Raw genomic sequence first — 57,671 nt, forward strand, 5'->3', positions numbered from 1 at the left:
AACGGATAGGCTGGGGCCTTGTTTACCTGGGCCTGAAGGGTTGTGGCGAGGGCCACGAAAACAAAGACAGATATAAAGCGCATTATAGAGGGTTTTAGGGTTTACTGTAAACCGCTAGCAATCTGAAATTTTTTGGGAGAAGTTCAAGGGGTTTGGACTTTAATCGGGTAAAAAAACGATGCCGGTGAGTGAATATCCTGTTTTTAGGGGAGCTGTCGGCGAATGATTTCAGCGGAGCTGTGAAATTAAAAATCGAAACGTTTTACCACATCCGGGTTAATACTGAAATCGGTTTGGTCATTTTAGCAGGGTAACGTCACATCAAATAGCGTGTAGCGTTGTCGTTGCAACGTTTTCGGTGTGGGTTTGGCGTTTGTCATGGGGAACGCTTGAATCGGCCCGGCCAGGGATTGGAGTGGAAAGCCCGGAGTGCGGTGGGGAAAGGGCGTGTGATTTGTTCGTGGGACACCAACAAATGGTCAATCGGGTTCTTGGAGTGGAGCGACAAAGGGATTGGGCGGACTTGGAGCGGAAAGCCCGACCCGCAGGGGGCCGCCTAAAATGAATCATCTTGAAATCACAAGTGCACCGATCTTTGAACTTCAACCGGATGTGTTGTCATGGGAGAGCACTCGAACGCAGTGAAAAAGTATATATCGGAAACCATGAACGTAGTTTGCATTTGCGTCGTTGTCTCCTTAATGGGATCTCTTACGTTGAAATACGCCTTTAAAGGTGGCAATGGTACGTTTTATAAATTACTGAAGGAAAAAGTCGACGATTACTTTACGGAGTCAAAACTTCATCCTGCCGGCAATGGGAAATTGTATGTGAAAAGCGCCTTGCAGATACTCTCTGCAACGATTCTGTACGTCGTTCTGGTTTTCTTTACTCCGGTCGTGCCGCTCGCGTTGTTGCTTTGTGTCGCGTTGGGTATTAACCTGGCGTTGATCGGTTTCAATGTGATGCATGAGGGTGGGCACCAGGCGTTCTCTTCGAATGCGCGAATGAACAGTGTTTCGGCCTATTTTCTGAATGTGCTGGGTGGGATCTCGTATTACTGGAAAATCAAACACAACATCAACCATCATACCTACACCAATGTGGAGGGAATGGATTCGGATATCGACGTGAAGCCTTTTATGCGGCTTCATGTGGACCAGCCGCTTCGCGGGTATCATCGTTTTCAACACATCTATTGGGTGGTATTGTATGGCATTTCGTACCTGGCGTGGATCTTTTATGAGGACTTTGTCAAGTATTTCAGTGGCAAGGTCTCTGTGAACGGGGAGAAGAAAGCTTTAGCGGTGAGAGAACATGTTGTTTTCTGGTTCACGAAGGTCATTTATCTCGGCGTCTACGTGTTTATCCCGATCGTGATGGTGGGTTGGCTGTCGTGGCTCCTGGGGTTCCTGGTGATCACGATCATTTGTGGGCTCGTGATCAGCGTGGTGTTCCAATTGGCGCACGTGGTGGGTGGAACGCATTTTCACTCTGCAAAAGGCGATCGCGGTGACGCTACCCAGGAGTGGGCCATTCACCAGGTGGAGTCCACATCGAACTTTGGCACGTCCAGCAAATCGCTGCATTGGTTGCTGGGAGGGCTGAATTTTCAGATAGAACATCATTTATTCCCCAGAGTCAGTCATATTCACTACCCGGCCATCAGCCGTCTGGTGCGCGATGCGTGCCGGGAGGCCGGGATCGTCTACAATGAACACACGTCGCTTTGGAAGGCGCTGGTCTCGCACCTGCACTACCTGTGGCGACTGGGCAGGGCTTGAAAATGACGGGAATCGCGTTATTTCAGGGCGCCCCCTAAAGACACTGCTCATGCGGGTATGTCCATTTAAATGACTACCTTGCACGAAATTACGACTGCATTATCTTCTCCCCCTTTCCATTTTAGATAATCCAATTGCATTTGTGGCCCTTTTGAAGTCACGCGTTGACTCGAAACAACTAGTTTTTTATTATTCACTAATCCATACACATGAGACAACTAAAGATCAGCAAGCAGATTACCAACCGGGAAAGCCAGTCCCTGGACAAGTATTTACAAGAAATTGGAAAGGTTGAATTGATCAGTGCTGAGGTTGAAGTTGAACTTGCCAAGCGCATCCGCGAAGGTGACCAGGTGGCGATGGAGAAATTGACGAAAGCCAATCTCCGCTTTGTGGTTTCGGTTGCAAAGCAATATCAGAACTCGGGCCTCACGCTGGGCGACCTGATCAATGAAGGTAATTTAGGGCTGATCAAAGCGGCAAAACGGTTTGATGAAACGCGTGGATTCAAGTTTATTTCCTACGCGGTTTGGTGGATCCGTCAGTCGATCATGCAGGCCTTGGCCGAGCAGTCGCGCATTGTGCGCCTTCCCTTGAACCGGGTGAGTTCTTTGAATAAAATATCGAAGACCTTTTCGGACCTCGAACAGAAATTTCAACGCGAACCCCTGCCGGAGGAAATGGCCGAAGTGATCGGTGTTTCCGCACAGGATGTGCAGGATAATCTGAAAGTCGCAGGCCGTCATGTGTCGATGGACGCACCCTTTGCGCAAGGAGAAGACAACAACAGTCTGCTCGATGTGTTGAGCGACACCAACGAAGCGCGGCCGGATGCCGGGCTGCTCTCCGATTCACTTATCGAAGAAGTTCAGCGGGCGCTTTCAACGTTGCCTGCGCGCGAATCGGAAGTGTTGGGAATGTACTTTGGTTTGAACAGCACAGAAGCCATGACCCTCGAGGAAATCGGCGAGAAGTTTAACCTGACGCGTGAGCGTGTACGCCAGATCAAAGAGAAAGCTACCCGTCGGCTGAAAAATGCCGCGAGAAGCAAAACATTGAAATCGTACTTGGGATAACGGAATGTCTAGGTAATGTGGATCTATTGGTGTAGCTTGCCGTGCATTTAAGAAATAGTGCCTTTCAGCAAGTTCCTGCTCTTCAGATTCTGTTGCATCCACCTTCCTTAATTAAACATTCCTAGTCAAGTTTCTCCAAACAAAGCTATAGAATACTGCCGGGTCATTTAAAGTTGGCTTTATCTTACCCGTATGTTCGAAAAACAATTAATACAATAAATAACAATGCAAGGAACAGTGAAATTTTTTAATGAAACCAAAGGTTTTGGATTCATTACGCCCTCAGATTCAAGTGAAGACATTTTTGTACACGTATCAGGCCTCGTTGATGAGATCCGTGAAAACGATCAGGTTCAATATGATGAAGAAAGAGGTAAGAAAGGCATGAATGCCGTGAACGTTACCGTATTGAACTAAACGAAAGTTTTATATAGTATTTAAAGGATAGATCGCCTCACAAGGGCGGTCTATTTTTTTTGACGCATCCCAGAAATCGTTTTGAACCGCAGAGACACAAAGAGCGGCAAAGTCAACGCAAGGGAAAGACAGCGTTCCTCTTGGTGTCGACTTTGCGCCTTTCTTGCTCGCCGAAGCTTTAGCGAAGGCGGTGAAATGTATTTCAGGCAGCCGCTTTCCGCAGCACAAACCGATAATATTGGCGCACGCCATCTTTAAGCGTGGTATGGAAGGGAGACCCAACGATGCCCGCAAATTCCCCGAAGAGCTTTTGCCACTTCGCCGGGATCAACTTGCGGATCATTTCCTTTTTGGTTTCGTCTTCGGCCTCGATGGCGCTGATCACGTTCGCGCTGATGTTTTCTTCTTCCACACACTCCATGCCCGTGGTTTGAAGCTGGTCCTTGAAGATCTTCATGTTTTCGACGGAGTTTCTAAAATCGACCAGCAACAAATAGCCACCCGGCTTTAGCACGCGCTTTACTTCCGATAAAAACGTCGGCACACAGCCGTAGCCGTGGCAGGACTCTACGTTGATGACCACGTCGATCGAATTGTCGACGAGTGGAATGGCTTCGGCGCTGCCCTGGATGAACTTCAGATTGGGTGCGACGTGGATCTTGTTGGCGAGGGTCACGGCGCTGCCGGCGATGTCCATGCCGGTGTAGAAAGCGGGCTTCAGCGAACGCACAATGTATTCAGCTCCTCCTCCCCGGCCGCTGCCGACTTCCAGCAATTGTTTGCCCTCTATATTCGTTTTCGAAGCCAGGTAGTGATACATCTGCATGGAATAGCGCTGGCGGGTGGTGGCATGAACATCGATGCAATGCTCGCAGTCCTTGGGAACGTAGCCGTAGTTCATGAAATGCCAGTCGGAAGCGGGAATGTATTTGGCCAGCGCTTCGTAGGTGATGCGTGCATTTAAGCGCTTGAACCATGCATAGCCCTTGAGCATGCGAATTATGCGATTGATCATTTAGGTGTTAGGTTATAGTTTTAAAAAAGTGTATCGATACATAGCCTTCGCATGCATGGGCATGGTGAAGCTATTCAGGCCTTTCTGCTAAGTACGGTGAGGGAAATGGTGGACGAGATGGCTCTGTGTTCTTTCTATCCAGGATTGGCTCAACGCAAGTTGATCGTGTGATGACGGCGCGGCTCCATGACGCTTTTTAAGGCGGCGCTTACATTTCGTGAGAAAGTGATCATGGGGAGAGGAACACGATCGGATCGTCATACGATGACGATCTCAACAAGATGGTGTTATTTCATGACAATTCCTATCGGGCACCGACGTCGGACCGTGGGAAACAAGGCTATGTTTGAGAAATTATTGAACACGGTTTCATATTCAATCGAATCGTCACTTGGATTCCGATACTCGTGTAGAATGAAATGCCCATCGACCTAAAAAAATTTCATGTTTTTTTAATCGATCTTCTAAAATAGAAAATCGTATAATCCGTTTCAGGAATTAGGATTGCGCGGGAAACACATGGATTGGGTTGCTGTTGGAGGAGTGGTAGCTGACGTTTTCGGCCTTTGCCAGTTGCTTTTTGTTGTTGACATAATCCCCCAGACCAACCATGAAAGACTCTGTCGCAGAACTACCCTCACACCCGTCTTTCCGACCCGGAAGACGTATCAGCGAGTTTCTCAGGGCGCCTTTCCCCTATTATCTGAACGACGACCGGAAAAATACTTTTCTCATCGCGGGCATCGCGCTGTTTGTGCTCGTTTTCATGATTGTCTTTAGACCCTATTCTGCGAAGATCTTCCTGGTGAGCTCCGTCGTCTTTGTTGTGATGTGGAGTAATGTTGTTCTTCTCCCCAAGATATTTCCCGCCACCTTCGACCCCTCGAACTGGACCGTGGGCAAATACATCGTGTTTTCATTGTGGCAATTGTCATTGGATGGTTTCTTTATCGCGCTCTCGCTCGAATTGCTGGATATCCACCCCGCCGTTTCCTTTGGACAGAAACTCCTCCTGATCTATCCCAACGTGCTAAGCCAGGCCGTCATCCCCCAGGCTATTGCCACCCTCTTGCTTCGAAACAATCTCTTACAAGAAAATTTGCGTCATGCGATGAAAGCCAACCAGGAGTTGGAGAAGATCCGGGTGATCCGGGAAGACGTGGAGCATATTCACCCCAACCTCGTGACCATTTATTCGGATACGCGGGAGTCGCTGCAGTTTCTTTTTTCGAATCTTCTTTATGTGGAAGCCAGCGAGAACTATTCCACGCTCTATTGGAAAAACGGGCAAGCCGTCGAGAACCGGATGCTGCGGATCAACCTGAAGAATGTGGAGAGCCAGTTGGACAATCATTTTACGATCCGTTGTCACCGGTCGTTCCTGGTCAACATTAACGCCATCGCGCATGTGACGGGAAACGCTAACGGGTATAAGCTGGCCATCAAGGGCACGGGCGTTACCGTTCCGGTGTCGCGATCGAAGGGCAAAGAGGTGATGGAGCGGATCGAGCAGCTCCGAAACGTGTTTGAGCTCAATTAGTCATTCGTCCCAACGGGCAGTCATTGGCACCAGGCCGTTGTCAGTTGTCACTAAATCGCGCCCACTCGTTACAAACGCCCATTTTTTTTAGCCGCGCCTTTTTCTTTTGCGCTAGAAGTCAAAAACAACTTCTTACGCATGAACCCCCATACCTCCCCTATCCCCAAATCATCTTTTAGATTTTTATCGTTATTGATCTTGCTGACCGGCCTGTTGCCGGCGCGACTTTATGCGCAGTCCACCCAAACCCTGCGGGGAACCGTGGTGGACGGGGTGAGCAACACTCCCCTGGTTGGTGTTACCGTGGTCCTGGTGAATCCCGGCAACACGCTCTTGGGCAGCACGACCAATGCCGACGGACACTTCCGGATCGACGGCGTGCCCACCGGAAGACAGACGCTCCGTGTGACGTACATCGGCTATGAAGAACAAACCATCCCCAACATCGTGGTGACGGCCGGCAAGGAAGTGGTGCTGAACCTGAGCCTGACCGAAAGCATCAGCCAACTGGAAGAAGTGGTGGTGACCGGCGACAGCCGCGACGACAAAACCGCCACCAACAATGAGAACGCCGCGGTGAGCGCCCGGTCCTTTAACGTGGACGACACCAAGCGTTATGCCGGCGCCATCGGCGATCCTTCGCGCATGGCCGCCAACTTTGCGGGCGTGGCCGGTGGCAACGACAGCCGCAACGACATCGTGGTGCGCGGCAATTCGCCCACCGGTATGTTGTGGCAGATGGAAGGGCTCAACATTCCCAACCCCAACCATTTCGGTTCGGCGGCCAGCACGGGAGGACCGGTGAGCATCCTGAACAACAACAACCTCGACAAGTCCGATTTTATGACCAGCGCCTTCCCGGCGCAATATGGTAATGCAACGGCCGGGGTATTTGACCTGCGGCTGCGCGATGGCAACAATGAGAAACGCGAACTCCTCGCCCAGGTGGGTTTTAATGGGTTTGAACTGGGCGCGGAGGGACCGTTCTCAAAAAAATCGGAAGCCTCGTACGTTGCCAACTACCGGTATTCAACGCTGGGTGTTTTCCAGGCGCTTGGCATTCAGTTCGGGACCGGCACTAACACGCCGGATTACCAGGATCTCAATTTCAAGGTGAGCGTGCCTACGGCAAATGGCGGGAAGTGGACTTTGTTCGGCATCGGCGGCACGAGTAAGATCAACCTGTTGGGAAGCGAAGCCGACCTGGACAAAGGCTCTAACAACCTGTATGGAAGCGAGAACAACGATTCCTATACCAAATATCAAACCGGTGCGGTGGGTGTCAACTATGAAAAAACCATTTCGAATACCTACATGCGGATCACCGCCGGTTTGAGTGGTACGGGCGAAGACGTGTCTTCCGATTCGCTGGTCCGCAACAGCGAGAATGAAGTGATCGACCGCTACCTGCGCGTGGAAAACAACATGAATACGCAAAAGTATTCGCTAAACTTTTTAACCCGGACAAAATTCAATGCCCGGAACAGTCTTACCTCCGGCTTCTATATCGACGACACCCATTTCAATCTCTACAGCCACGATGTCTACGCCAACGTGCAGCGCGACACGGTGCGGCTGGATGTGAAAGACCGCACCACGCTATACCAGTTCTACAGCACCTGGAAGCATCGCTTCAATCCGCACCTGGTGTTGAACGCGGGCCTCCATACACAGTACTATTCGCTGAACAAGCAATGGGCCGTGGAGCCGAGAACAAGCTTACAATATATTATCGATGGAAGCCACTCGCTCAGTGTTGGGTATGGCATTCATAACCAAATACAGAGCATCACAACCAATTTTATACAAACCAAAGCGGCCGACGGTGAAATGTTGCTCACCAACAAAGATCTTGATTTCACCACCAGCCGGCACCTGGTGTTGAGCTATGACTGGAACATCTCGTCGAAGGTGAGGTTGAAAGTGGAGAGTTATTATCAGACACTTTCGAATGTTCCCGTGGAGCAGGTGCCGTCGTCGTTTTCATCGATCAATACGGGGATGTCCTTTGGAATTTCGAGTACCGACAGCTTAGTGAATCGGGGTACGGGAAGAAACTACGGGTTGGAGTTTACGTTGGAGCGGTTCTTCCGCGATGGCTACTACTTCTTGTTTACGGCCTCGCTTTTCGATTCCCAGTACAAAGGCAGCGACGGCGTTTGGCGAAACACCGCCTACAACACGCAATACGTTTTCAATGCGTTGGCGGGCAAAGAATGGCGCGTGGGCAAAGGAAATGACTTCTTCTCTGTAAACTTAAAGATGTCCACCGTGGGTGGCAAGCCGCTTACGCCGATCGATTTTGAAACCTCACAACGCTATGGCAAGACGGTCTACAAGGACAGCGAGGCCTATAGCGACCGGCAAACCCCCTACTTCCGATCGGACCTGCGGTTCTCTTACCGCAAAGAATATAAACACAGCACGCTGGAAGTGGCTTTGGATCTGCAGAACCTGACCAACAACAAAAATATCTTCACGCAGAACTACAATCCGCGGACGAACTCCATTGTGACGGTGTATCAGCAATCGTTCTTCCCGGTTCCCTACTTTAAGTTTACGTTTTGAAAATGCACAGCAAACTGTTTCGCCGTCCCTAGAAATATTTTGTGAACCGCACCTTTAAGGCAAGGGGCGTTCCCGGCGTGAAGTGGATTTCGGATACGGGGTCGGTCTCATCCTTGAGACGCGACTCCGTGTCGAACTGGGCTTCCTTCCAGGCCGTGTTGAAAATGTTTTCGACCGACAGGCCGAACTCATAGCCCGGGCGTGTATAGTTGACGATGGCGTCGGCGATGAAGTAACCGTTAGCCACCACGGTATTGGTTTCGTTCGCCGCGCGGTTGCCCATATAGCGATAGCGCAGGCTGCCGTTGACACCTTGCTGCCGCCGGAAACTCAAGCCGCCAATGCTGGTGATGGTGGGCGCCAGCGGAATATGATCCTCGCCTTCGGGCACACCTTTGGCGCGCGGCCGGGTCACGTTCAGGTCTGCGTCGGCAAACAGCCAGGGCGCGAGTTGGTAGCGCACAGAGAGGTCGATGCCTTCGCGTGTGGTTTTGCCGCTGGGTTCCACCACGGCTTCGTCGCCGACATAGACAAATTCCTCGTCAAGGTCGAGGCGCCAGAGGGCGGTGTGGACGATGAGCGCGGGAGTCACTTTTATGTCGGCGCCTACATCCATGCCATAGGCGCGAGGCAACGTCTCCTTGGCGGACTGTTCCACTACCACGCGGGCATCGTTGGAGTGGAAGCCGGTGCCCGTGCGCACAAAGAGGTTGACGGTTTCGGTGGCTTGGTAGTTGAAGTTAAGTTTGGGACTCACGATACCTCTCCTCTTGCTGCCAGGTTGGGCAGCATTCAAACGGTCGGTGTAGTCGAAGTGAAAATAGTCGAAGCGCAGGGCGGCGTTGATGGAAAACTTTGGTGTGAGCCAAAGCGTTTCGCTCCAGAAAGCATTTGCATTGCCTTCGCGGATGTCGCCGCGTTTGAAGTCGCGGATGAAGATCCGGCGCACGGTATTGCTCAGCGCAATGTTGTCGATCGCATCATAGCGAAAGCCTGCACCGGCTTCCGTTTGCAAACGCATGCCGCCCAGTGTTGAGGTTTGACTGTAGCGCGTTTTGTAGCCATAGACCCAACGGTGTTCCTGCTGGTGGATCTGGTCGCCGTCTACCGGGTTGTTGAGGTAGAAGGTGAAGTTGGAAAACAGGCTGAAGTTGTAGCGCACGGCATAAGCCTGGTTCTCCCAGGTGCCGCCGTTGCGCAGCGAATGACTGGTCCGCAGATTCATGTTGATGCGTCCCGTGCCTCCGCCTTCGGTGGGATCGAGCGAACCGAAACGGGTGATGAGCCCGCTGTCTACTGCGCGGTCCGGAATTTGTCCGCTGGCGTCCCACTGGCTGTCGAACACGGAGAGGGCCAGTGAGAGACGTGTGCGCTCGCCCCATTGGGTGTTGAATTTTCCCTGGATGTTGAAGCGTTTGAAGTGCTGACTGTTTTCGAAATAGCCGTTGGTGCGCGTGAACTCGGAGGCGATGTAGGCGTTGGAGCGGGCCCGTTTCAACACGTTGACACCGGCCACCGCGCGGCCCATGCCAAACGAGCCGCCTTCGAGGCGGGCAAAGTTGTGATCCAGTTTGTTTCGGGTTTGGAAATCTACATAGCCCGCGGTGGTGAAGTCGCCTTCGTCGGCGAAGTAGGGTCCCTTGTCGAAGTCGACATAGTCTACCAGTTCGGGGATAACGAAGTGGAGATCGGCGTAGCCCTGACCGTGGGCGTGCGACACCATGTTCACGGGCATGCCATCCACTTCCACGTTGATGTCTGTGCCGTGGTCGGCATCAAAGCCCCGGAGAAAGATCTGCTCGGCTTTGCCTCCGCCGGCGTGCTGAGCAATGAACAGACCCGGCACCATGCGGAGAATGTCCTGACTGGTGTTGACAGGCCGCAGGCGAATGTCAACGTGCGACAAGGTGTTCATGGGACGCTCCAGTCCACCGGTCACGGTGATGTCGGCCAGTTGAACGCCGCCGGCTTTGAGATGGACAGAGAGTGATGTGATCGCGCCATCGGCGATAGTTACTGGAATAGTTTGCGTTTCAAAGCCGATATAGGAAACGCGAACGGAGTAGCTACCGGCTTTTGCCGTTGTGATACTGTAGTGTCCCAGCCGGTCGGTGATGGTGCCGGTTCCTGTCTCCGGGATATAGATCGAGGCTCCGATCAGGGGTTCATTTTTCTCGTCTGCTACGGAACCCCGCACGATGCCTTGGGCAAGGGCGCCCTGGGCAACCAGCCACAGCGTGAGTTGCAGTATAAAGAATTTCATGGCTTCAAATTTATGAAGTGAAAGGGATTCTCAAGGCACCGGCCAGATGAAACTGATGGATCGCTTCAACTATTGCTCAGGGCCTCTTTAATTTTTTGCGTCACTTCCGGGCCGAGTTCAAACGCACTTTTTTCCGCACGACGGAGATAGGTCCTGGCCTTTCCGGTTTGGCCGTTGGCCTGGTAAATCAAGCCGAGGTGAAAGAACACATCGGGCTCGAAGGTTTTGTCGACGAGGAAATCTTCGGCCACTTCCAATGCCTGGGCGTATTTGCCTTCGTGGAAATATCCCCAGGCCAACAGGTCGTACGATTGCGGCGTGGGCCGGTTATGGATCTCGCGTTCGGCGAGGGCTATGGTTTTTGCGGGATTTGAAAAATCCTCCACGTGCATCAACGCCAGGTACTTGTTGTACATGTCGCCGTAGCGCGGGCTGTTGGCCAGCGAGTCGAACACATGCAGTTCTTTCATTTTTTCCATGGCGTCATTTTCGGCTCCGGCGATTTTTGCCAGTAGCAAATGCATGTCGGGCGTGGCTCTTTTTTGATTGATGTATTGAGCGATGCGCCGCGCGTCGGCATAGCGATGGTCATGCGAAAAGGCGATCCAGGCAATTCCTTTTAAGGCATAGTCATAGTCCGGATTTGTTTTGAGGATGTCGAGGTAGAGTTGGTAGGCTTCCTGGATCCGTCCGGCGTGCCCATACATATCGGCCAGGTTTGATTTTGTCCACAGCGAAAGGGATGCATTGTCTTTGGCTTTTACGAGTGCGGTTTCCATCAACACGATGGCCGAGTCGAGATCGCCTTCGTGGTCCTTGATCTTTGCTTTGCGAATGATGTAGGGGAAGAAATTACGCGTGGCGATCCTGTTGAGTGCCCTGTTGGCGCCGTCATAATCGCCAAGTTCGAGATCTACGTCCGTCAACATGAACAACGAAGAGGCTTTCCCCTCTCCGATTGCCAGGGCTTTTTGAATTTGTTCATACGCTTCACCAAACTGATGTTGCGTGATGGCGTTTGCCGCCAGTGCGCGGTGAACGGAAGCATTTTCATTTCCCGACGCGGCGAGCACGGAGCGGTACAAACTATCGGAGGTAAAAATATCTTCGATGCGGCCCGCCAACATAAAACGCGACGACAACAGTCCGGCGATGCGGAGCTTGCAGGTCTCGCTGTCGGGTGTGCGCGTTTGTTTGTTTTTCCAGAACGCAATTTCTTCGTTGCATTTTTGGAGCGCGGCATCGGTGTGCGGCGTGAGGTAGGCAGCATAGTCGGCCGGGTGCGTGATGTCCTGTTCCTGCTTTTCGGCACAGCCAAAGATCAGGAGAACCGAAAATGCCAGTGACGGGAAGATGAGGGCCTTCTTTTTCATGGGTTGGAGTTTTGAAATAAAAAACTAAACCCGGAGCAAGCGTGCCCCGGGCCGTGTTTGCATCAATGTGGCGAAGCCAGGTAGGGGAACGTGTCGAGGAAGCCTTTATCGTTGGCGTTCACATGATCGTCGGTCAACATGGGATTGGCAGTGGCATCCGGTCCGCCGAAGAGCAGGATCAATTCCACGGTGATCACATCGTCGTTCAGCTTACGACCGGTCAGCACGTTGGTGCCGTCGTAGAATGTCGTGGCACCGTTGAGCGCTACGCTCAACACGTCGGTGGAGAGTACGCCGGTGAAGGTGGCGGCATCGAGACCCAGCAAATTGGTCGTGTAGCCGGGGTTGAGGGCCATCAATCTATCCTTGAATTTTGTCCCGAAGGCTGCGTTTTGAGCCGAAGGGATCGTGCCGTTGAAAGTGTCTTTGTCGCCGGCGCTCACGAAGACGGTGTTGATGGCGGGACGTGCCATCTGGTCCTCTTGCACGTAGGTGACCGGCATAGGCGTAGCATCGTCGTCGTTGTTACAGGACCCGAGCGCAATCACGGCGCCCACGGCCAACAGGCTTATATATTTCAGTTTCATTTTTTTAAAAGGTTGAGTGAGGGAATTAATTTTTTCGGTTGGTCGTCGCCCACGCATTGATGGTGCCACTGCCCAGCAGCGACTTGGGCAACTCGATGACCACCGACATCACATTGGTACCGGCGAACGTGTCCGTTCCTGGGTTGTTGAACCCGGTGGCGGTTCCAGCGATCACTTTTTTAAACTGGTCCAGGTCGAAGAAGAACGGATCATCGCGCGGGCCGGCGAAGACTTTAATGCCGTTGGCTTCGCCGGTCATGGGCGAACCGGCATAGGTGCTGATGCCGGCCTCCACTTTGTTGCCGGTGGTGACCAGCGTACTGTTCAGTCCTTTTTCGATGGGCGCTACGGGGCCATACACTTGCACTTTGCCGTTCTCGAACGTCACCTGGAGCACGAGGTCTTCCATGTTGTCTTTGGCGGACGAGTTGTCGACGTTCACTTCGAGCATCACGTCGGAGTCAAAGGCGGCAGCGGCGGTGGCCGTGGGGGCCAACAGTCCTTGTGTGTTGACGACAAACACGAGGTTGCTGCTGTTCGAAGGGCTTTCGAATGCGTAGAAGTCGGTGATGTCGGAGGCCTTGCCCGTCACGGCCGGCGCGTCGATGTGGTCAGCCGCAATGAGGTACGTTGCCGATGAGATGACACCGATCGCCAGGAGCGCGGCGAGGCCCCTTCGGAGGTCTTTTGTTTTTGCTTTCATAAAAGGGTTGTTAATTGATCATGACCCACCTACGATGAAAGCAAACGGTTTGGATTTTTAGTTTTAGAAATAAATCAAAATGCGCGACTGTGCGCGGCCGACGAAGGTCCGCCGGACGACGAAGGATTACCATTTTTGATGATGGGTGATGGTTGCTAACGCCTTAACCGTATGAGCATTATCGGCGAAATAGATCCTCCCTGAGGCGAGGCCGGGTCAAAGTGTAAAAAAAATCTGCAACGAAAAAAATTTCAAAAGAAATGCCTCTCACCGGATACTTGTCCCGATCCGATCCCAATCTTTACTCCAATAAAAATACAATGCTTTCCCCAACACCATGCTTTCGGCTACGAATCCCCAATAGCGGGAGTCTAAGGAATTATGACGGTTGTCGCCCATCATGAAATAGTAGTTGTCTTTGAATGCATAGGTATCGATCTGTTTTCCGTTGATGATCGCCGCGGAGTCCAGCAACTCGACCGATTCGTTCTCGTATTTTAAACACGTTCCATAAAGCGCGAGGTTCCGGTGGGTCAATGGGATCCGGTCTCCTTTTTTTGGCAAGTAGAGCGGACCAAAGTTGTCTTTATTCCATTGGCCCGATCCCGTCTGCGGATATACGTCCGGTTCCAGTTCGTCTTCGCTGGTCATTTCCCGTTCCACGAATTTTATAAAAGGCAATCCTCTTACTTGTCGCGCTTGTTCCTGCGTCAGGAACATGCTGTAAGATCCTGACCCCACGTCATAAAACTCGGATTCAGCGATGCCGAATTGATCAAGCACGCGTTGCTGGATCCTAACGCCATCCGTTTGCACAGCATATCTATACTTGAGCATGTAGTCGCCCGTGAGGCTATCGCCGTTTACAAAGACCGCTGCTTTACGTATGGAAAGGGTATCGCCCGGCATGCCCACGCAGCGTTTGATGTACATGATTTTCTGATCGGGCGGCCACTTGAAGACGATGATGTTATTGCGGGCGATGGTTTTGGTTTTGTGGAACATCAAGTGGTCTCCAATTTGCAACGTGGGGTCCATGGCGGGTGTTGGTATCACCACCGGAGTGATGGGCGATAGATAGCCCAGGGAATGAATGCTTTGCAAGAATGGACGCAGGCCCACCTGGGCAGCAATGACTAAAACATATACATACCACACATCCCAGCGCTTTGTCTCCTGGTGTTTGGCCTTTCCCACGGCCCGATAGCCGCTGACGATCAAGTACACATAAAAGGCGATGATGAGACCGATCCCGACCAGGAACAGCGTAAAGGTATACGCCACAAACCGGATGCTGATCACGGCCACCAGGATGAGCAGGAAATAGGCGATGACGCCTCTCTTGATGTTCCCCGCATAAACATAGCCCAGGCCCGGGACGATAAAATTCAGGAAGGCTGCCAGCGCAGGTTTCTTTTTTTTCGGACTTTCTTCATGGCCGCTAACGGGGGTCTCCAGGTCGTTCATTTTGAATCTATTTTACGTGTATGGCTGAGAAATTTATCGCCCACAAACCTGAATGGATCAGGCATTCTCCAGCTTTATCTATTTTGGCTAAAACAAGTATAGCGTTATTATTCTAAAATTCATACTGCTTCAAACGGATCGAAGGTGCTCCACTCCTTTTAAGTATGTTAGAGAAAGCCTCGGATTTAAAATCATTATTTTCCGTGATTTTTTCTAAGCCCGTGACCCCGCTTATTTGCGCGCCCAATATTATACGATAAAAGCATGTATCGACCACCTTGATGGAGGGTGAGGACATCCGGAAAATATGCAGCATCAAGGCAGGATTCTTCGCATGGCTGAAACAGGAAGATTAAATTCCCGTATTTATGAAAAGCCAAATACACTTAATTTTATCGTTCAACTCACCTAGCCTGCCGTTAGCCGCTTCCAGGCGTTTGCTGATTTTAGAAAGATCCGGAAGTAACGACAACCATTCAATAATTTCTATGGAGCCCAAAGTAAAAGACGAAAAACTTAGCGCGGAGATCGGGCAGTATAAAAAATTGCATGACATCATCAGCGCAACCAGTGAGATCCCTGAAGATTTTATCAGGCCCTCCACGGAGGACGATAAGTATTGTTATTATATGTTTTCCACCGCCAGGTGCTCCTTTCTTTTTATCGACAAGCATTATGAATCCTTTATGGGCTATTTGCCCGAGGAGCACAAAAAAGGCGGGCTTGACTTTTGGTTTTCAAAGGTTCACCCGGACGATCGCAAGCTCCTGGCCGATCGAATACTCGAGTTCCAGGGGCAAGCCAGGTCGTCGCATAGCAAGGAGCAACCCCTGTCGGCCATGCTGAACTACCGGTTCAGGAAGGGAACGGGAGAATGGATCTGGCTCCAACATACCGTCCTTGTGGCCGCGCTCGATGAAAGCGGGATGATCGACAAGCTTGTACACCGGCTGAGAATGCTCGAAGCACTGTCTACTCCCGTTCATCCGGAGAAAAAACCTTTTGAGGTTGCCTTGAAAAAAAGTGATTCGGTTGGGCGCCTGACCAACAGAGAAAAACAGGTTCTGAAATTGGTCGCCGAAGGTTTCTCTTCCAAGATCATTGCCGATCAACTGAGCATCAGCATCAACACGGTGGAAACGCACCGGCGACACTTGTTAGAAAAGCTGAATGCCAAAAACTCAATGGAGTTGGTGAAGCGCGCGTTTAGTTTGTTCTGGAATTAACGCCGGTATGCCTTCCGGGTGTCAGCCCCAATCGTCCCGGAAAAAATCATGATTTTCCGTCATTGAGTTAGATCCTGCTTTCGCTTCCCTTTGTGCCAAAATAAACGTCAATTTTTATGGCACAATTCATTCCTTTCGATTCAAAAGTTCAAGTCAACGGGCAAACCATTCTGTCCGTCGTCAATGCACTGCACAGCGGCCAGGAGACGAGAAGAATCATTCTTGAGAAGAATGGCATCAAAGATCCAAAACCTGGCGCCTGGTTCCCGCAGAGTGCCTGGCTGAAAGCGTTTGAAGAGATCTCCAAGACCATCGGTTCGTATACCTTGTTTAGTATCGGAAAAGCGATTCCCGAGCACGCCACATTCCCACCGGAGATCGACAGCCTGGAGAAGGCATTGTCTTCCATTCACGTGGCTTACCAAATGAATCACCGCGGCGGAGAAATTGGGTATTACAAGTTGGTCTGGTTTGATGGTCCTGCCCGGAAGGCCATGATGGAATGTAAAAACCCCTATCCCAGCGAATTCGATCGTGGCATCATTACGACGATGTTACGAAGATTTAAACCACGCGACTCCTTTAAATACGATGTCTCGCTAAACCTCGCCTTTCCAACACGTCTGAAGGGCAACGACAGCTGTATGTTCAACATCGTCTGGTGAGGTCCTAAGAACCGTGCTTAAACCGTCTCTCCACTTCGAGAAGGCAATCTCCACGAGTTGGATGCCGTCAAAATCCATGTTTAACCTTTACAAAATCCAAAAATGAAAAATCAGTTTATCATTGTATCGACCTTAATTTTATCTTTAACGATATTAAACGCTTGCAAAAAGAAAGACGAAACGCCCAGTCCAATCGCCGCAGCCCCTTCGGTAAGCTTCACCATCGACGGCGACGGCTTTGTGTCAAAAGAAGTCTCCATCACGGGGATAAGTGATCTCTCCAACGTCGGTCTATATTTTTCGAAGTTTGGCTTTACGTCGTGTACCGTCGGCGACAAAGCTTCGTTAGCCGAAGACGACAAAAACAGGGCTGCATTCTATTTTGATGGAAACACCTCCAGTCCAACGTCACAATCGGTGGGAACCCGTTTTTCAAATCCCCAGGGGCCGCAAGAACTGGTCAATTTTCTTCTTAGCGTTACCCGCCAGGGCACGATGAATACCTATGTTATCGACTACAACGACCTGAGCAATACTCCCGGATTCATTTCCATTTCAAAATACGGGGCCGTCGGCAGTACGATCGAAGGAACTTTCTCGGGGACATTAATCAATTCGGTCACCGGAGAAAAAGTTGAGATCACCAAAGGGCATTTCACCGTGCCGAGAAAAAAAGACATTTAATCCCACCACGTCCCGAATAGAGCACGACCGGTGATCAGACCCATCATCGGCCGGCTCTGTCTTTTTGCCCAAAGAAACATTACAGCACCATCCATTCGTGTTCTCAACGACCAAATAACAACCACTTTCCCTATGAAATCAGTAGCCATCATTGGCGCCGGCTTCTCCGGCCTGGTCACCGCAAAAATATTCAAGCAATATGGCTTTGTCGTCACCGTATATGAGAAGGAGTCCGAGGTAGGAGGCGTGTGGACTTCCTCCAGGAGATATCCCGGCCTCACGACCCAAAATCCGAAGGACACCTACTTTTTATCGGACCTAAAAATGCCAAAACATTTTCCGGAATGGCCCAATGGCGACCAGGTTCAGGCGTACCTGGATGCCTATGTTACCTATTGCCATCTGCGAAAACATATCATCCTTCAAACGGAAGTAAAAAAAACCGACTACGATCCCGAATCCGGAAAATGGATTGTCAAGACCGAGCACACCAGGAGCCACCTGCGGGAGGTGAGGGTTTTCGACTATTTAATCATCTGCAATGGCATTTTTTCCGATCCGCTCATACCATCCTACACAGGAGCGGATAAATTCATAGCGGCCGGCGGCAAGATCCTTCACACTTCCAAACTGAACGACCTGTTCGAAGTGGCCAACAAAAATGTTGTCGTGGTGGGCTATGGCAAATCTTCCTGCGACGTTGCCAGTGCCATCGCCGACGCTTCCCTGTCCACTACGGTCGTTGCCCGAAGCATCCTTTGGAAAGTGCCCAAGAAATTCTTTGGACTTTTGAACATGAAGTTTATACTCCTGACGCGTCTGGGTGAGAACCTTTTTGAATACATCTCGCTAAGCGGGTTTGCAAAATTCCTGCATACTGCGGGAAAGCCGCTGCGGAACTTTCTCCTCTGGAGTGTGCAATCCGTCGTTGCCACACAACTAAAACTAAAGAAAAGCGGCGTGCATCCCGGCGATTCGCTGGAGACCATCGCCCGGGCCAATGTGAGCCTGGCCAGCGACAATTTTTTTAACAAGATCCTGTCCAAAAAAATTGTTATCGAGAAAGGGCAAGACATTCACTATCTGCTCCCCGGGAAAGCCGTCCTGGCCAATGGAAAAGAACTGCCTGCCTCGATGATTGTCTGCGGCACGGGATACCGGCAAGCGATACCTTTCATGAACGAATCGATCGCCTCAAAAATCCTCGATGAGCAGAAAAATTTCAAATTATATCGCAACCAACTTCCCATAGACGTTCCGTGCCTGGGATTTAACGGATACAACTCTTCTTTCTATAGCCAGCTGAATGCCGAGATGGGTGCCCTCTGGCTAGCCGAATATTTTACGGGCGGGTTAGCCATTCCTTCCCCCGAAGAATGCTCAAGACATATTGCTGAAAAACTAGCCTGGTCAAATCACAGATCCGCGGGAAAAAATTCCAAGGGCACCAATATCATTCCATTTTCTTTGCATCACATCGATGAACTGCTCGGCGATGTCGGGTACAATGTCAGTCGCTTCACGCGGTTGATGCAGTGGCTGGTCCCGGCGAATCCGGCGTCGTACGTGCCGGTAATAAGAAAAACAATCGACCGGTTTGACAAGAACAGGCGAGCACAGTTCTTTACTTCAAAGAAACCCCATCCCCATTTGGGTTCGCCTGTAGTCAATTTCCGTGATTGACGTGCCACTTTATGCACCATAGCTTTGTCGTGTCAATAAAGAAATTATAAAATTAAACATTAACCCATTGTTGTCATGACACAAGCTATGAAAGATGTTGCACCATTTTTACAAAGTGTATCCAAGAAAGCTCTTCTGGTGATCGATGTGCAAGAGAATTTGCTAAACCCAAAATCGAAATTGCACATGGTTCCCGACGAAGTATTGCCGATGGTGAACAATGTCAATAGACTCATCCAGCTTTTTTTAAAAACCAATCACCCCATTATTTATACCGTCAACGAGTGGACCAATCCGATCCTGAATGCTTTGACCGGAAATGTTTGTAAAAAAGGGAGCCCGGGCGTGGGGATTGACAAACAAATCAATGTCGTGAGCGACAGGATCTATTACAAATCCAAAATGAATGCATTGTCCGACAAAAACCTCGTTGCCTTTTTGCATCAGCAAAATATCGAGGAATTGTATATCACGGGTTTGTTTGCCGAAGCGTGTGTGAAGAGCACTGCAAGGTCTGCGGTCCGGCATGGCTTCACCACGGTAGTGGTTGAGGACGCGGTAGGCTCAAAAAGTGTCGAGCACAAATTAAGATGGATAAAATATTGCCAGAAAAAGGGAGCCACCATCATGACCAGCGATCAACTGACGGAATAAATAAAACCAACGTCGTCCTTGGGGATCGGCGTTTGCTGAAAGGATTAGCGCGGTTGCGTTGCCTCTGCTTTGCGAACGAGATTCGCGATCCGATCGGAAAACGCCGACCACAAGGCAGGCGGAAAGCCATGCCCCACGCCTTCGAATATGACCAGCTCGGCGCCCGGAATGGCTTCCGCGGTAGCCTTTCCGCCGCTGACATGAAGCATCTTATCGGAGTCACCGTGTATGACGAGGGCCGGGACGTGCAGCCGTCGCAGTTTTTCGGTGCGGTCACCCGACTTCAGGACCGCTATTTTTTGGCGCAGCGATCCCAGGCGGTCATGGTCGCGGTCCCACGCACGGCCTGCATTTTCTGCGGCCTTTGCTTCATCCAACGGGTACTTCGGTGAGCCCACCGCTTTGAACGCCTTTACCTGCCATTCTATAAAACCTTGCTTGTCACCGGGTGACGCACCCAAATGCGCCAGCGCCGACCAGTCGGGTTGGCCAACCGATGAGTTTCCGGTAGTAGACATCATGGAGGTGAGTGACCTGATGCGTTCGGGATATTCTATGGCCATGGTCTGTGCGATCATTCCGCCCAAGGACACGCCCACGACATGCGCGCTTTTGAAACCAAGGGCGTCCATTAGACCAATCGTATCGGCGGCCATGTCGGAAAGGGTATAAGAAACGGAAGCATAGTCGCCTTTCATGGCCGCCGCAAAGTCAGGCTCGGGAGCACTGTGGAAGTGTGTGGACAAACCGCAGTCGCGGCTATCGAAGCGGATGATCTGCAGGCCACGCTGAACCAGTTCTGTGCAAAATCCATCAGGCCATCTGTACATTTGTCCGCCGACGATCAGCAGAACAGGAGGCGACGCGGTATCACCAAAACGCTGGTATACCATTTCGATCTTTGCGGGACCGACATTAACGGCTTTTTCTTCCTTCATTATAAACCCGTGTTATTACCCTAAATATAATCAGCAAGATAAAAATACGAGCGGCGATACATTTCTAAAATAACTTTCCCTTTAGCCACCCGCCGAGAATAAATAAAAAACCCATGGCGATTACGCTGGGGATATGAAACCACCCTCCCACCCACATGGCGATTTGTCCCACCGATCGAATAAGTTCGATCGGTGACGTCATATGTTGACTCACGTATTTACCAAACGAAGAGTTTTTAAGCCGTTCAAGATCAGCAAAGGCGACCACGATCATGGTTACTACGACGGACGGGCCGAGAAATAAAATCAAAAACCAACTCATCTTATTTTGCCAGGCCAAATAGGTCGTAAAAAAACCAGTGCCAAAATCGACGCACAATTTCACCGGGTGAATTTGCTGGTAGAGCATTTTTTCTTTGAAGGTCATTGAAATCCAATTTATTGAATAATGATAAGCGTCCCTACAACAATGCAAATTGCTCCAATCGTTTTTTGCATCGTCAACGTTTCGCCCAAAAAGACCACTGAAAACAAAATCGTCAATACCAAACTAAGTCTATCAACCGGGGCTACGGGGAATGTCCTCCTTAACTGCAGGGCTTTTACATAACAGAGCCAAGAGAGTCCTGTCGCAATGCCGGAAAGAAAAAGGACAATTACATTCTGCCGGGTTAGTGGCGCGGTTGCATCGGTTCGTCCTCTCATCAGCGCCATGGCCCAAACCAAAAGCAACACCGAAAATGCGCGCACGGCGGTTGCCAAATCAGTGTCTATATTTTTCATCTCTACCTTGGCAAAGGAAGCCGTCAATACGGCAAGAAATGCAGGCAACAAAGTGTATATCCACCACATAGGTACCTAATGAGCGTTCTTATTTTCCATTCACTCCGTTCGTCTTCGCGCCAGGTCACCCGTGTTGAGGTCAGCATTTCTTTCCTTTCTCCGGAAGATGTGCCTGGCAACATATTGCGCATCTCTTCCCACACCGCCGATGACGCCGGACGTAATTCCAAATTGAAATAACATCCCCACAAAATAGAGTCCTTCGTGTTCTTCCAGAATACCGCGATCTGTTTTAGGCCACCCCTGCTCATAAGGAAGATCCATTTTGATCCAGGAAAAATCCGGCTCGAAGCCCGTTGCCCAAATGATCGAGTCGACGGCGATGACGCTTCCGTCTTCAAATCGGGGTTGGCCGCCTTCAACATCCGTTACCCGTGGCATTTGTTTTACTCCGGCGGCCACGACATCTTCTATCGATACGTTAACCAGCGGGCCTCCTCCCCGCAGCACTTTGGGCCTTGCCTTCCTGCCCAGCGGTGTGTTCACGGTCACAAAATTTTGTATGAACCACCAATAGGCTCTGCCAAAATATCGAAATACAAAATCGGGAATGCGGACCGTCGGATTCCCAGCCAGGAAAACCTCGTGCGTCTTGGCCAAGTCGATGGCAATTTGAACACCGGATGCGCCAGCGCCTACCACCAAAACCTTACCGGGCGGAATTTGCGAGGGGTTCAGATAGCGTGAAGAATGGAGATGAAGGATCTTGCCGTTCAATTTTGCTCCAAAGGACGGGATTTTTGGTGCTTGTTGGGCACCGGTGGCCACGACCACATTGTCGGCTGAAAAAACTTCTTCATTTGTCGAAATCTCATATTTAAAATAGACGTAGTGCAGCGTTCGCACCTTCCTCTTTAAATAAACCGGCAGGTTGTGTTTCCTGGCATACTCGCTTAAGTATTCTGCGATTTCCATTCTCGAAGGGTATTTTCCTTTTTCACCCCGAAATGAATAGCCCGGCAAACTATTAAACTGCGACGGCGTAAATAACACGAGCGAATCCCAGCGCGTGGCCCACGATCCTCCCACGCCCTCCGATGCGTCGACGATGACAAAATTTATTTTATGTTTCTGCAAATAAAATCCGGTGGCTAAGCCGGCTTGACCAGCACCAATAATGACCACCTCAAAATGTTTTTTGTTAATGCGTTCCATAGCCTGTGAGATTTATGTATGCGAAATGGGGCGAGCGAAAAACAGATTGTGAAATGGGCTCCTGCCTGGCTCGTTGTCTTCAAAGGAAGGCGGCCAGCCCCCGAAAAGCAATCACGGAAAATGTTGATTTAATTCGCGCGACGAGATTTCCGCACGTTTCACAGCAGGCTATGATGACGATTATGAAAAGTGTAAACAACAACCACTCCGATCTCGACGACAGATCGTATGCGGAGGTCAACATACAAAAAAATATTACAGAAGATCTTCGCGGTGACTGATCACCGATGAACTTATCTTTGGAATGTCAGGTGTAGCGATTTATTGGGAGACCGTTTTTTACTATTCATATTTCAACGTATCCACAGGATTTGACCGCGCCGCTTTTACGGCCTTCAGCGCCACGGTGATCACCACAATCGCGCCACTGATGAGGAGACCGGAAGCAAAATAGAGCGGGTTCCACGCAATGCGGAACGCGAAGTTCTGCAGCCACTGATCCACGATCAGGTAGGTGAGCGGCGCGGCCAACACGAAAGCCGCCAACACCAGCAGTACATATTCTTTTGAGATCAGGTAAAGGATGCTGCTCACCGACGCGCCCAGGACCTTGCGGATCCCGATTTCGGCCAGGCGTTGGTCGGCGATAAAGGAGATCAGTCCATACAAGCCCAGCACGGCCGTGAAAATAGAGAGCGCCGAAAAGATCATGAACACTTTGCTGAGTCGTCGTTCGCTGTTGTAAACCTGGTTGATGGATTGATCCAGGAAGTGAAACGAAAGCGGCTTCTCGGGTTCAAACCGCTTCCACTCGCGCTCGATCGCCGCGAGGGCTTCTGTCGTTTTTCCTTTCTCAACCCTCACGGCCGCATACCACCGCGGCCAGCCAAACCAGATGATGAGGGGGTCTATTTTTTTCTGCAGCGGTTCAAAATTGAAATCTTTCACGACGCCGATCACGCTCCCTAACTTCACCGGCCGGCCGGCATGGTCGAGCGCTTTTCCTACCGGGTCGCTCCAACCAAAGGCGCGGGCCGCCGCTTCGTTGATGATGAACCCGGCGGTGGAATCCGTTGCATGCTCGCGCGAAAAATCGCGGCCCTGCACCATCTCCAGTCCCATGGTCTTCACAAAGTCGTGCGTGATGTTGAGTATTTTTACAAACTGTGTCTTCTCCTTCCCTTCCACCGTGAAGCTCATGAACTGCACTTCCCTTCCAATCGGTTCCGACACAGACGAGACACTGACAATGGAGCTCTCCGACAACAAGTTGTTCTTAAACGCAAAATACGATCCCGGAAGATTTGTTCCCCGGATGGTCACCATGATGATCTGGTCTTTGTCGTAGCCCAGGGACTTATCCTGGATAAAGCGAAGTTGCCGGGCGATGACGATGGTGCCGATGATCAGAAAAATGGAGATGGCGATCTGCGCGCCCACCAGCAACTTCCTGAACCCTCCATTTCCCTTGCCTGGTTTCCAGACCCCTTTTAAGACCCGCTGCGGCTCAAACGAAGAAATGAAGAACGCCGGATAAGCGCCCGACAAAACCCCGACCAGAATAGTAAACAAAAAAATGCCACCCATAAGGGGAGCATTCTCCCGGACATTCAGCGACAGCGAAACCTCCAGCAGGTTGCTGAATAAGGGCAACATCAATTGAAGGATCAAAAAAGCAAAACACAACGCGATCAAACAAACCACGACCGACTCGAGGATGAACTGCAGCCTCAGGTGCGACTTCAAGGCGCCCAGCACTTTGCTGATGCCGATCTCCTTGAACCGGCGCGAAGCCGTGGCCATGGTCAGGTTCACAAAGTTGATGGCCGAGATGACGAGCACCAGCACGCCAACCGAGATAAAAATGTAGAGATTCTTGATGTTGCCGTTTTGCACCAGGTCGGTGTTGTAGTCGAAGTCCGAGTGCAGGTGAACATCGCCAAGGGCCTGGACATAAAACTTCGCGTTAAAATCTTTCTGAAAATCCGGCAGCTTGTCCGACGCAATTTTGTTGATGCCGGCCTCGAGGATGGGCACCTTTAAGGGATCCTTGATGGTGAAGTAGGTCCAGAACCAGTCGTTGTTATACTCCTCGAGGAATTTTGTATCCTTGGACACGCCTGAACTCGCGATGTTGGAAAGCGGAATGACAAAGTCAAATTGGAGATGGGTGTTGGAGGGCAGGTCTTTCACCACACCGGTAACTTCCAGGTCGGTCTGGTTGTTGAACCGCAGCGTTTTGCCCAAGGCGCTCCCCGTCCCGAAATATTTCGCTGCCATTTTCCGGTTGATCACTACTGCGTTGGGATGGGCCAGCGCGTTTCGAGGGTTGCCTTCCAAAAACGGAAAATCAAATAGATCAAAGAAAGAGGAGTCTGCAAAGATCACCTTCTCTTCGTAGAAGACGTTTTCGTTGTAACGGAAGGTGGGAACCATCCGCGTATACTTGTAATTGATGATCCGCGTATAGCCACCGACATCTTCGTTGAAACGCGCCTTGATCTCGGGACCAAACGCCGGGAACGTAGTGGGAATATGATTGGTGGTGCCACCCACCGTTGACGACGCTGTTATCCGATAGATCGATCCCGCTTGCGCAAACATTTTATCATAGCCCTGCTCGTGCCGGAGATACAACGCGATCGCGATAAAACTGGCCAGGCCCAGCGACAATCCCACAACGTTTATGGTGGCGTGGACGCGATGCTTGTTCATGTGGCGAAGCATCATTTTAAAAATATTTCGAAGCATAGCGGATGCGTTATAATTTTCGGATAGGTGAACCTTGTTTTGCAGGTCAGGCCAGTGTGCCGGGTCGATGTTCCGGATCACTTCTTCATAAGCCTTTTTGAAGGCCAGACCCTCTCCTACACGCTGCTCCATTTCACAACACACGTGATCGACGAGCTCTTCGAAAAGATCGCCGGCGGCCAATCCCTTCTTCCGCAGATCGTAACGGATATAATCGATTTCACTTTTGGACAAGCGCATGCTTTCAATACTTAAGCACCAGGTTCATCGCCTTCACAAAATCAAAATAGCTTTGCACCTCCCCCGTGGCCGTTTTATTGCCGGCACTGGTCAGGGAGTAATATTTCCGCGCGCGGTTGTCGACCACGACCGTTTTGGTGACCAGCAGGCCTTCGGCTTCGAGTTTATGGAGGGTGGGGTAAAGCGCCCCGAAGGTGAGTTCGATCTCGCTGTCCGTTCGCTCTTTGACCAACTGGGTGATCTCGTACCCATACATTTGTTTGTGTTCCGAAAGCAGCTTCAGCACAATCACCCGCAGGGTCCCTTTGATCAGTTCTTTTGAAGTCATGGCGGTATAGTCAGCTAGATAAACGGCGTATTATATAAGAAAGTTATATATACTGAAGAAAATAGCAAAATTCGCCCGGAGGCTCGATAGTGAATCTCCGCACTCTCGCGGCGTCATAAGATTATCCATTAAAACCAAAGTTTAATCCATCTACAGTCTTACCCAGTACGATAATTTTACAGAAAACAATCGTTTTAGATGAAAAACAAAAAGACTATAGCGATGCTGGGAGCGCTCATTCTGTCGCTTCGCAGAATCGAAAAATCAGAAAAAAATCCAATCCTCCGGATCAGCCGGCATTCCTCCTTTGTCCTGCTGATCCTGTTGGCCCTTTCCCTCCGCACCTTTGGCCAGCCTAATCCTGCCAACCTTGACCTATCGGGACCGTGGTCTTTTCAGATCGATCGAAACGATGAGGGCGTGAAAGAAAAATGGTTTACAAAGACGTTGGACGACCGCATCACGTTGCCCGGATCGATGGCCTCGAACGGCAAGGGAGACGACATCGCCGTGAACACGCCCTGGACCGGGTCGATCTTTGACTCCGCCTTTTATAAGGCACCGGAGTTTGCACCCTATCGCCAGCCTGGAAATATAAAAGTGCCCTTTTGGCTACAACCCGGAAAATATTTCAAGGGCGTGGCCTGGTATCAGAAAACCATCACGCTTCCCGCATCGTGGAGCGATAAATTTGTGGAGTTGTTCATTGAACGTGCGCATTGGGAAACCACGGTATGGATCGACGATGTGCCCTTGGGGCAGCAAAACAGTTTAGCGGTGTCGCATGTGTATGCCCTTCCTGCAAAAATTCGTCCGGGTGTTCACCGCATCACCGTTCGCGTCGACAACCGGGTGAAACAAATTGATGTCGGACAGAACTCGCACAGCATCAGCGATCACACGCAAACGAATTGGAATGGGATGATCGGAAAATTGCAGCTCCAGGCGAAACCGCTTATCCATATTCACACCGTAAAGATTTTTCCAAACCTCAAAGACCGGAATCTCCGGGTGCAGGTTCAACTGATCAACACCACACATCAAAAAACAAGGGCCACCCTGGAACTACAGGCCCGGCCGACCGCATCCCAAACCAGCAACCTGAAAAAGATAAGCAAAGCCCTGGAGGTGCAAGCCGATTCCAGTGTTGTGGAAATGGAATACGACATGGGGAGCGCCCCGCTTTTGTGGGACGAGTTCAACCCCAACCGGTATGTGTTGGCGGTGATTCTTTCTCCCGAAAAAGGAAAAGCAGATGTTGAAGAAGTTGATTTTGGGATGCGTGAATTTTCATCTTCCGGTACGCAATTCACGATCAACGGCCGTCCTGTATTTCTTCGGGGAACGCTCGAGTGCGCGATCTTTCCAAAGACGGGGTTTCCGCCCACCGACAAAGCGGCCTGGACAGATGTCTTTGTCGCATGCAAATCTTTTGGATTGAATCATGTTCGCTTCCACTCCTGGTGCCCTCCCGAATCTGCATTTGATGTCGCCGACAGCCTGGGCGTTTATCTACAGATCGAGTGCTCCTCCTGGGCCAACCAGGGTTCGTCCGTAGGCGACGGCAAGCCGGTCGACCGTTACATACAGCAGGAAAGCGAGCGCATCGTGAATGCTTATGGCAACCACCCTTCATTTTGCATGATGGCGTATGGCAATGAACCCGGAGGCGACCACCAGGTGAAATACCTCACCGACTTTGTGAACCATTGGAAACAACGCGACAATCGCCGGCAGTACACCACGGGCGCCGGCTGGCCGGTGATTCCCGAAAATAATTACAACAGTACTCCCGATCCCCGCATTCAACACTGGGGAGAAGGATTGAAAAGCATCATCAACGGCAAGGCTCCCGCCACCAATTACGATTGGTCTGGGATCATCAACCAGTGGTCCATTCCTACCGTCAGTCACGAAATTGGTCAATGGTGCGTGTTCCCTGACCTGAAAGAAATCGCTCAATACGATGGTGTGTTGAAAGCGAGGAACTTCGAGATCTTTGAAGCCACATTGAAGAAAAATCACCTTCGTCACCTGGCCGATAGTTTCCTGCTCGCTTCCGGAAAACTGCAGGCGCTCTGTTACAAGGCCGACATCGAAGCTGCCCTTCGAACAAAAAACTTCGCCGGCTTTCAACTCCTGGATCTTCATGACTTCCCGGGTCAGGGAACGGCTTTGGTCGGTGTGCTCAATCCTTTCTGGAAAGAAAAAGGCTACATCACCGCGAAAGAATACAGCCGCTTTTGCAATGCCATCGTCCCGCTTGCCCGGTTTTCGAAGATGATCTATTTGAACGATGAAGCCCTTGATGTCCCGGTGGAAGTTGCCAATTTTGGTAATGCCGCGCTGAAGGATACACGGTCGACCTGGGAGATTGCCGATCGTTCGGGGAAAGTAATTTTCAAAGGCGAATTTCCTAAAGCCGTTATCCCTGTCGGAAATGGAATTGAACTTGGCCGCATTAAGCAAACCCTAAATCAAATTGTCACCCCCTCCTTCCTGACGTTAACAGTATCCGTCGGCGTTTTTCAAAATTCCTGGGATCTCTTTGTATATCCGGCAAAACAACCCGAAGCAACGGATGAGATTCTGGTGACCGATCATCTTGATAAGCGCGCTGTCGACGCCCTGAATCAAGGTGGCAAAGTTATACTCACGGCGCGAAAAGGATCGGTCAAACCAGAATTTGGCGGAGATATTCCTGTCGGCTTCTCCAGCATTTTCTGGAACACGGCGTGGACCCATGGCCAGCCGCCACACACGCTGGGAATTCTTTGCGATCCTCAACATCCCGCCTTTGCCTTGTTTCCCACACAATATCACAGCAACTGGCAATGGTGGGATGCCATGAGTCACTCCAACGCCATCTTGCTCGATGCTGTTGACCCTGCGCTTCATCCCCTTGTGCGGGTGGTCGACGACTGGGTGACTTCGCGATCGATCGGCTTGATTTTCGAATGTTCCGTTGGCAAAGGCACGCTGATCGTGTCGGGAATTGATTTGCTCACCGGACAGGACCAAAGACCGGAGGCGCGACAACTGTTGACCAGTTTAAAAAATTACCTGCATAAAAAATCCAGCCGCCCCTCGTTGGCGGTGTCGCCCGAGAAAATCGCCGGGATCTTTAAATAGACAACGAAGGGCGACCCTTGCGCCGGTAGACGAACCTGCATTCCTGTTTACCGGCGCTTTTCATTTATGAAAATTGCGTCTACGAATGGCCTGACGGCGATCGGCCGGAAAATCCGCGCCGACAAAAAAGAAGCCTGAATATTTCGCTAACTTGACTTCTCGTCCCGCTGAAAAGAGCCCCGGGCCATTCTATACATTTAAAGCAACACAACATGGTAGTCTTTGATCTATCCAAAGTAGCCGTTCAACTCAACGCCGTGGATGCCCATGCCAACGAACGGTTTAGCGAAGTTCAGACGCTCATCCAAAATGGTTACGTGAGCGAATTCACCCCCGACGAAAAGAATGCCGCCGACAACGCATTCAACCGCCTCGAAGAAGTCTTTACCGCATTGGCAAAGACGCATGAACGTTTGAAACGACTTAAAGAAGCGTATGAGGATGCGTTTGAAAAAGAAACGGACTAATTATTCAGGCTGCCCGCGATAGCGTAGTATAAAAAAACAATCCCCTGCGTTTATTCATAGCGCAACGCATCCACCGGATTCGCCGACGCGGCCTTGAAGGTGTGTAGCGAGATCGTGGCCCACGCGATGGCCATGACGAGCAGGCCGGGAACGGCAAAGATCCACCACGAGAGTGAGATCCGGTTGGCGAATTCATTGAGCCAATTGTTCATGACCAGCCAGGAAACGGGCACGGCGATGACGATCGCGGCAGCCACCAGCAAGGCGAACTCTTTGCACAGCAGGGCAATTACTTGCGACACGGTGGCACCCAAAACCTTTCGCACGCCGATCTCTTTTGTGCGCTGCACCACCATGTAGGAAGAGAGACCGAACAATCCCATGCACGCAATGAAGATCGCCAACGTGGCAAACACGCCAAATACTTTTCCGAATTGTATATCGGCCTGGTACTGCTGGTTGTAGTAGTCATCCATAAAAAAGAACTGGAAGGGATTGCCGGGGAAATAGGATTTGAATTTCTCTTCGGCCAGCGTCACAACAGAGGGGACATTGCTGGTTTTGATGTGGATGGAATAAAACGTGTGGGCATCCGGAATATTTCTGAAGATCAGCGGCTCGAAGTTTCGTTTCATGGATTCCTGGCGGTAGTCTTTTAGCACGCCCACGATCTTGAAGGTGTCGCCCCAGAAAAAGATCTGCTCGTTCAACGCTTCCTTCGGCGTTTTAAAACCCGTTTGCCGTATGGCCGATTCGTTGAAGAGCACGGCGGCGCGATCGGTCTTTATTTCCTTCGAAAAATTCCTCCCGGCAATTAGCTCCAGCCCAAACGTGGGAACAAACGCCTGATCAATACCCAGCACGCGATACTCATTTGCCGACTCGTCAGTCTCCTCAATGCGACGGATCCCTCCGGCGTTCCAATCGGGCTGCCGGCCTGGGATACTGGTCGACGCCGTCACGCCAACAATCTCCGGATAGTTGGTTAGATCGTCATGAAATGCATAAAAGCGATTCACATACGTGGAATCGTTGATGTCCGGGCCCCGCACGATGATGGTTTGGTCGATGTTCACGCCCTTGTCGCTGTTCCGCATAAAGCTGAGCTGCCGGTACACGGTGAAGGTTCCAACGATCAGGGTGATCGATGCGGCAAATTGAAAAACGACCAGCCCCTTTCGCAGGAATTTTCCGCGCGGAGAACCCTGCAGTTTGCCTTTCAATACGGCGGCGGGCTTAAATCCAGACAATACAAATGCAGGATACAATCCTGACGACAGCACGCCCAGTATAAACACGGCAACCGTGCCCAGCAGGAAAACGTCATTGCTAAAGAGCGACGTGTCCAAATTCCTTCCGGAGAGCGCTGCAAAAGTGGGCAACAGCAATCTGACCAGCACGAGTGAAAGCACAAAGGCCATGAGATTGATGATAAACGACTCCAACAGAAACTGCCAGATCAATTGCGACCGGAGACCTCCCAGCACTTTCCGCACGCCCACCTCGCGCGCACGTTCCATGGACCGCGCCGTCGCCAGGTTTACATAATTGATCCAGGCGATCACCAGGATGAAGGCCGCAATGATCGCCAGGAAATACACCGACTTGCCATTCCCGTTCGGACCATAGTCCATCATGAGGTTGTTGGCAAAAAGATGGATCCGCGTGATGGGCTCCAGCGTGAACACCATGCCCGCATTATATTTTTTAAATCCTTCGCCTTCCCGTTTTTCGACAAATGCCGGAAGCTTTGCCTGTAGGGTGCTCACCTTTGCATTCGGATAAAGTTGCACGTAGGTCATGAACCCGTCCCAATGAAAGCTGTTTAACGCGTCCGGATTCTTGAAATAGGTCAGGTAGGTTGAAAACGAAAGCAGGGCATCAAACCGCATATGACTGGTCCCGGGCACATCTTCAAACACACCGGTGACGACCCATTCTTCTACGCCATTCTTACGGAGCATTTTCCCGATCGGGTCTTCATCGCCAAAATATTTTTTTGCAAATGTCTTTGAGACGGCCATCGTATGCGGCTCGCGGAGTACCGTCGAGTCGACGCCCTTCACCAACGGGAAAGAGAAGACCTTGAAAAAATCTTCGCTGGCATAGTAGATGTGCTCTTCCTTGAACGCAACATCGTCGTGACCAAACGTCTGCTTGTCCTCGCACATGCGGACATAGTACTCGACTTCCGGGAAATTATTTTTAAGCTCCGGACCAATCCCCGCGGCACCCGCGGCCCATCGCGTAGTGACCTCTCCCTTGCTGTAGCGGTCCAACTGTACGCGGAAGATCCTGTCTTTCCGCAATTGGTCCTGGTCGTAGCTAAGCTCGTGCATCACATAGCGGGTGATGAGCATCGACCCCGCCAACCCAACGGCCAATCCCAATACATTGATTATCGTAAAGACCTTGTTTTTCAGGGTGCTGCGGACAGCGGATTTGAGGTAGTTCCGGATCATGGCACAGGCTTTAAGGTGAAGGAATAAAAAAGTTTACCAACGATTTAGGATAAGGTTACATAGATATCGGTCATTTTTTTATGCTTTTTACAATAAACGGTCGCCTAAAATACCTTCCGCAAGATTAAATCTTCAAATTCCCTTCTCGTTCATGTTAAACCTTAGCCGTCCATTTCGTCCGGCCACTACGACAACAGATGGGGTTTATTCAAATATGTGTTCCACAGGAATTCGCCGACGATCGTATTCGCCCAGGCAAACCACTTCCGTGTGAACTTCGTCGCATCGTCTTTGTGAAAAGATTCATGCATAAAGCCCGTTCCGCCTTGGCATGATTTCAATGTCTGGATGCATTTTTTGATCTCATCTTCATTCTTGCTGGTGAGTCCGCGGATGATCACGCTGAGCGGCCAGATCATCTCCATGCCGGCGTGGGGACCGCCGATGCCTTCTCCGGCCTTTCCTTTGAAATAGAAGGGATTGCTGTCGGAAAGCAAGAGCTTTCGTGTGTTTTGATAAATCTTATTGTCCACCTCCACGGCGCCGAGGTAGGGAAGCGAGAGCAGGCTGGGGATATTGGCATCGTCCATGAGGTTGAAGCTGCCCATGCCATTCACTTCATAGGCGAACACCTTTCCAAACTCGGCGTGATCTACGGTAGCGTAGAGGTTGAGCGCGGTCTCTACTTCTTTTGCCAGCGACAACAAGGCGTCGGCCAACGTTGCATCATGACTGACCGTCCGGATCATCTCGGCGGCTTGCTTCAGGCTGACCACGGCAAAGAAATTGGAGGGGATCAGAAAGGGGAAGATCGTGGCATCGTCACTGGGACGGAACATCGAGCAGATCAGTCCCACGGGCTTCACCGGATAGCCATAGCCATTCAGTGGCACCCCATCGGTAGCCCAGGAGGTGTTGCGTTGAAACGTGTAGGGACCGTTTCCGTCTTTTCGTTGCTGCTCTTTGAAAACACGCAATGTATTTTGTATGCCTTGCTTCCACGATGCGTTGAAGGGCGTGGTGTCGTTCGAGGTTTTCCAGTAGTGATACGCCAACCGGATCGGATAACACAGCGAATCGATTTCCCACTTGCGTTCGTGGATGCCGGGTTTCATTTCCGTGAGGTCGTCTTTCCATTCGCTTATTTTGGATTCGTCATCGTAAAAGGCGTTGGCGTAGGGATCTTTGAGAATGCAACGGGTCTGGCGGTGGATCACACCCGCTACCAGGTTCTGCAGCGCCGGGTCGCTCTTCATAAAGGGAAGGTAGGGCCAGATCTGGGCGGTGCTGTCGCGCAGCCACATGGCGTCGATGTCGCCCGTGATGATATAGGTGTCAGGGTCCGCGCCTTTTGATTTCAGGAACACGGTGGTGTCTAAGGTATTCGGGAAACAATTCTCAAACAACCATCCCAGTTCAGGATCTTTGACGTGGGATTTGAAATCAGAAATAGCTTTTTCGATGGCAGGGCTTGAAAAGTTTCGCTGGGCCTGGGCTTTCCGTACGACGGGAAATTCCGGGGTGATGGGGTTGGATTTCCAGGTATCCGCGAGGATAGCTCCGGTTCCGAGGGCGCTGAGATGTTGGAGGAATTCAAGCCGGTCCATGTTTTTTAGTAGTTAGTAGTCAGGGGTAAGTAGTCAGTAGCCAGTAGTCAGTAGTCAGTAGTTAGTAAAAAATACTAACTGCGGGACCTTTGTTGTCCTGGCGCTGATGTCCATTCCAGTCAAAGTTTCGGCATTTTTTTCGTGCTATGCAACAAGATGGCAATCGTGCTGCTTTTTTTGAACGATGTCTTCGGAATAGCCAAAAGAATTATCGATTTTCCTTTTTGAGGCTGCCGGTCATTCAGTGGTGCTTACGTTTGCACTTATGAGAAGGGATATCTTCTGAGGGTTCGGAAAAGAAGTAGGTTGGGTATCCAGAATGTCTACAGAATAGGTGGCTTGATTTATATAGTGCTCTTCAAAACTTAAAATATCCTTGTTATGCAGCCTTGGATCCTCTATGCGATCATTTCGATGATCTTTGCCGGCCTCACTTCGGTGCTTGCAAAATATGGACTTCAGAACATCCATCCTGACCTTGCGCTGGGCATTCGGACTTCTATTATTTTTATACTGGTCGCTTGCTTAAATCTGGCGGGCGATAGATACAGGGAGCTTTCGAATTTGACCTGGTTGCAGGCGGGACTTTTAATTGCCTCGGGGATCACTACGACAGTGAGCTGGATCTTTTACTACCGGGCTATGAAGGATGGTTTGGTTTCTTATGTGGCGGCCATTGACAAGGCGAGCATATTGATCACGTTGCTGTTTTCGTTTGTGCTTTTGAAGGAGCCTGTTACACCAAAAATTCTGATGGGTGGGTTTCTGATTTTTGCAGGGATGATTGTTTTGATTTGGAAATGACTTCATGTTCCACCGCCCCACTTCATTTCTTAATCGGCAGGCGATTTTCTATCTTGTTTTAGCAAAAAAAAACCTCTTATGATCATTGTTCACGACATTTTTGTCTGCAAGCCAGGCAACGCCTCGAAGCTGGGCAAGAAATTCAAGGAAGGCATGCAAGGAAACTCCGAGCTGGTCAACATCCTCACGGATATGACCGGACCATTCAACCGTGTGATCATGGTGACGAAGTATGATAGTCTTACCGCCTATGAGCAAAGCTGGGAGAAGTACAAAGAAAATTCAGAAGCCATGAAAAAGATGGCCGCGGCCATGGAAGGCTATCACGATATGTATCTCACCGGTTCGCGCGAGATCTTCCAGGTTTGGTGAACGCGTGTGTTATTGCAACTCGTTGTCGAGACGGGTGGCGATGAAGGTGCGTTCATGCTGCGGATAGGTGGCCGTTTTCTCTTTGGCCTGGGTGTTCATGCGCGCTTTCTCTTCGATCTCGTGGACGGTGAACTGGTATTCTTCCACCTTCAGAAGATTGTCGTAAGGACCTTTGCCGGCAATGAGTTTCACCAGCACCGGGGCGGTCTCGATCGCGATGAATAAAAGCATGATGAACAAGTGTGCCCAAAGAATAGCGCCGCTTTTGGCTGTGAGGTGACTCATGGCTTCTATGCGGGCAGCGGGGCCGTCGATCTTGTTTCGTTCCAGGTCGCCCAGGGCGGCGTTCATCTGGGTGTTATTTTCGGCGACGCTTTTTTCCAGTGCGGCGATGCGTTCATAGTTGTAGTCTGTCAATGTCTTCAGCTCGGCCTCGGCCTTATCGGCATCTGCTTTCTTGACTTTATAGATGGGGCCCAGATTTTTTTTCCGGCTGCCCCCGGTTCCGTCGGCTTCTGCCTGGGCGGCGCTGACCAGGGCGTCGCGTTGAAGGGCTTTTTGGGTCACTTCCGTTTTCAAGGCATTTACGGCGGCCTTCAGGCTATCGCCCATGAACGCAAAACGGCTTCGCGTCAAGGCTTCCTCCTCTTTGTAGGCTTTTTGTTCCATGGCCGTCAATTCCGGCGCGATCTCCTTTTCAAATATTTTGAGCTCCAGCGGCTTGGCGATCACAATGGAAATGAAAACGGCCAGCACGATCCGGGGGGTGGCCATCAACCATTCGCGCGCCGGCTTTCCTTCCTTGCGCATGCTCGACACAATATAGCGGTCCAGGTTAAAGATCATGAGTCCCCATAACAGCCCGAAGGCGGTGGCGATCCACAAGTTGTCGAAAACGGTGTTCAGGGCGTAGCCGCCCGACAAGCTGGCAAACAAGCCCGTAAAAAATATGGTGGCGCCAATACCGGCGTATTTGCTGGTTTCGGATGGGCATTTCTCAAGAATATGCCGATCCACCCCTGAGCAAATCAGAAAAAACGTCGTGACCTTTTTCATGTACATAGTAACGGTGCCTGTGTTGCCGATATTGCTGTCGCCCGTTCAATAAAAGTGCCATGATGAAAAAGGCGGTTGCCGGGGCCAGAACGGGAAGCCTGGGCCGCGAAGTGTGCAGATGTGAACAGGAGGTTGTACGGTCTGACTTCGGATCTATACGGGTTCTGCTGTCGCGTCTTTTTGCTTCCTGGGGAAATTGACCGCCATCGTAAAGACGGTCGTGATCAGCAGGATGACCGGCAGTTCATCCAAGTCCAGGAAATATCCCTTGTCAAAAAGCAAGACCAGCGAGACGGAACCTGCGATCGTAAAGAGAACAAAGATCAATCCTGCGATGATCAGGTTTACCGCCAGCCATTTCGTACGGACGAACGTGATGATGATCACGTTCAGCAGGGCAAAAGCCAATAGGATAAGTATCCTGTATACCTCTCCGATCTCATCAATATAATCCTGATCGCGGATGGTGCGGATGATGTTTGCGCTCACTTCGGTGTCGTAGAGATCCGGCAGGAGGTTTTCCTGTCCGTAGTACTCGTTCAGGGGAGTGATGCGGCACTGCTGATAGTAATACAGACTATCCGTCAGGTAGTCGCCCATGTAACCGACTAAAATAGTTTTACCCTCCAAGGCGCCGTACCACAGGGGTGCGTCTTTCAATTCGGCTCTCATGAATATGCTTTGTTGTTCCGGCGCATAGTTGATCATCTCCCGGTCGTTTCCTCTTGGCTTGAAGCCGGTCAACAGGAATTCAAAGTAGTCCCTCCTGTAACAATCAAAGTGCGTGACCACGTTGCCCTCGTTTATGATTTCGCTCAAGGCTCCCCTGCCCCTCCCCCGGCAATCCACAAAAAAAATATTCGGTACGGCAGCATACTGCTTCACGATGGCGCTCATATCGGTTGTGTAGTGGCACAGATTTACGCCCACAACCGTGGGCCCTGAAAGCAATAGGGAGTCGAGTTTGGGTTTTAATTCACCGGCCTCCAATCGTCCGATATTCAACATCAGCATTTCTTCTTGTGCTGCCGGTTGGGTTCGGATGTAAAACAAATTTTCGCGGGTCATTTTTGTGATGTCCAGACTGAACAGCCGGATGTTCACAAAGTGATATACCGCAACAATCCCCAATGTGACAAGGAGCGCGATGGCGTACTTATAAGGTTTTAGCATCCAACAGGATTTAAAATAAAGTGTGTTCGTTTAAACATCTTGCGTACGGTCCAACCCAAGCCTTAACGTTTGAACAGGGAAGGCGCCGTTGTGTGTTTCTCTCCCGTTACATTACAAAAAATTAAGCTCAATTTCATCATCTCCAAGGCCTAAGTTTGAACAAGCCCTGCGCCGATCCTCCTTTTGTGTTTCAGAACGAACGCTCTAAATCCAAAAAGTCTACAGAATCCCGTTTTACCTTCAAATCGGTCAGGTTAGGATGGACTATTCCATTTCCCTTCGCCACCCAAATTCTTCCTCCTTATAAATCATTCAGAAATCATGAAAAACTATTGCCATTCACTCATTGGAATATTTGGATTTGCCATGCTCCTGGCGAGCACCAGCCTGAACGCCCAAACCTCAGGCTATCACCTCGTGAAGAAAACCGTGATCGGCGGAGAAGGAGGCTGGGACTACCTGGCGGTGGACCATGAAAACGGCAAAATTTTTCTCTCGCATGGAAGCCAGGTGGAAGTCCTGGATTTGAAAACCCACAAATCCCTGGGTATTATCAAACCTACCAGCGGTGTTCATGGCATCGTGGCGGTGCCGAAAATCAACCGGGGCATAACCACAAACGGGAGAACGAATACCGCCACCATCTTCAACTTGAACACCCTCGCTCCTATTGTTGAATTGCCCACGGGAAAAAATCCTGATGCTTTGCTCTATGATCCCTACTCAGACCGCGTCTTTGTTTTCAATCACAGCGGCGCCAGCGCGACGGCGATCGATATCGCCAATGGAAAAATATTAGGAACCGTCGACCTGGGTGGCGATGGTGTAGAGGCCGGCGTATCGGATGGAAGGGGAACTATTTTTGTGAACCTGGAAGACACCCATGAGATCGTGTCGTTCGATGCCAAATCGCTGGCCATTAAAAACCGGTGGAGCGTTGCCCCGGGCGAAGAACCCACCGGCCTGGCCATCGACACCTCCACGCGTCGCTTGTTTAGTGTTTGTCACAATGAACTCATGATCATCGTGGATGCCAATACCGGCAAGGTGGTTTCGAAGGTGCCCATTGGCAAACGCGTGGACGGTGTGGTCTTTGATGCCGCTTCAAAATTCGCGGTCACCTCAAATGGCGAAGGCACGATGACCGTTGTGAAGGAAGTTTCGCCGGTTAAATTCTCTGTTGTCGAAACTGTCGCGACAGCTCCAGGAGCAAGAACACTGACAATAGATCCCGTGACGCACCACATCTTCCTGTCTACGGCACAATACGGCGAAACACCCGCTGCGACGGCTGATAATCCGGAGCCCCGGCCCAGCATTGTGCCCGGAACTTTCATGCTCCTGGAGTATGGGAAAGATTGACCGGATTTGGATTGACTCCAGCGGACCTCTTTATACAGAAAATCCACAAAATCGTTTTCGTTCTTTAGGTCAAACATAAAATGATCAACGTATGAAATACACGATGTTATTTTTTGTGCTGGCCCTGAGTTCGGGCTATGCACAAGCACAGAAGTTAAAAGAAAGCGAAGTGCCGGCAGCGGTGAAGAGCGCCTTTGCAAAACGGTTCTCCACCGTGAAGCAAGCCAAGTGGTCGAAAGAAAACGATAGTGCGTTTGAAGCAGAATTTAAAATCAGCGGTACCGAGCAATCCGCGAACTTTGATGCGGCTGGCAAGTGGTTGGCCACGGAAACGGAGATGAGGAAAACGGATCTTCCATCATCCGTGCAAGCCACGTTGACCAAAGAGTTTGCGGGCTATACGATCGAAGAGGCCGAAAAAGCAGAAACCCCGGCAGGCATTTTCTACGAGGTTGAAGTTGAGAAAGGAAAGGCGACATACGAACTTCAAATTTCACCGGATGGAAAGGTGCTATCAAAGAAAGAAGAGAAAGCTGGGTCAGAAAAAGATTAAGCCTATCCTTTCCGTTGACGGACTCCGCGCAGGGGTCCGTCTTTTATTTTCCACCTAGCAAAATGACCTCTGTGTTTTGCTTGCGTCAGACATTGAAGTCAATTTTCTTCACAAGTTCTCCGGCCTTGAAATAATACGCTTCAAAGGAATGCGCGTTAATGCCAAATACTTCCTCGACCCGGATGGTCTCCGCACTCCCCTTTTCGCCCAGCACATATTTTCGCTGCGCTGCCGACAAATCGGACAGTGAAATTTCCCGTTCGTATTCAAAGCCCTCATCGTATTCAAATTCAAAAGCAAGTTTAGCGTTTTGCCATTGCACCTTCGATTCAATGCCTTTGGAAAGCGGAGCGAACGACAAGTAAGCGTTATTCTCGGACATCAGCCGGCCTCCCGACTGCGCGAGCATAACGATTCCGGAAAGGACCATCGTAGCATAGCCAACGGTTCTGAAAAAAGATTCGCTGATCCGCTTCAGCCCCCATTTCATAAACCACGACGACAACAGACCGGCGACGGCAACTGACGTTCCCAGACCAATCACTTTGCCAGAGATTAAACCAAAGGAAGCATACAAACCCAGCTTGATCACATGAAGTATCAATTCGTTTGCTGCACGCGTGGCCACGATTTCTTCCTTAGACAGTCCATAGCGCAGATAGAAGCGGTTGAACAAAAGTCCTACCGCACCGGTGAGCCCCGAAAGAAAACCCGCCAGGAAACCAATGACGAGCAAGAGCTTGTGCGAAGAGCTTCCCGGTGCAGGTGCTTTGCTTGTCTTTTTAAAAAGTGCAGGAAGGTTGCTGATTAAAAAGACACCCATGGCAATCTCGAGGTAAAGCGGGTTCACAAAATGCAAAAGCCAGGCCCCAAAAAACACGGCAGGCAAGGCCGCGGGAACAAACCAGCGAACAACGTCCCACCGAATCCTCGAAAAGAAAACGGCGATGCGTGAAACCGAAGACGCCACGGTGCCGATCGACAGCGCTGCGGGCAGTTGCGTTGCCGGCAGGAACAAGCCCAGCACCGGCATCAACAACAGGCCAGCACCACCGCCACAAACCGCACTTAAGGAAAAAGCCAGGAAGGCACAAACAAAAAGGAGCCAAAGCGATGTTATCATGCGGGCAAAACACCCTAGTAATTCTGTACATTTTCTGGATTCACCTCAGGACATTGAGCATTATGCGCTGCACGGCGATCATGCAAACGCTCCCAGCCAAGAGCAAAGGAATTAATAGCATGCGCTGGTTAAATAAAAAATACGGGAGAATCTTGAGGTGTTTGTGTACGGAGGGATTTTTTCACGAGAATACCGCGGTGAAAGAACCCAACAAAGCGTGAGAAGATGTAAGATCAAAATAATAAAAAATGGCTGCTCATTTCATTCAGAAATGGGCAGCCATTTATGCCATCGGAGACTATCAGGCTATACTTCCCAACCCTTGCGATAGGTTCTTCCTACAAACTGATTGGCCTCTTCCATGTTGGTGATTTTCATGTTGTCTCCATCCCACAACAACTTTTTGCGGCCGTAGAACTCCATTTGGTCGCCGGTTTGTTTTCTCAACATGTAGCTGCGGATGGCAAGATTACCCATCAACACCGTTTCCGTCATCGGTCCGGCATAGTCGAACGATGACGTGAGGCCCTTATGTTCTTTGCTGCCGAAGCCTGCTTTACACGCTTCAACCCACTTTCGCTGGTGACCGTATTCCGGCTCATCCGTAGAAGCGGTCTCCGGGCCAAACTCCGTTGTGCCGTCGTTCAGGTAAAGTTTCGGCATCATCGGCGAACTGTCGTTGATGTTTGTTGTGATCAGACCTTTCTCACCGATAATGAGAACGCCATTCGCACTATTGGTGCCACCAAAGTCCTTGTCTGCCGGAATGATCTCCGGCCGTGATGGCCTGAGGCCACCATCGCTCCAGGTCATTTCAATGGGAGCTTTGCTTTTTTCGGTTGCCGCAAAGTGTAGTGTGATGAACGATGAAGGAGGACATCCTTCAGGATGATAATCGGGTGTCCACATTTGCGAATAGATAGAGCTCACGCTGCATTCCGCATCCGTGGGGTATTTCAGTCCGAGTGCCCGGAACGGAATATCGATCAGGTGACAACCGACGTCGCCTAGCGCTCCCGTGCCGTAGTCCCACCAGCCGCGCCAGTTAAAGGGATGAAGGTTCGGTGTGTAGGGCTTCATCTCTGCCGGACCGAGCCAAAGATCCCAATACAGATCTTTTGGTTTTTTACTTTCATCCGGCGCAGGCATCGCGAAACCCTGAGGCCACACGGGGCGATTCGTCCAAATGTGTACTTTCGAGATCTTGCCCAGGTTTCCGGAATCTATCCAACGCTGAACCATGCTGTGCAAGGGATTCGACCCACCTTGATTTCCCATCTGTGTCACCACTTTTTTATCGCGGGCCATCTTGGTGAGCATGCGCGCCTCCCGGATGTTGTGGGTCATTGGTTTCTGAACATATACGTGCTTCCCGCGCTGCATGGCAAATGCTGCTGCCGGTCCGTGTACGTGATCGGGAGTGGAAATGGTCACGGCATCGATATCCTTTTCCTGTTCGAGCATGACGCGGTAGTCATTGTACAACTTGGCTTTCGGGAAGTTTTCCACAGAGCGTTTCGCAGAGCCTGAAAAGTCAACGTCACACAACGCAGCGACTCTTTCGCGTCCGTTTACCGAAGCATTCTTGATATCGCTGGTGCCCTTTCCTCCCGCCCCGATGGCGGCAAGAACAAGTTGATCGCTGGGCGCGGTGAATCCAACGCCTCCCAGCACGTGCCTGGGGACAATAAAAATGGACGACGCAACCAGACTTTGTTTGATGAATTTTCTTCGCGAAGAGTCGCTTTTCATTTTATCGTGTTTACTCATGAGGGGAGATATTTGATGAATACGAATAATTTACTTTCGAATATAGAGAATTATAAATAGTTCAGCAATTTGTTTCCGAAAGCTAGTCGCCATCTTCGAAATGAAATGGCGTCTCCAACGGGCCAAGTAAAATTCAATCGACAGGGTCTCCATGAAATAAAAAAAGCGACAAAGACAGTCAACCTAAAGATGTTATCTTTATTGCAGGAAATCAATCTAAAATTCATAAACATGAAAAAGAAAATACTTATTGGAGTGGTGTCTCTCGTTGTGTTGCTTGCCATTGGCTTTGCCTATCTCAATTACCGGAACCGCACGTTAAGTCCTTCCGGAAAGACAGAATTGACAGTCAACGGCCTCACCGTTTCCATTCCGTATGCCCGGCCTTCCGTTCGTGGGCGGTTGATTTTTGGGACTGAAGGACAAAATGCACTTCAGCCCTATGGAAAATACTGGCGCTTGGGTGCAAATGAGTCGACCGAAATCACGGTTAATAAAGACATAGATTTCAACGGGCAGGCTGTTAAGGCGGGTACCTATAGAATGTATGCCATTCCCGGACCAGATACATTTGACATTGCTTTGAATTCAGAGCTCGGCAAGTGGGGCGCCATGGAGCCCGACTACAGTTTGGACATTTTACACACGAAAGTCCCGGTTGAACACCTGAGCACTCCGGTTGAGCAATACACCATCTCCATGGTTGAAGCCGACGGCGGCGTTAACGTGGTGTTTGAATTTTCAGATGTTAAATTCGTTGTTCCCGTAAGGCCACAGTAAATTTCAGCAACCTGATAAGGCGACTTTTGTCCTCCTCGTTGAAAATACAATCTCCCGTTATACCCATAAAAAAGACATCGTCATAAATTTATGACGATGTCTTTTTTTAGTTCAATACAAAGATCACGTTACGCCTTCAGTCCGGCATACCGGTTTTCCGATGGCAGATAGCCCTTGTCTTTAAGAATGACTGCCAATCGTTCATAGAAAGCAGGCTCTGCGGGTGTAACGCTTGCAAATCCATCCACCAAACGATTGTACAACGAGAACAAGGCGGCGATCAAAACCGTGTCGTGGATTTCCAGGTCGGTGGCACCAGCGGCTTTGGCTTTGTCGATCATGGAGGTGGTTACATTTTTTCCACTCACCTGAACGGCCCGGGCAATGTCGAGCAGGCCTTTCATTTTTTCGCTGACCGGCGCGTGCAACGGATCTTTTTTTACTTTCTCGGCCGTCTCCTTTTCGCCCAACAATATGTCGGCGGCCGCCGTGTGGGCCGCGGTGCAGAATTGGCATTCATTGCCGTAGGACACGACGGTGGCGATCAATTCGCGTTCACCTTCTGTCAGCGTCGAATCTCCGCGCAGCAAGATCTGGGTGAGTTGGCGGATGGGTAAGGCCGTCTCCGTCCGGTAGTTGAGGATGCCGGTGATGCCCGGCAAATTCACATCCAAGGGTATATGAGGCATTGCTCTTCGTTTTAAGTTATTCCTATTTCCCGAGTTTCTTTTCTGCTAGTGCGGTACCCTGGATACGCGCTTTGATCTTTGCGAAAGCGGTTTCGCGCGCCGTCGACACATCGTCGGCAAACGGAGAAAATCCGCAGTCGTCGCACGTGCCAAGCTGATCGGCCGGGATGACCTTGGCGGCTTCCACGATCAGGTCGCAGACTTCTTCAGGAGTTTCAACACGCGGGTCGAGCACGTTCGTGACACCGAGAAAAACACGTTGACCGGGCTTGAGCGATTTCTTGATGGCCTCCAGCACGGCGCGTTTATTTTTTTCGCCGGCATATTCGAGATAGAAATTGGTAGCGTGCAGGTCGAACAAGTAAGGAAGCAATTCTTCGTAAGGCACGTCTGCGCTATGGGTCGAATCGTGATCGCCGCCTGGGCAGGTATGGACACCGATCCGTTTGCGTTCGGCTTCGGTGAACCGGTCGAGCACCTGGTTGTTCAGGTCAATGAACATCTTCAGCAATCCTTTTGATGGATCGAGCTTGATCGCCAGCCTTGCTTCCGTGAAATCGATCTGCACATTGTACGCCCCATTGTCGAGGCACTTCCGGATGTCGGCTTCGGCTTCGCGGATAAGGTCCTGGATAAACTGATCGCGCGAATAGCCGGCGATGCCCTCCTGAGGATAGAGCAGGCTGATCGCAGAGGCCGAGATCACCGCCTGCTTCACCGGCAGCTTTGTGAGCTTCTTTGCTTTGTCCAGATAGCTGTTGGCATACGTCTGATAGCGAAATGCGCCGCCCGTCAGTTTGGGAAGTTGGCGCGTGTGACCATCGGCGAAGGGGATGACCACGCCATCCGGTGCAAGCTGTTTCATGCCGGCGATGGGATAGGTAGCAAAGCTCGGCTTCGATTGCTCGCCATCGCTGATGACCGGTGAACCGGTTTGCTCGAATAATTGAATGGTTTCCGCTAATGCTTTTTCTGTGAGTCTGGTTAATTCGTCTGCTTTGATCTCTCCTTTTGAAAAAGCGCCCAGGGCCTGCACCAGATAGGCGGGCCGTGGTACGCTTCCAATGGGTTCGGTTGGTATTTTCATGAATGTCGTTTTTTAGATTGTTTGTTATTTTAATAAAGAAAATCTCAATACCCCATGTAGCCTTCCTTGGCAAGTCTCTCGCCCATGGGCATATACGCATCGTTTCCAGGAGGTGCCCATGTGCCGAGTCCATCTACATACCGGTTATACATGCAGAAGGCAGCGGCAATCAAAACCGTGTCGTGGATCTCGCGGTCGGTAGCACCTTCTTTTCGCGCGGCCGCTACATCGGCTTCCGTTACTTTTTTACCTCCCTGTTGCACGTGGGCGGCAATGTTCAACAGTGCGCGCAGCTTGGCGGAGACGGGGGTCTTGACGAATCCCAGTTTGATGTCGTCGAGAAAGTTAGCGTCTTTGTTCAGGTGCGCCGCGGCTGCTGCGCCGTGCGAGGAATGGCAGAAGTGGCATTCGTTTTTAAAGGAGACATACGAAGCGATCATTTCGCGTTCGCCGCTGCTGAGGGTGGAGTCGCCGCGCAGAAGGATCTCGGCGAGAGCGCTGAGGGGTTGGGCGGTTTCTCTGCGGTAGTCGAGCAGGCCGACGATGCCGGGGAGTTGGTCGTTGAGGAGTTGGATGTGGGGCATGGGAATAGTATTTAGTATTGAGTATTCAGGAGCCAGGAGCCAGAAGCCAGGAGCCAGAATTCGGGAGGCGGAATTCAGTAGCCAGTATCCAGTAGCCAGTATTTAGTAGCCAGTAGGCTGTGATTGGAATTAGTTGTGGGTGTTGGGTGTGGAGACACGGGGACACTCGAGATAGGCTCGGGGCAATGATGCGTGTGAAAATCTTTCGATTGTTCGTTGCCAAGTGCGTAGTGAGATCAACGGTTTGTTGAAGTCAGTGGTGCGCCGTGTTTTTTAGGCGAGAAAGTCCGGGGGTGGTGTTGGTACGGGGAGATTGTTTGCCAACAGGTTAAAGTGGGGTGTTGGGCCAAAGGTGAGGGAGTGGCCTTCGCGATTTGGGGTAAGTGTCTGTGGGGTGGCGGGGATGTAGTCTTTGATGAGGCCGCTCAGTAATTTCAGGGTTTGTTGGGAGGACGTGGGGAGGTCGGTGGACAGTTTTATGAAATCTGTCATCACTGCGTGCAGTTGTTTTTCCTTGTGGTCTTTGATGCAGACGATGTAGAGGGTGTCTTTTTCCAGTTTTTGTTTTACGAGGTTGAAGAATTCACCGTGGTGTTCAAAGGAGCCGGTCATGCGTTCGTAGTCCTGGCCGAAGGTGTTGTAGGGAACGGTGAGGGGGATCTTGATGGTTACGGTTTCGTCTGTGTTGTAGTTCTCATCGTCAAGCCGTTGATTCATTTCCATCCGGGCGCGGTATTTCAGCCCCCAAAAAACGGGGTAGTATCCCACGACATCGAAGAGGAATACCGAGAGCAGGAGAATGGAAAAGGATCTTTTCAAAACTTCTTGCGGGAGATTGCTGTACGTAGTTTATCGAAATAATTCAAAATTTCAAAATCCGCTTTCCCGATGCGGCGCTCATCGCCGAAGACCCGATCCGGTGACCAAACAGAAGGACGTGCCTATGGCCAGGGTCCTGACGATGTGAAGTGACCACCATTTGTCTCTTAATGTCATCCAATCGCTGGGTGGGCTGTCGGGGTGCCAGGTCATGACGATGGCATTGATCGGTTGGTTTCCAAACCGGGTGATCAGACCGCTCAATACCAACAGGGCCATCGCCAGGAGAAGGGCTATGAATGTGCCCTTGTCTTCCCGTTGTAGAATCGCCGAGAGCAGTGTGAGCAAAATAACCACCAGGCCCAATAGCGGCATCAAGACATTAAAGGCGTTGATGAGGCCTTGCTGATATTCCACATATCCCGAAAAAGACATTTTTTTCGGATCGCAGCCCAACCATATCCCGAAGACAATCCCTGCCATTATCCCGGCAAGAACTACATTAAAAAACCGGACAATAAATTTTGACATGGGGAAAAAATTTGAGGTGGTGAACCTATCCCTAAGGGGGGCACGCGGGATAGCTTTATCTAAAGATACTAAATCCTGCCGTACTGAAAATCAATGATTTTTTACAATGGCTGAAATGCGAGGTTGTGGATTTTTGTAGAAAAAAAATCAAATGAAATCAAAAATCAAACCGGCATGGGTCCTGTGTGGATTCCTGTCTATAACGGTGCCTTTGTGGGCGCAGACAAAACCCAGTCAAAAATCAGATCAACCTCAAAATGCAGTAAAAATGGAAACGACAAAAAAACAAGAAGCGCCCGGGAGGGCTGCTTTTCCCTATGAGAAGAAATTTCAAATGGTCGATGGTGTGCGGATGGCCTATGTCGAGACCGGCACGGGAGATCCCATTGTTTTCTTGCACGGAAATCCTACTTCATCCTACATCTGGCGCAACATCATTCCCCATGTGCAAGACCTTGGCCGCTGCATTGCCCCGGATCTTGTCGGGATGGGCGATTCCCAAAAACTCTCCGACCCCACCGCCAACACGTTCGACAACAATGAAAAATATCTGGATGGCCTTTTGAAGGCGCTGAACATAAAAAAGAACATCATCTTCGTTGTTCACGACTGGGGATCGGCGCTCGCTTTTAATTGGACGCGCTCCCATCCCGACGCGGTGAAAGGTATTGTCTATATGGAAGCCATCCTCAGGCCGCGCCTCTGGAAGGAAGTGCCACCCTTCGCGCAGGAAATATTTCAGAAGATGCGATCCGAACAGGGAGAAGAAATGGTCTTGCAAAACAATTCTTTTATCGAGTTCAATCTTCCGAGAACGGTTCTCCGTCCTTTGTCGCAGGAAGAGATGGACAACTATCGTCGTCCCTTTCTGGAGCCTGGTGAAGGACGAAGGGTCATGCTGAATTGGGCGCGACAATTGCCCATGGAGAACGAGCCTCCGCACATGGTCGATGTTGTTAACCAGTATGATGAATTTATGGCGCACAGCAACATCCCCAAATTGTTCATCGAAGCAACTCCTGGAACGCTATCGGAGGTTGATAAGACCTTTTGTAAAGCGTGGCCCAACCAAACCCATGTCGTAGTTGCCGGTTCTCATAATCTGCAGGAAGATTCGCCTGATGAGATTGGGGTTGCTATTTCGGTCTGGGTGCAGGGATTGAATTGAGTCACTCGCCGGCAATCATATTGAACCGCAGTTGATCCTGGGATGATTTAGTGACGACCGCATCTCTCCTACGCTCGTGTTCTTTTGCTAATTTTTCTGGGCGGGGTTGATCATGATGTGCGCGCGGTGAGTGCCGGGGTCCATGATCCACGGCATGCCGGGTGTTGAGGGCTGCAGGGGCAGTCCGGTCGATTCGGCGGTGGCATAGGGAATGTAGATCACATAGCGCAGGTAGCCATCTTTTACTTCGCCTGTGGTTTTGTCGTATTGATCGTCCTTGGCAGAGTAAACATACAAGGTCGACGGCGATTTGGGCATTACCAATTTGCCGGACTTCACTTCCTGCTCGCGGATGGTAAATACCTCGTCGTTCTTTTTTCCTTCCTTTTTTAGTTCGCGTCCGCGGGCCATAAAGGGTTCCAGGTCTTTGTGATAGCACGACACGCTGAGCCCTGCCTGGTTCGGATCGTCGCCGAGGCAGATCATTCCATTTTCACCTTTCCGCAATACCACCAGTTCGCCTTTTTCATTGTAACCATACACCTGCGCTTTGTCGCGCAGTTCTGCCGGTGCCGCCAGGGTGGCAAGCTTGATTTGGACTTCGGGTGAGGGAATTTGTGCCGCCGCCATCAGGCTGGCGAGGACGAATGAACCAAAAAGAAAGGTTTTCATATCCGTGAATGTTTTAAAGTTTCAACGCCCGCCGCGGTGGGCGGCAGGCGTTGGTGAAGATATTCATTTTTTTAATCAATTCATTGCGGATAATCCCAACCCACTACTCCACCCAGGGCACTTTGGCGGACTTGTAGTAGTCAATGTCCCAAGCCTTAAAGCGCGGCGCGTGTTTGCCCAGGCGCACTTTATACTCGTCCCAGCTTTTTTCGCCCGTAGACCATCCCAGTTCAGCATAACCGGGGAGTCGGGGGAACACGAGATACTCGATGTCGTTCATGTTCTCGACGGTCTCCGTCCACAGCGGGGCCTCCACGCCCAAGACGTTTTCGCGGTTGATGCCGTGCGAGTAGGTGAGCGGATCCCAGTTGTAGGCAGAGTCCACTTCGATGTACGCTGCCCAATGCAGGCCGATGCGGGAAGTGGAGTCGTATTGCATGTCGAGGTACGCTTTATTGGCCGGCGACATAATGAGCAGGCTTCCTTTTTGAACCGCTTCCAGGGCATATTTTTCTTTGCTCCAGTGTTGAACGATCACGTTACTATCGACGTTGCCCTGGGACACTTCTTCCCAGCCCACCATCTTCTTGCCGTTGGATTTTACGATCTCCGTGAAGCGGTTCACAAACTGGATATACTCTTCTTTCTTGGTGACGTGCGCTTCATCGCCGCCGACGTGGAAATAGGGACCGGGTGTGATGGCGCTAAGCTCGCGCACTACATCATTGATAAATTTGAAGGTCTCTTCCTTGTTGTAGCGAAGCGTACTGAAGCCTACCTCCCGGCCGGTATACAACTGGGTCGGTTTGGTCTTGGTACCCAGGATGTCGGGCGAAGACAAGTCTAATTCAATTCTTCCTTCCTTGGGAACTTGTATGCCCCCGTTGAGTTCTCCATACGACGCCAGCGCCGAGTTGATGTGGCCCGGCATGTCGATCTCGGGAACGATGGTGATGAAGCGGCTCTTGGCATAAGCCACCAACTCGCCGTATTGCTCTTGCGTGAAGAAGCCGCCCTTGCCGCCACCCACTTGTGTGCTGCCGCCGTGTTTGGTCAGGTTGGGCCACGATTTGATCTCGATGCGCCATCCCTGGTCGTCGCTGAGGTGCAGGTGAAGGATGTTCATTTTATAGTAGCTGATCAGGTCGATGTAACGCTTCACATCGTCCATGCCAAAGAAGTGGCGCGCCACATCCAGCATCGATCCTCTCCAGCTATACAACGGCACGTCGCGAATGGTGCCGGTGGCAATTTCCCATGCCGGTTGCGCAGAAGCCGCGGGTGCTTTTTCGATGGCTGCGGGAAGCAACTGGCGGAGGGTTTGGAGTCCATAAAAAAGACCGGCCGGTTTTCCGGCAATGGTCACCAGGTCGCTCGTGATGGTGAGCGTGTATCCTTCGTTGCCCAACGTGGTGTCGGCGGATGCCGTGGTCAAGAATATTCCAGATTCAGGAGCTTTCTCGCTTGTTTTCAACGACAGGCTGAATCCCGTGCCTTTGTTCAACATATCGGCCAGGTATTGTCCGATGGGTTGGATGTCAGCGCCGGAGATCGTGATGGCCGATTCCTTTGTCAACTCAAATGCTTTTCCTTCAAGTACGGTGGAGTCGGGTTTGGGGATGACATTTTGAAATTGGGCGATGGCTTCGGGTGATGCATCTTTTGCTCGTTTACAAGACGCCGTCACGGCGACAACCAAAATAAAGAACAGTGTTTGGGAGATAGAGAAGAACCTGGTCATAGGGGATTTAAATTGAGCGATAATGATAGCAACATTGCTTTAATTATCATACGATCACCTCGAAATTTTAGCGTGTGCGACAAAGCACACGCGCAGGCCGGCGATTTAGATACATGAGTGGTCAAGTGTGGAGAATACACTAAGAAGACACACGCAAGACACACAAAGAGCATCACGTATCCGACGTTGTCCCTCAAACGCATTGTCCGAATTAAACGACAAACTGTTCGTTGTTGAACGTCGGTGTGATGCGCCTCGTCGATTTATCAATTCATGAAGGCGGTTTGACGCGATGGCATTATATTTGATCGACAAAATCAGATATAATCGAAGACGCTATATGAAAAGAACATCGATAGGCGAATTTGAAGAGATCGTTCTTCTTATAACGGCCCTCCTGGAAGAGGATGCCTATGGTGTGACGATCACCCAGGAAATTGAAAAGCAAACCGGGCGAAAGGTCGGTTTCAATACCGTGCACACCACGCTGCAACGCCTGGAAGAAAAAGGACTGATCACTTCAAAGATGGCTGGCGCCACCGCCGAACGGGGTGGCCGGCGAAAAAGATATTTTAGAATAACGGCACTGGGCAGCCGAACCCTGCGCGAACTGAAAGAGCTGCGGGAGAAACTCTGGAAAGTTTTGCCCCCAAAAGTAATAGGCCTATCCGGAAATTAAATCAAACGCATGGCACCAGAACACAACAGGCCCCCACGTTGGGCACAAATGCTTCTTCGGAAATTCGCATCCACCGACAGCCTCGAGGAAGTTGAGGGTGACTTACTGGAATTCTTTATTCAATGGAAAGAAGCATACGGCATCCAAAAGGCTCGTCGGAGATATGTGTGGACGGTATTCACTTTACTTCGTCCCTTTGGAAAAAGAAAACATCATGATCGTTCAAAATCAGCCGCCTATTTTATGTTGAGAAGTTACTTTAAAATGAGCTGGAGAACTTTGCTAAAAAATAAAGTCTCCTCGCTCATCAATATTTCGGGGCTTACCCTGGGGCTTACTACCAGCATCCTCATTTTGTTGGTGGTCATAAATGAATTCAAGTATGACCAGTTTCATACGAATCTTGCGGACACCTACTTGTTGATGAAAAATCAAAAAACGAACGAAGGTATTTCCACGGGATGGTCCACCGCAGGGCCCATGGCGGAAGCGTTGCGAACGGAATTTCCGGAGGTAAAATATGCCGCGAGAGTGGCCCCGTTCGATGAACAGCAAATCGTGGTCAACAACAAGATCTCGTACGAGTCGGGCATTTACGCCGATCCCGATCTCTTCAAGATCATGACGTTCCCATCGCTCACCGGGGACGTGGTCAGCGTCTTGGAAAGCAATTCTGCTATCGCGATCACCAAAGACATGGCGAAGAAACTTTTCGCCGATGAGAACCCCATCGGAAAACCGATCTTGTTCAACCGGCATCATTCCCTCACGGTGGGCGCCGTGATAGAGAACATCCCTGACCATAGTACCCTGAAATTCGGAATGGTGATTCCCTTCGCGCTCTTTGAAAACGAAAACGACTGGCTCAAAAAATGGGACGACAACCGGATCATGACCTGGATGCAACTTCAGCCCGCGGCCGATATTCCATCGTTCAATCAGAAGATAACTGAATTGATTCAACAGCGATCAAACGACAAAATGGTTTCGCAGTTCGCTTATCCTCTCAAAAAATTGTACTTGTATGGCAGTTTCTCCAATGGCCATCCCGACGGTGGTAGAATCACGGCGGTCCGCATGCTGATCGGGTTTGGTGTATTTATGCTGCTGGTTGCGTGCATCAATTTTATGAACATGGCCACCGCACAATCCGAACACCGGGCAAGAGAAGTGGGTGTCAGAAAAGTGCTAGGCGCTTCGCGGCGGTGGATCATTTACCAGTTTCTGAACGAATCTTTTGTGATGACCTTCCTGTCGTTGTTCACGGCATTGGCACTGACGGTGCTGATCATTCCTTCATTCAACACGCTGACGCATTCGAAGATTCATTTTGATTTCACCAGCTTGCCCATCGGATTGTGGACGCTTGGCATTGGGGTCGTCACCGCGCTGCTGGCCGGAAGCTATCCCTCGCTGTTCCTGAGCCGCTTTGTGCCCGCCCGGGTTTTGAAAGGCAGGATGGTCAGTGGCAAGGGGGGCGGGCTGCGCAGGGCGTTGGTGACTTTTCAGTTTGTCATTTCCGTGTTCTTTCTCATCGGCACCATCATCATGTATGCTCAATTTGAGCATGTCAGAAACCGCCCCATCGGCTACGAGCAGGCCAACCTCATCGATATTCAACTGGACTCAGCCCTGTCTGCAAAATTTGCATACCTCAAAACAGAAGCCTTGAAAATCCCCAATGTACGCTCGGCAACGGGTGTGTCGGGCAACATATTGTATTCCGGCGGCGCGGTCACGGGAATGGACTGGCCAGGAAAACGCCCAGGGGAAGATCTTTCGGTAGTGGTCGGTGATGTGGAGTATGACTGGAGCAAAACAATCGGTGTTTCGATGGTACAGGGCAGGGATTTCGACCCCGCTTATGCCGGTGACCTGAGCCGTTGCATTCTCAATGAAACAGCCGTAGCACAAATGGGTTTACAAAATCCCGTTGGAGCCATGGTCGGTGGTCACGAGGTGATCGGCGTGTTTCGAAACTATGTTTTCAATAATCCCTTTGGGAAAATTGCACCGATGGCGCTTTACTTAAATCCGTCGCGAATGAATCATCTCTACCTCCGTGTGCAAAACGACCCGCAGTGGCGTCAAACCGTCGATCGTATTGAGAAGATCGCAAAAAGTGTCAGCCCGGAGTTTCCTTTCCGTTTTTCTTTTACGAAAGATGAATATCAGCACCGGTTCAATGAAATTTCAGATACGAGCTTGATGATCTCCATCTTTGGCGGCATGACCATCTTTATTTCGTGCCTGGGGCTGTTCGGCTTGTCGGGCTTTGTGGCGGAACGAAGAAGCAAAGAGATGAGCATCCGGAAGGTATTTGGCGCGAGCATGCTTCGTGTTTTCGTTTCGCTGTCGCAGGACTTCCTCAGGCCGGTGTTGATTGCACTGCTCATGGTCATCCCGTTGTCGTTCTTCATCGCGCAATGGGCGCTTTCCAACATCAGTTATGCTGTACCTTTAAGTTGGTGGATGTTTGCCTCAGGTGGGGTGATGATACTTGTGATCGCTATCGTTATTGTTCTTTATCACGGCTGGAAGACGGCGCGGGAAAGTCCGGCGGTTCGATTGAAAAATGAATAGTAACGGCCCGGGAGAGTTCATCAGGCTCTTTCTCCGGGCCGCAACGTCAAGGATATTCTTCTCCAAACCAAAACTCTGCCAGCATTCCATCTTGAAAATAGTAACTGCCAAAGTATAAGAGTCCGTTTTCCTGTTTGTAATAATACATCCAAGTGTCTTCTTGCTTCTTATCCTTGGGCTGGCCTAAAGTTTCGGATAGCTGTTCTTTGGTTATCCCCAGCCGGATGCCTTTGCCGGTAATAAATTCCTTTTCGTTGATCCGAAGTTTGGGAAGTTTCCGCTCCTTATTGTACTCGACCTTGTATTCCGAAAATTGATTGACAACATCGCCGGGATGAAATATCATGGTCAACAGTTGATTTCCCGTTTCATTTATAACTTCGGCTCTCTCGCTTTCATTGTCGACGATGTTGTCGGTTATCCCCATAATCCTTTCGATTGACGCCGGATCTCTCAGCTGCAAGCCGTTGATGGTCGAGTCATAGAATTGGGGTCTATGCCTGTCGTCGTTAGTCGACTGCCCGAAATTGTCCAGGGTCAAAAAAACTCCAACGATCAATAGTAGTACCGTCTTCATTTATTTTCGTGTTGCATTGATTCCATTACTGCCAGGTTTAGCTCTCATTCTCTTAAAAACATGCACGAAGATTAATCAAGGATTCCACGGGTTTCCCCCTCAACCGCGCCGGCTCGCAATCGATCTGAATGCTATTCAGAACTCCCTTAATGAACGTATAGTCCTTGGAGTTCCGCTCGATGGGCTGAGCAACGAATAACCCACCGTGAAAAACTTCGAAATCCAATACCCTTTTATCAGGAGATATTTTTAGAACGATCGAATAGGCTCTCTGAGGATCTCGACCGGGGGCGTACTGACTCAAATAGGCGCTAAGTAATGCTTGAAGGCCATTCCCCTGTGGTTCAATGTATCCTTTGCCTTCCTTGTCCAGTCTATTCGCAATACGTTGTTGGCTCGTTAGAAAATCTTTCCCCCATCTTTTCTCTATTTCCGCCTGCATGGCCTTGTAGAAACATTCAGCCTCGCCCTCGTATTGAAGACAGGTCCCGCTGTCATAGATATCGTCCATTACGCCGCATTCAATTTCCAATAATTTCCTCAAGGTCAACGTCGATTCAATGTTCATGGGAAAACTAATTGTCCGGCTGGAAATCAGTCTGTCGGCATGCTCTCTTCCTATTTCACAACCATCAAATTTTACTGCAACATCCTTTAGTTCAACTTCAATTTGCTTGATGCTGGTTTGTCCCAAAACACCGGTAAAACATACCAGCAGCAGAAGTATCGAAAGTACATACCCGGTCGCAGTCATATCCTCTTCAGTTGAGGTTCAACTTTATCAAAAAAGGCTTGATAGTCATTACCATTCTCCGGATCAGTAATTCTAGAGAACCCACAATTGTCAAAACAAATTCTTAAGTAATTTATGAACGTTGTATTGTGTTCTTCATTTAAAAATTGTCCATCAACGCTCGGTTTGTCTGTGAGTTTCAAAGAATAAGCCATTCCACCACTAATATTATCCTTATGCAAATAGTCGGCTGAAAGCTGCAGGGCAGCAACACCATCGTTCTCAAACCCTTCCGTTAATTCAAAAATGCCGTCTTCGCCGGCCACATAGGAAACAAGGTCGTCCAGACTCATTATTTGTATCGGGTCGGCGCAATTCCAAATAAAATTCTCATTTGTATCATAGTCCCATGCAAAATTGCAGGCTCCGACAATCTTATAAAAAGTCTTCAACGATTGAGGCACAAACCCAAACGGGATCATGGCTTTGTCTAATTTTGTCAACAGTTCGTCCGTATTTGCCAGTGGCTTTACCAAAGGTCTTTCAGAATTATAGTCGAACTTCGTTTTGAAAAGGTAGTTGATCGCCAAAAGTTCCTTGTAAATGACGTCAAGATTAAAGGCAACCCTTTCAAAAGTTTCTATAAGCACCTTTTCGACTTCGGGATAGTGACGCGACCGGAGTGCATCGTCGCCTAATTTTTCGATGTCAGCATAAACAGCTTCTGTTTCGCCGGTCAGATATCTCTCGTATAACGTCATTCAAAAGATGTTAAAATGTCAGCAGCAGTCGCGGGACGATCTGTCATAAAAAAAGGCAACCGTGCTTTACGATCGCCCTTTACCAAAAGTAAGAAATATACCCAAACTAAAACTTCGGCAATTCAAAAATAGTGCGTTTTTACCCGGTAACATTTCCAAAAATTACCTGAAGCCAATAGAATATTAGCAAGTATTGGGGCCAACGGGCGTCCGGCCGGTCTCGTTTGTATCGACAACCTATCGTCTCTCCTTCAGCCTTAGGACCGTAATCGACCACGGCTTGAATTGATATTCAAAATTTGAAGCGATACCTCCGAAAGTTGTTTCCTGGGGAATGAATTGGCGTGGTTGAGCAAAAGAGTTTTCATCCTCAGGCGAACCGGAAGAAAGTGTAATGGCCTTTCCCGTATTTTCCAGCGAAGCGTTGTTGATCGTTAAAAGAACTTTTCGCTTCTCCCCTGTTGCGTTCACCACTTTGATCACGATTTCGTTTGTCTTCTCATCGCGGCCCGCAATGCCGAAGAAGTCTTTGGGTTTGGTGTAGGTCATCAGGAGTTTTCCATCCAGGAAGCATTCCACGGTGTTGTTGTTCACGTGAAGCTCGATGGCATACCAGCGATTCAATTCAATAGCATTTTCAAGACGAACGGGTTGAGAAACGATGGCGTCGGCGCCTTTCGTCACACTTTCGAAGGCCGCGATCTTGTTCACCCAGGCGCCAATGTGCGCGCGGAGATAATTTTGATTGTCGCGCATCGCAAAGGGGATCATGAAGGCGTTGGTGCCACCGGTTTTCTTTGCTTTCACTTTCAGGACATAGCGATCAAACAATTTATCTTTTAGCGTCGCCAGTGGCCAGGCGCCATCCTGGGTCTGGGCCAGGACGTTGTCGTGTGTCGACCATTGCCCTCCTTCAAAATTCCATTCTTGCCCCGTTCCCAGATCACCCTTGTAAATCGTCTGGCCGTCTTTGATCACCTCGATGTCTTTATATTCAGCTTGTGTGTCCCACGTGCTGAAGCCAACGTTTCCCTGGAAGGCCGGCGTGTCGTTGTCAACGGGCGCATCTACTTTTGTCGTGAGGTTGATCGACGCTTTGTTCTCGTTCAGCATCTGGATGGCGTAATAAGAAATGCGGGCAAAGCTTCTTGCCTGGTCAAAGCGGATCAGGTTTACGGGCCAGTCGGTGTCGTTGATGTTCTCCAGGAGTGGTGCGTAGCTGCTCATCGTGATCAGGTCCGAGTTTCGTTCCAGGCCGAGTATGAACGTGGCGTCGTTGAGGGCTGCCGTCATGTTTCCCGAACCGACACCGCCGTTGCAGGCATATTCGCCTATGTATAGCTTCCAATCTTTCCGTTCGTATTTGTCGTACCAGTCAGGGTAGGTCATGGCCCAGCCGGCCGCTTTGTAGGCATGCTCGTCGGCCAGGTCCATTTTTTGGATCGACGCAATCGTGGGTTTGCTCAAATGCGCGATGCCCATGGCCGCTACGATTTCCAATTCAGGATACCTGGCGTTTATGGCCTCGTAAAAAATATTGAAACGCTTGCCGTACTTCTCTCCTACTTGCTCATTCCCCACTTCCACATAGTGCAAGGGAAAAGGTTCGGGATGCCCATTCCTGGCGCGCAACGCTCCCCAGGTCGATTCCTTGGGGCCGATCGCATATTCTATCGCGTTGAGCACATCCGCCAAAATGGGGCCGACATCTTTATCCTCCACATACACACCGCTCCTCATTTCACAAGCGATGCCGCAGTTGAAGACATACATGGCATTGGCGCCTATGTCTTCACAAAACTGGAGGAACTCGTGATAGCCCAACCCATCGCTCGACCAATATCCCCAGGGGCTGTAGGTTCCGGAGCGCTGTTCCACCGGACCGAGCGACCGGCGCCAGTTTGGAGCGCTCTGCGTGCTGATGCCTTCCACAAAACATCCCCCGGGCCACCGGACAAAAGCGGGTTTGAGATCTGCCAGGTATTGTGCGAGGTCCGGTCGCAAGCCGTTCTTCCTGTTCTTGAAAGTCCTTGTTGGAAAGAGCGAGACAAACTCCAGCCACACCGTGCCGGTCTCGGAGAAGGACAACTGAAATGTAGCCCTCTCATCAGAGGCTTTTGCGCTCAGCGTGGTGGTAAATTTTGTCCAGTGGAGCGCATTTATTTTTTCAAAAATCTTTTCGCTTAATATTTTTCCGTCTTGGCCCACTAGCCTGGCCGTGATGTTCCCTTTGTAATTCCGTGTGCGATTATAAAATGTCAGTTCATACGTCGCCCCTTCGTCGATGTTAATACCCCAAAAACCTTCGTTGACAACCGCCACCTTGCCAGCCTTCCCGATGCGGGCAATGTCTACCCGCAGCGATCGGGGCGTTTCTTTGTAGAGTGGGTTGGTGAAATCGAGTGCAATCGTTGCCTCTGAGTCTT

50 protein-coding genes and 1 pseudogene (2 of these 51 running past the window's edge) are annotated in these 57,671 nt (G+C 50.4%); 21 read left to right on the plus strand and 30 right to left on the minus strand.

Going from position 1 to position 57,671, the window contains the following annotated elements:
• A protein-coding gene (locus D4L85_RS30075; RefSeq protein WP_119757830.1) for a glutaminase family protein crosses the window boundary here: on the minus strand, positions 1-83 show its 5' portion. Its footprint begins 2,359 nt before the window's first position; the window shows 83 of its 2,442 coding nt (coding positions 1-83); it begins with the start codon at positions 81-83; its stop codon lies off the left edge, out of view.
• 582 nt (positions 84-665) lie between these two features.
• Between D4L85_RS30075 and D4L85_RS30080 the strand changes: the two genes are divergently transcribed.
• The 3 genes from D4L85_RS30080 (at position 666) to D4L85_RS30090 (ending at position 3,277) form a co-directional block, all read left to right on the plus strand.
• Entirely contained in the window at positions 666-1,784 is a 1,119-nt protein-coding gene (locus D4L85_RS30080; protein ID WP_228450675.1) for a fatty acid desaturase family protein, read from the plus strand.
• A 209-nt stretch (positions 1,785-1,993) separates the two neighbouring features.
• Complete coding sequence (locus D4L85_RS30085) at positions 1,994-2,860, plus strand: sigma-70 family RNA polymerase sigma factor (protein WP_119757832.1); 867 nt, start codon at positions 1,994-1,996, stop codon at positions 2,858-2,860.
• A gap of 225 nt (positions 2,861-3,085) precedes the next feature.
• The gene (locus D4L85_RS30090) at positions 3,086-3,277 is read left to right on the plus strand and encodes a cold-shock protein (RefSeq protein ID WP_119757833.1); all 192 of its coding nucleotides are present in this window, start codon (positions 3,086-3,088) and stop codon (positions 3,275-3,277) included.
• A gap of 202 nt (positions 3,278-3,479) precedes the next feature.
• On the opposite strand, the gene D4L85_RS30095 is transcribed toward D4L85_RS30090, so the two are convergent.
• Positions 3,480-4,292 carry a class I SAM-dependent methyltransferase gene (locus D4L85_RS30095; RefSeq protein ID WP_119757834.1) on the minus strand — a complete coding sequence of 271 codons (813 nt, stop codon included), beginning with the start codon at positions 4,290-4,292 and terminating at the stop codon, positions 3,480-3,482.
• A 610-nt stretch (positions 4,293-4,902) separates the two neighbouring features.
• On the opposite strand from D4L85_RS30095, the gene D4L85_RS30100 reads away from it, so the two are divergent.
• Positions 4,903-5,832, plus strand: a complete 930-nt coding sequence (locus D4L85_RS30100) for a LytR/AlgR family response regulator transcription factor (protein WP_119757835.1) — start codon at positions 4,903-4,905, stop codon at positions 5,830-5,832.
• Positions 5,833-5,970: 138 nt separating this feature from the next.
• A complete protein-coding gene (locus D4L85_RS30105) occupies positions 5,971-8,400 on the plus strand; it encodes a TonB-dependent receptor (RefSeq protein ID WP_119757836.1) in 2,430 nt (809 codons plus the stop codon).
• A 28-nt stretch (positions 8,401-8,428) separates the two neighbouring features.
• On the opposite strand, the gene D4L85_RS30110 is transcribed toward D4L85_RS30105, so the two are convergent.
• From D4L85_RS30110 to lepB, 5 genes are all read right to left on the minus strand, one after another.
• Positions 8,429-10,663: a TonB-dependent receptor gene (locus D4L85_RS30110; protein WP_119757837.1), complete on the minus strand. Its 2,235-nt coding sequence runs from the start codon at positions 10,661-10,663 to the stop codon at positions 8,429-8,431.
• Between the two features lie 65 nt (positions 10,664-10,728).
• Positions 10,729-12,036 (minus strand): tetratricopeptide repeat protein, encoded by a 1,308-nt coding sequence (locus tag D4L85_RS30115; protein WP_119757838.1) that lies wholly within the window; start codon positions 12,034-12,036, stop codon positions 10,729-10,731.
• Positions 12,037-12,098: 62 nt separating this feature from the next.
• On the minus strand, positions 12,099-12,623 hold the full coding sequence (locus D4L85_RS30120; RefSeq protein WP_119757839.1) for a DUF4331 family protein: 525 nt from the start codon (positions 12,621-12,623) through the stop codon (positions 12,099-12,101).
• A gap of 25 nt (positions 12,624-12,648) precedes the next feature.
• A complete protein-coding gene (locus tag D4L85_RS30125) occupies positions 12,649-13,326 on the minus strand; it encodes a DUF4331 family protein (RefSeq protein ID WP_119757840.1) in 678 nt (225 codons plus the stop codon).
• 267 nt (positions 13,327-13,593) lie between these two features.
• Positions 13,594-14,793: a signal peptidase I gene (gene lepB / locus D4L85_RS30130; protein WP_119757841.1), complete on the minus strand. Its 1,200-nt coding sequence runs from the start codon at positions 14,791-14,793 to the stop codon at positions 13,594-13,596.
• Between the two features lie 488 nt (positions 14,794-15,281).
• Here lepB and D4L85_RS30140 point away from each other — a divergent pair, with 488 nt between their 5' ends.
• The 5 genes from D4L85_RS30140 to D4L85_RS30160 all read left to right on the plus strand — a co-directional run bounded on the left by D4L85_RS30140 (position 15,282) and on the right by D4L85_RS30160 (position 19,705).
• A complete protein-coding gene (locus tag D4L85_RS30140) occupies positions 15,282-16,019 on the plus strand; it encodes a LuxR C-terminal-related transcriptional regulator (RefSeq protein ID WP_160144095.1) in 738 nt (245 codons plus the stop codon).
• Positions 16,020-16,135: 116 nt separating this feature from the next.
• Entirely contained in the window at positions 16,136-16,684 is a 549-nt protein-coding gene (locus tag D4L85_RS30145; protein WP_119757844.1) for a hypothetical protein, read from the plus strand.
• 102 nt (positions 16,685-16,786) lie between these two features.
• Positions 16,787-17,368: a hypothetical protein gene (locus D4L85_RS30150; protein ID WP_119757845.1), complete on the plus strand. Its 582-nt coding sequence runs from the start codon at positions 16,787-16,789 to the stop codon at positions 17,366-17,368.
• 132 nt (positions 17,369-17,500) lie between these two features.
• On the plus strand, positions 17,501-19,051 hold the full coding sequence (locus D4L85_RS30155) for a flavin-containing monooxygenase (protein WP_119757846.1): 1,551 nt from the start codon (positions 17,501-17,503) through the stop codon (positions 19,049-19,051).
• 75 nt (positions 19,052-19,126) lie between these two features.
• Entirely contained in the window at positions 19,127-19,705 is a 579-nt protein-coding gene (locus tag D4L85_RS30160; protein WP_119757847.1) for a cysteine hydrolase family protein, read from the plus strand.
• 44 nt (positions 19,706-19,749) lie between these two features.
• On the opposite strand, the gene D4L85_RS30165 is transcribed toward D4L85_RS30160, so the two are convergent.
• The 6 genes from D4L85_RS30165 to D4L85_RS30195 form a co-directional block, all read right to left on the minus strand.
• Complete coding sequence (locus tag D4L85_RS30165) at positions 19,750-20,643, minus strand: alpha/beta fold hydrolase (RefSeq protein WP_119757848.1); 894 nt, start codon at positions 20,641-20,643, stop codon at positions 19,750-19,752.
• 64 nt (positions 20,644-20,707) lie between these two features.
• A complete protein-coding gene (locus tag D4L85_RS30170; RefSeq protein ID WP_119757849.1) occupies positions 20,708-21,070 on the minus strand; it encodes a hypothetical protein in 363 nt (120 codons plus the stop codon).
• A gap of 11 nt (positions 21,071-21,081) precedes the next feature.
• Positions 21,082-21,495 carry an EamA family transporter gene (locus D4L85_RS30175; protein ID WP_119757850.1) on the minus strand — a complete coding sequence of 138 codons (414 nt, stop codon included), beginning with the start codon at positions 21,493-21,495 and terminating at the stop codon, positions 21,082-21,084.
• 30 nt (positions 21,496-21,525) lie between these two features.
• Positions 21,526-22,641, minus strand: a complete 1,116-nt coding sequence (locus tag D4L85_RS30180) for a flavin-containing monooxygenase (RefSeq protein WP_119757851.1) — start codon at positions 22,639-22,641, stop codon at positions 21,526-21,528.
• Positions 22,642-22,983: 342 nt separating this feature from the next.
• On the minus strand, positions 22,984-25,632 hold the full coding sequence (locus tag D4L85_RS30190; RefSeq protein WP_119757853.1) for an ABC transporter permease: 2,649 nt from the start codon (positions 25,630-25,632) through the stop codon (positions 22,984-22,986).
• A 4-nt stretch (positions 25,633-25,636) separates the two neighbouring features.
• Positions 25,637-25,960, minus strand: coding sequence for a PadR family transcriptional regulator (locus D4L85_RS30195; RefSeq protein WP_073132353.1), 324 nt, complete (start codon positions 25,958-25,960; stop codon positions 25,637-25,639).
• Between the two features lie 198 nt (positions 25,961-26,158).
• Between D4L85_RS30195 and D4L85_RS30200 the strand changes: the two genes are divergently transcribed.
• Positions 26,159-29,092, plus strand: coding sequence for a glycoside hydrolase family 2 TIM barrel-domain containing protein (locus D4L85_RS30200; protein WP_228450676.1), 2,934 nt, complete (start codon positions 26,159-26,161; stop codon positions 29,090-29,092).
• A 212-nt stretch (positions 29,093-29,304) separates the two neighbouring features.
• Entirely contained in the window at positions 29,305-29,559 is a 255-nt protein-coding gene (locus tag D4L85_RS30205) for a hypothetical protein (RefSeq protein ID WP_119757854.1), read from the plus strand.
• A 50-nt stretch (positions 29,560-29,609) separates the two neighbouring features.
• Here the strand turns inward: D4L85_RS30205 and D4L85_RS30210 are convergent, their stop codons facing one another.
• Together D4L85_RS30210 and D4L85_RS30215 are read right to left on the minus strand one after the other, a co-directional pair.
• On the minus strand, positions 29,610-32,021 hold the full coding sequence (locus D4L85_RS30210; protein ID WP_119757855.1) for an ABC transporter permease: 2,412 nt from the start codon (positions 32,019-32,021) through the stop codon (positions 29,610-29,612).
• 185 nt (positions 32,022-32,206) lie between these two features.
• Positions 32,207-33,628: a glycoside hydrolase family 125 protein gene (locus D4L85_RS30215; RefSeq protein WP_119757856.1), complete on the minus strand. Its 1,422-nt coding sequence runs from the start codon at positions 33,626-33,628 to the stop codon at positions 32,207-32,209.
• 381 nt (positions 33,629-34,009) lie between these two features.
• Here D4L85_RS30215 and D4L85_RS30220 point away from each other — a divergent pair, with 381 nt between their 5' ends.
• Complete coding sequence (locus D4L85_RS30220; RefSeq protein ID WP_119757857.1) at positions 34,010-34,432, plus strand: EamA family transporter; 423 nt, start codon at positions 34,010-34,012, stop codon at positions 34,430-34,432.
• A gap of 78 nt (positions 34,433-34,510) precedes the next feature.
• Positions 34,511-34,804, plus strand: coding sequence for an NIPSNAP family protein (locus D4L85_RS30225; RefSeq protein ID WP_119757858.1), 294 nt, complete (start codon positions 34,511-34,513; stop codon positions 34,802-34,804).
• A gap of 9 nt (positions 34,805-34,813) precedes the next feature.
• Here D4L85_RS30225 and D4L85_RS30230 read toward each other — a convergent pair whose 3' ends face one another.
• Together D4L85_RS30230 and D4L85_RS30235 are read right to left on the minus strand one after the other, a co-directional pair.
• The gene (locus D4L85_RS30230; protein ID WP_119759003.1) at positions 34,814-35,860 is read right to left on the minus strand and encodes a DUF4407 domain-containing protein; all 1,047 of its coding nucleotides are present in this window, start codon (positions 35,858-35,860) and stop codon (positions 34,814-34,816) included.
• A 153-nt stretch (positions 35,861-36,013) separates the two neighbouring features.
• Positions 36,014-37,033 (minus strand): hypothetical protein, encoded by a 1,020-nt coding sequence (locus D4L85_RS30235; protein ID WP_119757859.1) that lies wholly within the window; start codon positions 37,031-37,033, stop codon positions 36,014-36,016.
• A 321-nt stretch (positions 37,034-37,354) separates the two neighbouring features.
• Between D4L85_RS30235 and D4L85_RS30240 the strand changes: the two genes are divergently transcribed.
• Together D4L85_RS30240 and D4L85_RS30245 are read left to right on the plus strand one after the other, a co-directional pair.
• On the plus strand, positions 37,355-38,395 hold the full coding sequence (locus D4L85_RS30240; protein ID WP_119757860.1) for a YncE family protein: 1,041 nt from the start codon (positions 37,355-37,357) through the stop codon (positions 38,393-38,395).
• Positions 38,396-38,486: 91 nt separating this feature from the next.
• Positions 38,487-38,948, plus strand: coding sequence for a PepSY-like domain-containing protein (locus tag D4L85_RS30245; protein ID WP_119757861.1), 462 nt, complete (start codon positions 38,487-38,489; stop codon positions 38,946-38,948).
• Between the two features lie 85 nt (positions 38,949-39,033).
• Here the strand turns inward: D4L85_RS30245 and D4L85_RS30250 are convergent, their stop codons facing one another.
• Positions 39,034-40,071, minus strand: coding sequence for a sulfite exporter TauE/SafE family protein (locus tag D4L85_RS30250; protein ID WP_119757862.1), 1,038 nt, complete (start codon positions 40,069-40,071; stop codon positions 39,034-39,036).
• A 306-nt stretch (positions 40,072-40,377) separates the two neighbouring features.
• Complete coding sequence (locus D4L85_RS30255) at positions 40,378-41,841, minus strand: Gfo/Idh/MocA family protein (protein WP_119757863.1); 1,464 nt, start codon at positions 41,839-41,841, stop codon at positions 40,378-40,380.
• Between the two features lie 231 nt (positions 41,842-42,072).
• Here D4L85_RS30255 and D4L85_RS30260 point away from each other — a divergent pair, with 231 nt between their 5' ends.
• Positions 42,073-42,621, plus strand: coding sequence for a DUF2911 domain-containing protein (locus D4L85_RS30260; protein ID WP_119759004.1), 549 nt, complete (start codon positions 42,073-42,075; stop codon positions 42,619-42,621).
• Positions 42,622-42,749: 128 nt separating this feature from the next.
• On the opposite strand, the gene D4L85_RS30265 is transcribed toward D4L85_RS30260, so the two are convergent.
• The 5 genes from D4L85_RS30265 to D4L85_RS30285 form a co-directional block, all read right to left on the minus strand.
• Positions 42,750-43,310, minus strand: coding sequence for a carboxymuconolactone decarboxylase family protein (locus D4L85_RS30265; protein WP_119757864.1), 561 nt, complete (start codon positions 43,308-43,310; stop codon positions 42,750-42,752).
• A gap of 22 nt (positions 43,311-43,332) precedes the next feature.
• Positions 43,333-44,397 carry a cobalamin-independent methionine synthase II family protein gene (locus tag D4L85_RS30270; protein ID WP_119757865.1) on the minus strand — a complete coding sequence of 355 codons (1,065 nt, stop codon included), beginning with the start codon at positions 44,395-44,397 and terminating at the stop codon, positions 43,333-43,335.
• 44 nt (positions 44,398-44,441) lie between these two features.
• Positions 44,442-44,981 (minus strand): carboxymuconolactone decarboxylase family protein, encoded by a 540-nt coding sequence (locus D4L85_RS30275; protein ID WP_119757866.1) that lies wholly within the window; start codon positions 44,979-44,981, stop codon positions 44,442-44,444.
• A gap of 273 nt (positions 44,982-45,254) precedes the next feature.
• Positions 45,255-45,800 (minus strand): hypothetical protein, encoded by a 546-nt coding sequence (locus tag D4L85_RS30280; RefSeq protein WP_119757867.1) that lies wholly within the window; start codon positions 45,798-45,800, stop codon positions 45,255-45,257.
• Positions 45,801-45,878: 78 nt separating this feature from the next.
• The gene (locus D4L85_RS30285) at positions 45,879-46,235 is read right to left on the minus strand and encodes an anthrone oxygenase family protein (RefSeq protein WP_160144096.1); all 357 of its coding nucleotides are present in this window, start codon (positions 46,233-46,235) and stop codon (positions 45,879-45,881) included.
• A 364-nt stretch (positions 46,236-46,599) separates the two neighbouring features.
• Here D4L85_RS30285 and D4L85_RS30290 point away from each other — a divergent pair, with 364 nt between their 5' ends.
• Positions 46,600-47,499 (plus strand): haloalkane dehalogenase, encoded by a 900-nt coding sequence (locus D4L85_RS30290; protein WP_119759005.1) that lies wholly within the window; start codon positions 46,600-46,602, stop codon positions 47,497-47,499.
• An 87-nt stretch (positions 47,500-47,586) separates the two neighbouring features.
• On the opposite strand, the gene D4L85_RS30295 is transcribed toward D4L85_RS30290, so the two are convergent.
• Both D4L85_RS30295 and D4L85_RS30300 read right to left on the minus strand, forming a co-directional pair.
• The gene (locus tag D4L85_RS30295; protein ID WP_119757869.1) at positions 47,587-48,171 is read right to left on the minus strand and encodes a hypothetical protein; all 585 of its coding nucleotides are present in this window, start codon (positions 48,169-48,171) and stop codon (positions 47,587-47,589) included.
• Between the two features lie 103 nt (positions 48,172-48,274).
• Positions 48,275-49,912, minus strand: a complete 1,638-nt coding sequence (locus D4L85_RS30300) for a beta-N-acetylhexosaminidase (protein ID WP_119757870.1) — start codon at positions 49,910-49,912, stop codon at positions 48,275-48,277.
• Between the two features lie 340 nt (positions 49,913-50,252).
• Here D4L85_RS30300 and D4L85_RS30305 point away from each other — a divergent pair, with 340 nt between their 5' ends.
• From D4L85_RS30305 to D4L85_RS30310, 3 genes and pseudogenes are all read left to right on the plus strand, one after another.
• Positions 50,253-50,591 (plus strand): PadR family transcriptional regulator, encoded by a 339-nt coding sequence (locus D4L85_RS30305; RefSeq protein ID WP_119757871.1) that lies wholly within the window; start codon positions 50,253-50,255, stop codon positions 50,589-50,591.
• A gap of 48 nt (positions 50,592-50,639) precedes the next feature.
• Positions 50,640-50,744 (plus strand): annotated as a pseudogene (locus tag D4L85_RS35180) (hypothetical protein); the annotation flags it as partial.
• 90 nt (positions 50,745-50,834) lie between these two features.
• Positions 50,835-53,174: an ABC transporter permease gene (locus tag D4L85_RS30310; RefSeq protein ID WP_160144097.1), complete on the plus strand. Its 2,340-nt coding sequence runs from the start codon at positions 50,835-50,837 to the stop codon at positions 53,172-53,174.
• Between the two features lie 46 nt (positions 53,175-53,220).
• On the opposite strand, the gene D4L85_RS30315 is transcribed toward D4L85_RS30310, so the two are convergent.
• The 4 genes from D4L85_RS30315 to D4L85_RS30330 form a co-directional block, all read right to left on the minus strand.
• On the minus strand, positions 53,221-53,751 hold the full coding sequence (locus tag D4L85_RS30315; RefSeq protein ID WP_160144098.1) for a hypothetical protein: 531 nt from the start codon (positions 53,749-53,751) through the stop codon (positions 53,221-53,223).
• 52 nt (positions 53,752-53,803) lie between these two features.
• Positions 53,804-54,505, minus strand: a complete 702-nt coding sequence (locus tag D4L85_RS30320; RefSeq protein ID WP_119757874.1) for a hypothetical protein — start codon at positions 54,503-54,505, stop codon at positions 53,804-53,806.
• Entirely contained in the window at positions 54,502-55,245 is a 744-nt protein-coding gene (locus tag D4L85_RS30325; protein WP_119757875.1) for a hypothetical protein, read from the minus strand. The genes D4L85_RS30320 and D4L85_RS30325 overlap by 4 nt, the downstream gene beginning before the upstream one ends.
• Positions 55,246-55,482: 237 nt before the next feature.
• Positions 55,483-57,671, minus strand: the 3' portion of a protein-coding gene (locus tag D4L85_RS30330) for an alpha-L-arabinofuranosidase C-terminal domain-containing protein (RefSeq protein ID WP_119757876.1). 343 nt of this gene lie beyond the right edge of the window; only the last 2,189 of its 2,532 coding nucleotides appear in the window; its start codon lies beyond the right edge, outside the window — the gene reads right to left on this strand; its stop codon occupies positions 55,483-55,485.

The organism is Chryseolinea soli (assembly GCF_003589925.1).
Lineage (GTDB): Bacteria > Bacteroidota > Bacteroidia > Cytophagales > Cyclobacteriaceae > Chryseolinea > Chryseolinea soli.

Excerpts from the sequence above, each read along its gene's own strand:
- D4L85_RS30315 (WP_160144098.1), bottom strand. The coding sequence starts at position 53,751 with ATGAAGACGGTACTACTATTGATCGTTGGAGTTTTTTTGACCCTGGAC.
- D4L85_RS30085 (WP_119757832.1), top strand. The coding sequence starts at position 1,994 with ATGAGACAACTAAAGATCAGCAAGCAGATTACCAACCGGGAAAGCCAG.
- D4L85_RS30245 (WP_119757861.1), top strand. The coding sequence starts at position 38,487 with ATGAAATACACGATGTTATTTTTTGTGCTGGCCCTGAGTTCGGGCTAT.
- D4L85_RS30270 (WP_119757865.1), bottom strand. The coding sequence starts at position 44,397 with ATGAAAATACCAACCGAACCCATTGGAAGCGTACCACGGCCCGCCTAT.
- D4L85_RS30305 (WP_119757871.1), top strand. The coding sequence starts at position 50,253 with ATGAAAAGAACATCGATAGGCGAATTTGAAGAGATCGTTCTTCTTATA.
- D4L85_RS30225 (WP_119757858.1), top strand. The coding sequence starts at position 34,511 with ATGATCATTGTTCACGACATTTTTGTCTGCAAGCCAGGCAACGCCTCG.
- D4L85_RS30200 (WP_228450676.1), top strand. The coding sequence starts at position 26,159 with ATGAAAAACAAAAAGACTATAGCGATGCTGGGAGCGCTCATTCTGTCG.
- D4L85_RS30140 (WP_160144095.1), top strand. The coding sequence starts at position 15,282 with ATGGAGCCCAAAGTAAAAGACGAAAAACTTAGCGCGGAGATCGGGCAG.
- D4L85_RS30230 (WP_119759003.1), bottom strand. The coding sequence starts at position 35,860 with ATGAAAAAGGTCACGACGTTTTTTCTGATTTGCTCAGGGGTGGATCGG.
- D4L85_RS30215 (WP_119757856.1), bottom strand. The coding sequence starts at position 33,628 with ATGGACCGGCTTGAATTCCTCCAACATCTCAGCGCCCTCGGAACCGGA.
- D4L85_RS30205 (WP_119757854.1), top strand. The coding sequence starts at position 29,305 with ATGGTAGTCTTTGATCTATCCAAAGTAGCCGTTCAACTCAACGCCGTG.
- D4L85_RS30175 (WP_119757850.1), bottom strand. The coding sequence starts at position 21,495 with ATGTGGTGGATATACACTTTGTTGCCTGCATTTCTTGCCGTATTGACG.
- D4L85_RS30325 (WP_119757875.1), bottom strand. The coding sequence starts at position 55,245 with ATGACGTTATACGAGAGATATCTGACCGGCGAAACAGAAGCTGTTTAT.
- D4L85_RS30250 (WP_119757862.1), bottom strand. The coding sequence starts at position 40,071 with ATGATAACATCGCTTTGGCTCCTTTTTGTTTGTGCCTTCCTGGCTTTT.
- D4L85_RS30090 (WP_119757833.1), top strand. The coding sequence starts at position 3,086 with ATGCAAGGAACAGTGAAATTTTTTAATGAAACCAAAGGTTTTGGATTC.
- D4L85_RS30190 (WP_119757853.1), bottom strand. The coding sequence starts at position 25,632 with ATGCGCTTGTCCAAAAGTGAAATCGATTATATCCGTTACGATCTGCGG.
- D4L85_RS30180 (WP_119757851.1), bottom strand. The coding sequence starts at position 22,641 with ATGGAACGCATTAACAAAAAACATTTTGAGGTGGTCATTATTGGTGCT.
- D4L85_RS30300 (WP_119757870.1), bottom strand. The coding sequence starts at position 49,912 with ATGACCAGGTTCTTCTCTATCTCCCAAACACTGTTCTTTATTTTGGTT.
- lepB (WP_119757841.1), bottom strand. The coding sequence starts at position 14,793 with ATGAACGACCTGGAGACCCCCGTTAGCGGCCATGAAGAAAGTCCGAAA.
- D4L85_RS30150 (WP_119757845.1), top strand. The coding sequence starts at position 16,787 with ATGAAAAATCAGTTTATCATTGTATCGACCTTAATTTTATCTTTAACG.
- D4L85_RS30320 (WP_119757874.1), bottom strand. The coding sequence starts at position 54,505 with ATGACTGCGACCGGGTATGTACTTTCGATACTTCTGCTGCTGGTATGT.
- D4L85_RS30260 (WP_119759004.1), top strand. The coding sequence starts at position 42,073 with ATGAAAAAGAAAATACTTATTGGAGTGGTGTCTCTCGTTGTGTTGCTT.
- D4L85_RS30210 (WP_119757855.1), bottom strand. The coding sequence starts at position 32,021 with ATGATCCGGAACTACCTCAAATCCGCTGTCCGCAGCACCCTGAAAAAC.
- D4L85_RS30165 (WP_119757848.1), bottom strand. The coding sequence starts at position 20,643 with ATGAAGGAAGAAAAAGCCGTTAATGTCGGTCCCGCAAAGATCGAAATG.
- D4L85_RS30155 (WP_119757846.1), top strand. The coding sequence starts at position 17,501 with ATGAAATCAGTAGCCATCATTGGCGCCGGCTTCTCCGGCCTGGTCACC.
- D4L85_RS30120 (WP_119757839.1), bottom strand. The coding sequence starts at position 12,623 with ATGAAACTGAAATATATAAGCCTGTTGGCCGTGGGCGCCGTGATTGCG.
- D4L85_RS30095 (WP_119757834.1), bottom strand. The coding sequence starts at position 4,292 with ATGATCAATCGCATAATTCGCATGCTCAAGGGCTATGCATGGTTCAAG.
- D4L85_RS30170 (WP_119757849.1), bottom strand. The coding sequence starts at position 21,070 with ATGACCTTCAAAGAAAAAATGCTCTACCAGCAAATTCACCCGGTGAAA.
- D4L85_RS30110 (WP_119757837.1), bottom strand. The coding sequence starts at position 10,663 with ATGAAATTCTTTATACTGCAACTCACGCTGTGGCTGGTTGCCCAGGGC.
- D4L85_RS30285 (WP_160144096.1), bottom strand. The coding sequence starts at position 46,235 with ATGTCTTTTTCGGGATATGTGGAATATCAGCAAGGCCTCATCAACGCC.
- D4L85_RS30115 (WP_119757838.1), bottom strand. The coding sequence starts at position 12,036 with ATGAAAAAGAAGGCCCTCATCTTCCCGTCACTGGCATTTTCGGTTCTC.
- D4L85_RS30290 (WP_119759005.1), top strand. The coding sequence starts at position 46,600 with ATGGAAACGACAAAAAAACAAGAAGCGCCCGGGAGGGCTGCTTTTCCC.
- D4L85_RS30080 (WP_228450675.1), top strand. The coding sequence starts at position 666 with ATGAACGTAGTTTGCATTTGCGTCGTTGTCTCCTTAATGGGATCTCTT.
- D4L85_RS30255 (WP_119757863.1), bottom strand. The coding sequence starts at position 41,841 with ATGAGTAAACACGATAAAATGAAAAGCGACTCTTCGCGAAGAAAATTC.
- D4L85_RS30275 (WP_119757866.1), bottom strand. The coding sequence starts at position 44,981 with ATGCCCCACATCCAACTCCTCAACGACCAACTCCCCGGCATCGTCGGC.
- D4L85_RS30220 (WP_119757857.1), top strand. The coding sequence starts at position 34,010 with ATGCAGCCTTGGATCCTCTATGCGATCATTTCGATGATCTTTGCCGGC.
- D4L85_RS30310 (WP_160144097.1), top strand. The coding sequence starts at position 50,835 with ATGTTGAGAAGTTACTTTAAAATGAGCTGGAGAACTTTGCTAAAAAAT.
- D4L85_RS30235 (WP_119757859.1), bottom strand. The coding sequence starts at position 37,033 with ATGCTAAAACCTTATAAGTACGCCATCGCGCTCCTTGTCACATTGGGG.
- D4L85_RS30105 (WP_119757836.1), top strand. The coding sequence starts at position 5,971 with ATGAACCCCCATACCTCCCCTATCCCCAAATCATCTTTTAGATTTTTA.
- D4L85_RS30145 (WP_119757844.1), top strand. The coding sequence starts at position 16,136 with ATGGCACAATTCATTCCTTTCGATTCAAAAGTTCAAGTCAACGGGCAA.
- D4L85_RS30240 (WP_119757860.1), top strand. The coding sequence starts at position 37,355 with ATGAAAAACTATTGCCATTCACTCATTGGAATATTTGGATTTGCCATG.
- D4L85_RS30265 (WP_119757864.1), bottom strand. The coding sequence starts at position 43,310 with ATGCCTCATATACCCTTGGATGTGAATTTGCCGGGCATCACCGGCATC.
- D4L85_RS30100 (WP_119757835.1), top strand. The coding sequence starts at position 4,903 with ATGAAAGACTCTGTCGCAGAACTACCCTCACACCCGTCTTTCCGACCC.
- D4L85_RS30160 (WP_119757847.1), top strand. The coding sequence starts at position 19,127 with ATGACACAAGCTATGAAAGATGTTGCACCATTTTTACAAAGTGTATCC.
- D4L85_RS30295 (WP_119757869.1), bottom strand. The coding sequence starts at position 48,171 with ATGAAAACCTTTCTTTTTGGTTCATTCGTCCTCGCCAGCCTGATGGCG.
- D4L85_RS30125 (WP_119757840.1), bottom strand. The coding sequence starts at position 13,326 with ATGAAAGCAAAAACAAAAGACCTCCGAAGGGGCCTCGCCGCGCTCCTG.
- D4L85_RS30195 (WP_073132353.1), bottom strand. The coding sequence starts at position 25,960 with ATGACTTCAAAAGAACTGATCAAAGGGACCCTGCGGGTGATTGTGCTG.